This window comes from Arcicella rosea (assembly GCF_014204325.1).
Taxonomy (GTDB): domain Bacteria; phylum Bacteroidota; class Bacteroidia; order Cytophagales; family Spirosomataceae; genus Arcicella; species Arcicella rosea_A.
In genome coordinates this window covers 1-57,671 of sequence record NZ_JACHKT010000017.1, presented here as the reverse complement: position 1 = coordinate 57,671, position 57,671 = coordinate 1, and the positions used below count along the sequence as shown (strand labels likewise).

Genomic DNA, 57,671 nt, shown 5'->3' with positions numbered 1-57,671 from the left:
CAAAAATCAATTGAAGCGAGTAAGAAAATCCAACAGCTTTACGAACAACAGGCAGAAGAAAGCAAGGAAGATACCGAATTATACCTTCTTCTAGTAGCCAAGGCAAATAAGCAAAAACAACAAACAACCCTATTGGCTAACAAAGCGATTCAAGAAAATAAGACGGTCGTATATTCAGTAGGGTTTGTTTTTCTTTTAGCCTTGATTCTCTTATTTTTTGTATTCAAAATAGCGTTTGGCTGGGTCAAAAGAAGATTATGAACAAGAAAACAATCCTCCTTATTATCCTTTCAATCCTTGCAACTTTTGCAGGGTTTTTCTGGTATTTCTCTTCTTACATAAAAAAGAAAACAAGTTCTTCTTCCACTCCTCAAACAGGGAATATTGCTATTACAAACCCTGTTGTTGATGATGATGAATTTTTAAATAAAGTTAGTCAATTAGATTCTGAATTGGATTCAATAGAAGATAGATTAGAAGATTTAGAATACTTGCCAATTGTAATTAATTCTTTTACAAATAGTATAAATATTGTTGAAAAAGGCTCAATAATAAATAGTATCGTCTTTAACTATTCATTGAATAAAACGCCTTCTTCTTTAAGTATTGATAACGGTATTGGTGCTGTTACGTCAAATAGCTTTACCAAGAATGGGTTAAATATTAGTGTAAATACAATATTCACGCTTTCGGCTAGTGATGAGAAAAACACTGTTACTAAAACAAGTACAATACGTTTTGACAATAGAATGTACTATGGTTCTAGTCCGAATACATCTTTCACAAATGCTGACATACTTGCTTTGCAAAATAGTGTGTTGGTTAATTCAAAAAACAGAACAGTAACGATTAATGGTAATGGTGAATATCCAATAATTGCCTATGAAGCAAGCCTTGGAGATGCGACCTTTATCATGAACGGTTTGGTGAATAACGGCTTTGTGAAAACACAACAAAACATTACAAATGCTAGTGGATATACAGCATTATTTAATGTTTATAGAATGATAAATATTCAAAACTCTTCTAATATTCAAATTGCAATAACATAATGGAAGAAACAACAGGAACGGTGGTTTATGGCCCAGTAACAAGAGCTAATCCACAAGATAAATACGCAACTGGCTTTGCAAACTTTCAAAAAGGCGGGCATCATTCTAAACTAACAATACAAGAAAGGGATGCTATTTTTTCTGAGGTAAGAGAAGAAGGCATGACATGCTTTGTGAAAGAAGACAAAATCACTTACATCCTTGACGGTGGTTTGACGAATAATTTTTGGAGACCAGAATCTGTAAAAGCGGATTTTGAATACTTAATACCACCACAAAACGGAAACGTAATATTCTAATGAAGAAAATAGTATTAACAAAAGATATAAACATCAATAAACTGATAGAAGACCCAGGTCTATTTGGTGATGTTATTGCAATACAAGATAATATAGGCGGTCATGTAATTTCACTTAGTGAAGCCAATAAAGGGTTCATTGATTTAGACTACAGCCCGAACGGCATTACTCATTTACACTGGGTTCAAGATGATGAATGTACTTATTGGAGTTCTACAAAAATGACAACTGATAAAGTTGTAAATCCTCCATCAAAAATTAACAACTTGACTGTAGAGATTGTTGATACTATTTCAGCAAAGTTGAGATGGACAGCTCCGCAAGGATTTGGTGGAAACTCAGTAACGAAATCAGATATATATTACTTAGTTGTATCTACATCGGAATTGTCAGGTGAAGCTGAAGGAGGTAAAAAATTGATAATTTCACCTTCTAATCCTGGCAATATAGAAACTTATATTATTTCAGGTTTGGATTCTGGAAAAAGATATTATGTAGGTTTATACTCGCAAAAAACTGCATTCAATGTTACTCGATTGTCTGAGCTTAGTAATGAAGTTACATTTTTTACTACTGCTTTAGAAGGAACTCCTAATGTTCCCAAAAGGATACCTATTTTTAGTGATAAGATATATCAACCATTAACTAAAGTAGCTTTTAATAATGGTGAAATGTTAACAAATTATCCTGAATTTAAAAGATTGGCAGAAGTTCAGGATTATTTTGTAGATAATAATGGCGTAGCCGAAGGTGTACCGCCTTATACACAAGTAGCAGCTACATCAAGCTACAATACATGGGAAATTTCTTGGTTCAATGTAGGTAACTTCTCTAAGGTCTATTTTGAATTAGACGGTTTTTACACATTAGACTATGTGTACTGTCTGTTTGGAACTAATAATAGATTCAAAATTTATACAAGTGCGGATGGTATTAACTTAATTGAGGCCTTCGACAGGCAATCCAATCCAATTAATATGACTTCTGGCTGGGCAAAAATACCTATTGCTAATATAGCTAAGACTGGTGTAAAATATATTATTCTTGGAATTTCTGGCGGTTATTCATGGTATAATGGTATTATGCCTTATGGTACAAGAGAAAACAGTTCTGTAGTTGTAGGCAAAAAGTATAAAAGTTTGATTCCTAAAAAGCCTTTGTCTCAAATAATGGGTACAAACGTTTTTCCTGACGAGCAACAAATGGATTGGGTAGGGCAAGTATCTTATTTTAATAGAATTTATACTAACTCGGACTGGTTAATGAGTGGTATCTATAAAAATGCTGGAGTTGTATCTACAGACCCAGACGATATTCAAATGAACTCCGCATTATCTCATTTTGTGAATTGGGAAACACAATTTGATGAAATGAAAGCTGCTGGTTCTAAAGACTTGTGTATAACGCTTGTTGCTGATTTTGTGTATTTGCGAGAAAGTAATAACGATAATAACTTAAAACCTTTAAACAAAGGACTAAACCAGTTTAATTTAAACGTAACAACAGACCCTCATAGTTATAGCCATGCAGCAAGAATTTGGGGTGCATTAGCCTATCGATGGGGTTTTAACCCCGATTCACCAGACGTGTACAACCAGTTTGTAGAAAGCGATGGGAAAAAAGGTTTGGGATATGTAAAATTTTATGAACCGGGGAATGAAAGAGACAGGCATTGGAATGGTGCATCTGCATTTTTTAATCCAGAGGAAATGGCAGCTTACCTTTCTGCTATTTGGGATGGGCATAATGGTGCATTGGGTGTAGGTTTCGGAATAAAAGGGGCTGACCCTAATGCTGTGTTAGTTATGCCAGGTATGTTTTCTATTAACACAGATTACATACAAGTAATGAAAATGTGGTGGGATGTATATCGAGGAAAAGGAGATTACCCAATTAAGTTTCTAAACTTTCATCATTACAATGGCTACTCAGAAACGAATGACCTTCCAGAATATCCGCCACTTAGTCTTGAAGTACACGCACTAATGCCTGAGTATGGAGAATTAATTCACAAAACTCAAATAATGAACTCTTTGCGTTCACTAGAAATGCAAAATTGTCACATAGGAGTAACTGAGTTTGGATACGATGAGTCATACAAGGCTATTTTTGGGTTTGATAAAACAGAACCAAAAGATAGAGCGTTTTTTAAATTGTGTGGGCTTTTACGTTCCTACATGATATACAATAGTTTAGGGTTGGATATAGTGTGTCAGTACATTTATGGTCAAACAGGTCAAGATGGAAATGGTTTTTATTTAGAAAATTTAGGGGATCAAGAAGTACTTCAAAAAAAGTTTGGTACTTCAATGCTTACAGAAGGTATTGAATATTATAATTCTCCCAATAGAAAGCGACTTACAGCTTTTTGGTATGTTGCTGCCTTTAAAACAGAAATCGAAGGATATACTTACACTCACACAGTTATGGAAGCTGGAGTGTTGCGTATTGCTGAATTTGATATTGTAGTTGATTATTCACTAGATACTTGGATTTTTGCTTATAAAAACAATGATACTGACGATACTATTTTAGTTGCATGGAAAGCCGTTGATGACTATAGTTCATATAATCTTAAATTAAAAGTTAATAACTCAGCGACGCTAATTGAATCTATTAATTTTGAAGAACAAGAGGTAAAACAAGATGTTAATGGGACTGTACTTAATTTAATACCTGTAATAAACTCAAGTGTAAAATATATTACAACAACAATTAGTGCTTTACCAGTCATAATTAAAACCTCTCTAGTTGGAACGAAAGTATTAAAAACTCCTAAAGATTTAAAAGCTCAAATTTTAAGTCCTACAAGTATTAAAATAGCTTGGACAGATGAAAATATTGGTCAAAATAAAGCTCGTATTTATATAAGTACTGATGCTACTTCTGGATTTACAATTGTTGAAGAAGAATATAGAGATAATGCAGAAACTACTATTGTTGGATTAACTCCTAATACTCCTTATTATTTTAGAGTTCAATTTGTAGATGAAGATAAATTGTCAAATCTATCTAGTACTGTACAAGGAAGAACAGCAAGAGTTTTAGTTGAACCAACAAATCTTATTCAGTTGTCATCAACAGCTAGTAATATTCAACTAGGTTGGGATTATTCTCTTTTAGAAGAAGCAAAAGCTACTCACTTCAATATATTTAGAAGTACAGAAGTCAACGGTACTTATGCACAAATAGCACAGATACCAGTTAATTTAAGAACTTACAGAGACTTTGGTTTGGTTGCGTCTTCAAACTACTTTTACAAAATACAAGCTTACAACGATGGTTCATTTTCACCTTTTAGCTTTACAGGTGCTGGTACTACTACACAACCGTCTTACGAGCCACCGACTGTAACAGCTATAAGCACTGATGTTTTAGGCTCTACAATAGAGTTGGTGTTCAACGAAGAAATGAAGGACGAGCAAACAGCTATTAACGCCTTTTCCATTGTTGAGCAATTTGCAGGAAGAACTATTTTTCACCCTGTAATATCAATATACATATCTCCTTTAGATAAAACTAAAGTAATATTATATTTTGATGTTCAAATTTTTAAAACATCAATTATAACTGTAAGTTATTCTGCTTCACAAGGAACATTAAAATCTTTGTACAATTTTGCAGTCAATTCATTTACAAATTATGTAGTGACAAATAATGTATCGGTTCAATTAGGAGCAGTAAGAGAATATCTTGAGTTGAACAGCATACAAGTTGCTTTCAATACAATAACATCAACTACACCAAATGCCTCTGGTATAGCTAACGTTAAAATATTAGCAGGAGGAAGTTCAATTGTACAATGGAACTTTGAGGATGCAAATGGTATTATTGTTGGTTTAGATTATAGCCCTGACCCCGAAGGTTTTTCAGGCATGGACTTTTACACAAGAAAGTATGCAGGAAAGCAAGAATGGAAAGAAGGTGATACGTCTGGGTTAACTACTCAAACAATTACAAAAGGTTTAATGAGATTTCGTACAACGGGTTCAAGTATTTATTACGAACACAGTACAGACGGTGGTATTACTTGGGTTATAGTACACACAGCAAATCAGCCAAACGTAGATTTGTTTGTAAAGTTTTATTCCGACGGTACTGGACAAAAGATAATCAACTTAGTTGGCTATAATTTAGAGGGGACTTCAATTATCATTACACCTGATGCTCCTACTAACATGGTGATTGATGATGAACTCAACTTAGTTAGTTTCACCTTGAATCCAGCATACCCGATTGGAGAGCATGAATATTGTGCAAACTTTAGTTCATTCTCGCAAAACTGGTTAATTGTTCCTAGTAATCCAATTTCAATTGGAGACATTAATATTCCAAAAGGCGACTTTGCGACTAGAGTAAGAGAGGCTACAGGTAGAGCAGCGTCACCAGCATTGTTAAGTACAGTAGATATTACTGGTACAATAAATAGTTCTTCTCCAATCATGGTACAAAAAAGCAATGGAGGAACTGTATTATTTGGTTGTAATACCAGAGAGGAATTAGATGATTGGTTAGCTACAGCTAGTATTACCGAAAATCTTATGGTGCAATTCAATACTCAAACTACATATTTACTTAATAGTGAATATAATCCAGTTTACAATAATGGAACAAATTGGATTACTTTTCAAGGTGCTGCTGGTGTAAGACCTATTTTTGATGTTCAGGAGCTAGCTGGAACGGTTTGGAATGTCCGAAATTACACTATACTGAGAAATATAGAGCTTAGAAATGGGGATTTGGAATCCCCAAGTGGTACATTAATTAGAGGTGACCAACGTCATCATTGTAAGTTTTTCGACATTATTTTTGATAGAGGGTTCTGCTGTATTCGTGCTACTGACGGAGGAACAGCGGGTCAGGGTATCCATGACTTTGAAATCGACAACATCACTGTTCGCAACGTTTGGGGAGGTTCATTTCGTATCAACGGGGAACTCACAAACCCTGATTGCAACATGATTATCAGAAATATCAAGCTTGACGACACTACAGGAAATGCAGGAATTGTAGGCAAGGGGGGAGTTATTGCAAATTCTAATAATAGAAGGTACTCTCCTGCTTTGGTATTGAAGTTGACAAGTGGATATACGATTGAAAACATTTACAATGTTTCTGGAGACAAGTTGTATGATATGGGCGAGCTTGAAAATTGTTCAAATGCTTTAGTGAAAAATGTTCAAGGAACTGAAATCAAGATAACTGGCGGACAAAGTGCTTACACGCAATTTATTGAAACAGGTGTGAATATTAGACTTGAAAATTGTTATTTCCCAACAAATCCTAGCTGGATGTATGCTTTGAATGGCTTAGATATGATTCATTGCCAGTTTAAGCTTTTTATTTACGACTGCCAAAATCTAAGAAAATTCAGAGGAAACATTTTGTTGGGAGGTTTGTACGGTAGGTTGTTGACACCTGCTGACATGCCTTTACAAGAAAGCGATAATATTTTGATAGCGGACTCAATTTCAGAACGTTATGTAGAATGGACATTTCCGAGCGACCCCGATTTTGCCGTGACAGAAGCCAATAAGGCTAATTATAAGTTAACAAGAGGACAAAACACATTATTCATTCCGTACTCGCAAAGGGCTACAGTTAATCAAAATCCTGATGGTTCTTTACGTGCTAATAGTGTAGGAAATGGACTAATAACGGCTGTGTTGGATGGTGTAGATGTAGATTTTAACCGTTTGAATCGAGTTTATCCTACCGACCCAGGGCCGTTTTCAGGTTTACTTCCAGATATGAACGACCAACCAGAACCTCCAACTGTAATTGCAGATAATTTAGCTCGAACATTGGTATTTTCACATGCTTTAGGTTCGTCTCAAATTGTTTATAATACAGATGGTGGCCCATTTGTTCAGTACACTGGTGTAATTGCTATGGGGGATAATGCCAAAAGTGCATATTTCCACATGGCAAAAATCAAAGCAGCTGCTTATAGAAATGAATCCGCAGTAGTAGGTTCTCCAGCGTTTACAGATAAGCCAGTCAGCGACAATTATGAGGTTTTGCAAACTGTAGAAATCAACTTTAAGGGTGCTTATCACCCAAGTAGTAGTGATTCCAATGTTAATGAATATGCACCCGCCCCAACCAATACTATAGCGAAATCTGTTAATCTTGTTAACACTACAGGTTCAGCATCGGGTCTTACAATAAGTGCATTTGAAACTGGATTTACAGGAGCAACACCAAATGCACTTCCAGAGGGACTTTACATTAGAAGCGAAAATGCGATGAGAACAGCATTGGAGCTTAATAATGGTAACCCAATAGCGAAACTCAAAATAACAGGATTGGACGATACCAAGTTCTACCAATTCTATGTGATTTCTTGTTCTCAGTATGCTGGACATCAGACCAAATTTACGATAGGTGATGCAATCGAAATTAAGGATACAGGCTTGAGTTACCCTTATGTCGCCGATGGTGAATTGCACAGTAACCCAGCAGTTACCAAAATAAATGATAGGGTTTCTACGAGCGGAGAACTGATATTAGAAATCGAAAAAACAGGTAGTGGATGGGATGCTACAGTAATTAACTACTTAGTTATTGAAGAAACTACTGAGGCAAAGCCAGTTTAGCATTATACTATCTAATAGCGTCTAGTGTAGGCGATACCATCAAAGACCAAATTTTAAAACTTTTGAAATTTAACATCACTGGCAACAGCAATGTCAAATTTCAAAAGTTTTAAAATTAATTTTGATGAAAAATAAATTAATATCGATCCTTGTCAAAATAGTACTTCCTATTGTAGTGGTGTATTATTTAGTTCGTTATTTATTTGCGAACAAAAAAGAAGTAAGTTCTGATGGAAATGCCAATGTTGCCACAGGGAATATTAGCAAAGAAGAAGACTCTTCAAACGCAAATAACAATAAGCAAATTACATTGCCTATTCTTTTTGACGATGTAGCAACGCCATTCAAATTACCTTCGTTCAGAAATTTAGCCCGAACACTAGCACCACAAACGGGCAATTTAGACATTGCCCATTTCGGAACAGTAAATGCTCGCTATTACGAGGATGAAACTGGTTACCCAAGACCAGTATGGGGAGTATATTGGGATTTGGAACAGTATCCATTTGGTGCTAAGAAACCTTGGGAATGTGGATTTAGTGGGTCAACAAATTTAGACACTGCTAACGATGGCGTAGAATATATTAATACTCCAGAGCAAGCATTAACCTACCCAACTTTCACAAGTGCAATTCCTTTTCAGTACAGAACACATAGTCAGTATGGAGCAGGGGCAGTAGAACCTTGGTTAACAGGCTCTGACGAAGAAATGTTTGAGTTGGGTCGTGGAATAGGGCAATCAAATCAATTTGGTGGTGGTGATAACATCCTTGATTTGACAAAAAGACAAATCATTGTTGCGGATATAGAAAGTGGAGCAGAGAATGGCTCACGCAAACATAGACTTTTTTCATTCGGTGTGCTGAGTAGAACTTTTGGTTACTTCAGTAGTATGTATTCTGGCTTATTTTTAGAACTTGGTTACACTGAAGACCAAGCCACTCATCAAAAAAAATACTACAACTATCCAGATTCAAATGGGAATTATTCTGATTTAGTTAATATAAATGAAGATTGGAGACCTGAAACAACCACAACATTAGCCAGTAAGGATTTAATTGGACTTAGACTAACAGATTATAAGAGAGCCATTCCTTGCAATGAACAATCTTTTTATTTTGAAGAAGTAGCTCCGCAAGGAAGTCAATACGTACTTAACGAAGCAGGTGATTATATCCTTGTCAATAAGTTTGGCCCTAACAAAACGGTTAGACACCCAATGAGCTTATTGGTCACAGCACTTCAATGGCAATCGTACTATTGTTACTACAAACTAGGCAAACACAGAAATATGTTTATGCCAAAAATGGTTTGTGACCGTGGTAATTTGGGTAAAAATCAGTTCTCACGTAGTTCAACAGGGGCATTAATTGCTGATACCCTTGCTAGTCATACGAATCAAAACGTTGGAAGAAAATACGCATTTCAATTCATGATAGCATTATTCATGAACGACGTTGATGGCTGGATGTGGGACAGGGCAGTTGAACTTAACTTAGGAGGAATTGATACTTACGGGGGTGCAACTGCTGCGGTAGAAATGTTAGAGTCTGTTGGGGCAATTGAGCATTACAGGTCGTTAGTGCCTGAGTTTTGGTTTACTGAATACAGTCTTGACAACGGAGTAACTTGGAAAAAAAGTTATGCCATTGACTGGGATTCTAGTACTACAGATGTACTGGGTGTATTAATCAAAAAATCTGGTTCAAAAGTACTATTAACAGCGTTTAGACCAGAAGGTGTAGAGCCTCTCTCATTTATTGCCAGAACTCAAGTAGGATACAGAATGAAATATTTCTCTGTAGGCATCAACGACTGGGAATCTGTACAATATGCAGACAAAGACAAAGACCTAGATGAAATTCCAAATGCAAATAAGTCTATTTATTGCCAAATGTTTGATGTTGAATAACATGAAAAAGTATCTTTTAATTTCGATTTTATTTTTGTTCCAATTCAGTTGCGTGACTGAGAAAAAAGCTCGGTCACGTGCTATTGAATTTTATCGGGAACATCCTGCTGAGTTGGCACAAACCTGTGCGGATAAATTTCCCATTGGTACACAATACATCAAAGGGTTCACAATAGTCAAGAAAGACACTACCATTAATAGGGCTATCTTTTTGAATTGTCCTGAAACAATCAATCCTGAAACAAAGACTTCTTATGTACCTCAAGTAAAGTGTCCAGAGTTGCAGACAATTTATATTGAAACAATAAGGGTGGATACCTTTAAAAAGGACAATCCCGCTCGTGTTGAACAATATCGATTAGAAAAAGAAGATGTTGAGAAAAAGTATGCAGTTATAGAAGCTGATTTGAAGGCTACAAAGAATGAATCTCAACAGCGTTTATATCTCATCATTATTTTATCTGCCTTGGTTGGGTTGTCTATCTATTTAAGAATAAAAAAATAACATGGATTTAGTCGTAAAACGATTTTTAAAAACAAGCAAAAGTACCATTGGCAAACTCTATGTCGATGGTACTTTTGAATGTTATACCCTTGAAGATACTGACAGAAATTTAAGTAGCTTCATGAGCCTTGAGCAAATCAAGGAAATCAAAATTTATGGAAATACCGCTATTCCCAGAGGTAAATATGCGTTGGCAGTCCAGCAATCACCATCAAACGGAAAAAGGTACTTCTATCTTCAAAATGTTAAAGGCTATACCGGCGTAAGAATTGAATGGGGCAATACACAGATGGATACTTTAGGCTGTATTTTGGTTGGAACTACCTACACTACCGATAAAGTAAATAACTCTGTTGTAGCGTACAATGCCCTTGTTAAGAAAATGAATGCTACTAAAGGGCATACCATCACTATCATGGACGAGAAAAGTGTATCTAACAGCTTTTGGGTCATATTGGTAGGCATTCTACTTGTTGTCACTTATTTTTTCAGAGAAAAAGTGATTAATTTTTTTAAAAAGCTCCTTAAAAAATAGATGGATAATTACTTTAAAAAGCCAACAAAAACCGACTACATCAAAAAGCCTGTAGCAATCCATACAGAGGATACTTTTTATAATATTTGTAAAAAGTACATTCCTGCTTCATTAAAGCAAACAAAATCATTGTCCGAATATTTTAAAAATCAGAAAAACTCCTACTTAACTTCCAAGAAAATATTTGGTTTTGTAAAAACGTATATCACATATCGTATAGACCAAAAAGGCTTTGAAGAGATACGTTTTCCAAACCAACTTTGGAAAGATAAGGTAGGAGATTGTGAGGATTTTACTATTTTCTGTTCTTCTATTCTATGTAATTTACGTATCAGCCATACTATCAGAATGGCTGACTATGGAAAAGGTTGGCAGCACATCTACATTAAAGTTGGTAATACAGTGTTAGACCCTGTTCAGGATATGTTCAATTATGAAGACAAAGGGAAATATCTTGATTATGAGATTAATGCAAATGGCTTGGGGAAATTACCCGTTAGTCTTTATTCTGCTAGAGAAAAGTTTATACTTGAGCTTTGGAATGCCTTTCAAAAAGATGGTGTAGTTTATAAGAAGGATATTGAAACTAATACGATTCCAACTGATAACGTTGAAAGTCTGGTTGATTATCTGAAAGATAAACTTGGTGTAAAAGCTATTTATTTACCACAAGAAGAGAAACAGGTTACAACAGCAGGTAAGACTAATACAGTTAAGTTTACAGAAAGAATTAGGGTAGAATTACAAAATACAACCATAACATTTGACCCTGAAACAATATCTCGCTTAGTAGCTAAAATTGCTGGGAATGAAGCTTTAAAACCCTTGAAGAAGGTAAATACTCAGGCTGGTATTCATCCAGATAACACAGAGTTGATGAGTATTTTCAAGGACTTTGTGTCAAAGTATGATGGAATAAGAAGTAAAGCATTTTCGACAATAAATTTCTCTGAAAATGGTGTTGCTTCTACTAATCTCTACTCAATACTTCATCTTAAAACAGAAACGAATGTTATTGGAAATTACTACCCTTCTGGAGAAGCTTTGGAAGAAGACCTACCCTTTCCAGACTATTTTAGGATTTTAGAAAAAAATAGTGACCATTCCATCACCATAACAACTAATCTTTCAGAACTAGAGAAGTTGATTCAGACTGCCCATAAATTTTCAGATTATGGCGATAAGTCATCCAAGCCAATAATTCTAAGGTCAACGCTTAACTCATACGAATTTGAAGCTACATCAGAAAAGATAACAGAGGTCAAGGGTAAAGTAATTGTTGATGACTTTAGTGCAAGATTGATTTCAAAAACTTCATTTGATTCATTTTTTGTAATTATTGAGAGCAATATAATTGTCAAGCTATTAAGAGTACTAAATAAATTGAAGGTTAGTAACATCAAGATAAGCGTTTCAGCAAATAGAGACGAAATACGACCTATCTTAATAAAATGTGACACAAAATTTGGTGAGTTAACCTATTTACTTCAGCCATTGAGTCGAATTGATAATTCTAAAAAGTCAATTATCAAGCGTGAAAATAATTTCAGAAAAATACTAATCCCTTATCGATACGAGCTACAAGCAATATGAAAAATTGGAAAGAATATCTTTTATCCTTCAGTGATATACTATCTCGTTTTTCCACTATTCAACACGAGAACTACATTGATAGTATAACCTACAAGCTAAACACTGGGGAAAAGTTGAATAAAATTTCGCTAGAGAAAGAAGCAAAAAAGTACGGTATCACTAATGTCCGTGAAGTTAAAGAACAAACTGAATATGCTTTAGTGGGCATTTACCGTAAGATGGCCCATGATAAAACCAAAACTATTGAAGAACGTTTCTATTCAATTGTTGAATTTTACAAGCGTCAAGTTAATCTTTCTTTATGTACAAGTACTTCTGTTTTATTGCAGCAATATAGTACAGCTGCACCAATTGCCTACCTCATGGGCATTTATTGTGGAATCAATAAACCCCATAAAAGTAGTCTGTATTTTGAGCCTTCCGCCGGCAATGGATTATTAACAATAGCGGGTTATCCAGAAAACTTTGAAGTAAACGAACTTGATGATATTAGAATTGTCAATCTTCAAAGAGATAATTATATCAAAATAACAAAAAGAGACTCTTCTAATCAGGATTTTTTCAGAGACAAAATCAAAAAGTTTGATGCAGTAATAACCAATCCTCCATTTGGGGCTTTGGAGAAATATGAATATCAAGATTTTGGAGCTTATACCATTAAAGACCTCGACCATGTAATGTCAATTTTGGCATTATCAACCATGAAAGATTCTGGTAAATCTGCAATCATTATTGGTGGCCACACTAATTATGATGAAGTTGGTAGAATTCAGGCAGGTAAAAACCGTATTTTTCTTAATTACCTATATAGTCATTACAACGTTCAAGATGTCATCAATATCAATGGTGATTTATATTCAAGAATGGGAACTTCTTTCAACATCAGATTAATCCTAATTGATGGGCGAAAAAATGAAGTAAGTGGTTATGCTCCACTTCAAAACAAAATAGAATCTAATCAAATAAATACTTTTCAAGAACTCTATCAAAGAATCTTTCAATGAAAAAATCAATTTTGTTCAACGGTTTAGGAGTACCATACACTCCATTGAGTCATTCAAAATCCTTACAAGTTGACACCCCAGATTCAATGGGTGGAGAAACAACCAAAGCCTTAAAAAATCTTAAATCAACCATTGGTGACGTTGATGAGTTTTTGTGTAAAAAGTTACAGTACCCTAGCAAAAGTAGTTTATATACTGCTTTCGCTGCCGAACAAATTGATGCAATTGCATTAGCCATCTTTAATATCGAATACCGAAATCAAGGCTTGATAATCGGTGACCAAACAGGCGTAGGAAAGGGACGAGTTGCAGCGGGTTTAATTCGTTATGCCATTGCTCAAGGAATCATGCCAATTTTCATTACTGAAAAGCCAAATTTATTTTCAGACATCTATCGGGATTTAATTGACATTGGTTTAGAAGACGCCACGCAACCCTTAAAAATTAAGCAAAACGAAACCAAAAAGCTTATAAAATACAAACCCTACTCAAGGCTATCCGAAGAGGAAAAAGAAGAGTATGGAAGTGAGACCGATTATAAATTATTCCAGGAACAAAACCCTTATGAAACGATTGGTGGATATAAAGTAAACATGAACAGAGACCTTACTAAAGGCAGTCATGTAATCCCCTATATCTTAAATGCACGAGCTAGTGCTTCAGATGTAAAGGATACAGAAGGTAATATCTTGTATCAAGCAGCTGACCCTATTTTACAAAAACAGGTACTCGAAAAAATGAAACTACCTGCTGGTTATGACTTTGTCATGCTAACGTATTCACAAATACAAAATGGAAATTCGGTCGTAGCGGGAGCATTACAACTATCACCCAAAGCAACATTTCTAAAAAAACTAGCAGAGAATAATTTAGTGATTTTAGATGAATCGCATAACGCTTCAGGGGATAGTATCCGTGGGATGGCTTTGCAAATCGTTTTAAAAAATGCTTTTGTAGCTTTTTTATCAGCGACCTTTGCCAAGCGACCAGACAATATGCCGATTTACGCTTCTAAAACTGAGATTTCAGAAGCCAATTTAACCTCATCGGAGCTTTCAGAAGCAATTCTAAAAGGTGGAGTAGCCCTACAGGAAATAGTATCCTCGCAACTCGTAAGTCAAGGTCAGATGATTCGACGAGAACGAAGTTTTGAAGGCATTGAGGTCAATTACATTACTTTGGAGGAAAACGGGGGCAATGAAGTAAAAGTCAAAGATAAGTTTGAGAAAATGTATCAAGACTTTTACTGTACTGCTGAGAACTCCAAGGCAGATAAAAAGAAATCCGATGCAGTAACCGAAGTGATTCGAGCGATCATTGATTTTCAGGAAACTTATATTATGCCTGAAGTAAGAGAACTTAATATAGTAGCCTCAATAAGGCAAGCAGAAGTAGAAATTAGACGAGGAACAAAAGGAGCTGGTGTTGACAGTACGCCTTACTTTTCAAAGCTGTTTAATGTTTTCAATCAATTGCTATTTGCCATCAAAGCTGAGGCGGTAGCCGATAGAGCCATCATGAGACTAAAACAGGGAAAGAAACCCGTGATAGCATTCTCATCAACGATGGGCAGTTTTATTGAATCGATTGTCAATGAATCAGGCGGAGAGGATTTTGAGGAAAATAGTTTAATCAATGCAGACTTTACAACAGTACTCTTGAAAGGCTTAAAAGGCGTATTAAGATTTACTGTTATTCAGCCAAACGGAGAGCGTGAATATAGAATGTTTGACATTAATAAATTTTCAGAAGAAGCTATTGCGACATACAAGTTTATTGAAAACATGATTAAGACCACCTCGTCAGGTGTTGTATTATCACCAATCGATTTGGTGAAGATGCGTATTGAAAACGCAGGATACAAGGTGGCTGAGGTAACAGGAAGAAAACTAGCCGTTGAATTGGAGCAAAAGACACTCTCTAATTCAGAAGCAGCTAAATTAATGCGAACTGGAGGAGATAATTATAACAATGGGTTAACAGTCATACCTGACCTCGTTAAAAAATTTATGCCGGGCTTTCAACAAAAGATAGTTAGTAGTTCAGATGAGTTTATTGAAATTGTGAAGCATCTTGAAATGCAAATTAAATCTGTTCCCAAAATAGGTCATTATTCAGCAGCTTTTAGAAAGGCAAAAGATAAAGTAAGGTGGATAAATGCAAAAGAAGTGGTAGTGGCTCATCTACATTATTTTTATGCTGGCTCAGATTGGTACATTGCTGAATTTGATGGTAAAGATAGATTGTATGGATTTGCAGTACTCAATGGAGACTTTGAAAATGCAGAATTTGGATACGTTTCTTTAAAGGAACTTACATCAACAGTTACAAACAATCGTTATGGTGGAATTGAATTAGATTTTCATTGGACACCTCAAACTATCCGAAAAGCACTAGATGAACCAGATAGAGGATTAGGGAAACGAAAAAGCAAAAGAGGACTAGGGAAGGTTGAAGCCCCAACCTTACGTTGGGTAGGTAGAATTGTCAAGCGACCTAAAGAAAATGCGACGGATGCTTTTAGAAAATTTAACGATAATGAAGTCGACGTATTAATGATTAATCAAAGCGGTTCGACAGGTGCTTCAGCTCATGCCATACCAACCAAGAAAGTACCAGCAAGCCAAGTAAAACAACGTGTGATGATTGTATTACAGTCAGAGTTAGACATTAATACAGAGGTTCAAAAATTGGGAAGAATAAAAAGGACTGGTGAAATCTTGAAGCCTATCTATGATTATGTGACGAGTTCAATTCCAGCCGAAAAGCGATTAATGATGATGCTTCAAAAGAAGCTAAAATCACTTGATGCCAATACCGCAAGTAATCAAAGAAACTCAGAATCCATCCTAAAGTCAGCCGACTTCCTCAATAAATATGGAGATGAGGTAGTAGCACAGTATTTAGAAGAAAATAAAACGATTAACACAAGAATTGGTTCTCCATTAAATAAAATTGACACTGATAAAGCTGTACCTGAAAATGCAGCTCAGAAAGTTACTGGTAGAATTGCCTTGTTGAAATGTGCTGACCAAGATAAATTCTATAATGAAGTACTAGATTTATACAGAACAGCTATCGAAATAAAGCTTGAATCGGGAGATTATGACTTAGAAGTGCAAGTAGTCGATTTACAAGCGAATACAATTGACAAAAAAGTACTAGTTCAAGGGAAAGGAGGTAAATCACCATTCAGCACATCAACTTTTGTAGAAAGATGTGATGTACGGGAAATCAAAAAGCCTTATGCCGTAGATGAGCTTGAGAAAATAATCAAAAGAGAACTAGGTGATAATAATCCAGAAAGTTATGCAGAAACGTTAGCAGCTGTTTGCAAAACAAAACTACTTCAAATCAAAGACCAACGGGTAAAGGACATTCAGGAACAGTATAGAGAAAGAAGAGAAAGACTACCCAATAGAAAGGACATTAAAAAAATAGAAGATTCAGTGATTAAAGCTTCAGCGATTCAAGATGCTTTAAATGTACTGAATACCGAAGAGCAAAAGGATATTGATACTGAAACTAATAACATCCAAAAGCAAATCAATTACTTTACGGATAATATTTTCATGTTTTTTAAAATAGGAATGGTTATCCAACTTCCTGATATTGAATCAGCTCCATACCAAGGAAATACACTTGGTATTTTTACTGGCTTTCAAATCAACGAAAAGAAAGATAATCCGTTTACACCTGGTAACATCAAATTAAAGTTTGCGATTGCTTCAGGGAAAAGAAGTAGGACATACAATCTTTCTGGAGAAGGATTAAAATGGGTCAATGGGATAAAATCAATTTCAAGAAGTCCTTCATTCGTCAACATCAACAATTCGTTTGAAAAATGGAAAGAAGCATCCAAACAGAATTACTCGGAAAGGACTACACGCTATATTTTGACAGGGAACTTATTGCAAGCTTTTGGTAGTCCGTTGATTGCTGAGTACAAATTAAAGTTGATTGAATACACGACCATTACTGGCGAAATAAGGAAAGGTATTTTGATGCCTGAGTACTATGATGCTGGCAAAAATAGTAATGGTAGTTCAGAAAGTTCGGTAGCTATTCCAATCGGAAATTCCTTGAAGGTAATTAGAGGTGTTTACAGAAATACCATTTTAACGACCAGTATTGGCATGACCATTCAAAAGATGTCGGATTACTATTTGTTCCTTTTGCCTATCAAAAGTAAAATGAGTGAAATCTATTTAGATGCTTCGCTGAGGAATCTTGTCATAGACAAAGAATTTATCAAGCAAGGTAGTGCATTTAAGGCAAAGGTTGTTGATAGCAATCTTCCTAAATTCTTAGAAATTCTTCAAAATAATTATAGCCTATCCTTGGTAGTAACCGAGCGAAATTTAAAAATGACTGGGTATGAATTTGATGATAGCAGTTCAACCGAAAGCAACGATTCTAAAAAGCCATTGCCAAGGAAAACCTCTTTTAGAAATGAATTATTATCGTATAAATTGAAACTAAATCAACTATAAAATCATCAATTGTAATTAGCCCTTCATTTCACTTTGAAGGGCTTTTTGTTTTTTATGGGTAGTAAAGTTGAATACAGTCTAATTGAGTTCAGTCAAATAGATAATAAAATTTAGCCTATAAAAAATTCTCTAAAATTTGAAAATGGATACTTCTTTCGAGCGAAATAAAAGCCAAGATGAATGGCTAACACCACCTTATGTTATTGAAGCTTTGGGCAGTTTTGACCTGGATCCATGTAGCCCTATTAAACGACCTTGGGATACGGCTAAAAACCATTTTACGAAAAAACAAGATGGTTTGTCTCAAGTTTGGAAAGGACGAGTTTGGTGTAATCCTCCTTATGGAACAGAAACTTCAAAATGGCTAGGAAAGTGTTCCAAACATAAAAATGCCATAGCATTAACATTTGCCAGGACTGAGACAAAAATGTTTTTTGAGCAGGTATGGAGTAAAGCGGATGCGGTATTCTTTATCAAAGGAAGGCTACGTTTTTATACTTTAAAGGGAATCGAAGGCGATAGTGCTGGTTCACCATCTGTTTTAATTGCTTATGGTAAACGAAATGCAAAGATTCTTCAAAATTGCGATTTACAAGGGAAATTTATTCAATTAAAATAGCCAATAATGATTTCACAAAGTAATTACATTCAACAATCATCAAATATCCCGTTCAACGCTTTACCACCAGTTTTAAAGGATTTTGATAAGGTCTATCGTTCAAACTTCAAAGAAGCCAACGACGACCCATCCCTTACATTTGTCATTTCGCTTTACTACCAAAAGCTAAATGAGTATGTAGCTAAAACTCAGGTTCAAGCACCAAAGGCTGAAAATTCGGCAGCAAAACAGAAATACAAATACCGTCTTAGATTGCAGTTGCAAGAAGAGGCAAGAATGGCATTAAAATAAATCCCAATCAATGAAAGCAAACATAGAATTTATTAAAAAATTTGATACCACAACGTTGGCAAAACTTGATAAGGTATCTCAAGAGAATTATCAACTTCTTAAAGAAGATACTGAAAACTTTACCGACTTTTCAATTTTTGATGTTGCGCCAGATGCAGCAGCCACTTTGGAATCATGGGTTAAAACAGTAAAGGCAACAATCAAAGAGGTAGAAAAACCTGTTGCTGTTTCGCCAAAATCAAAAGCTTCAAGACCATCAGTTCAAAAAGCTCAAAAACCTGCAAAGCAAGAAACTAAATCCGATGAATCAAAACCTACAGAAGTCATCAAGACAAAAGCACCAAAGCAATCTCAATCAGAAAAGAATGAAATCTTAAAGGAGCAGCTTCGTGAAGAGAACAAAGAGCTTATTTCCAAACTAAGAATAAACTCAAAATTCAAGAATAAGCTATCAAAAGAATTGTCAAAATTCCTTCAAGTAAATCAGATGGGGTTAGGAGCTAAATCAGATGATGATGAACTTACTAAGCTAAAAGGTCAAAATAAATTCTACAAAAATCTTTTGGCAGGAGATAAAGCAGATTTTAAGGCAATTGCTAAACGTGTAGGTTATAGTTATACCATATCAAAGCCAAGAGCAAAAAAAGGTTTGTCTGGTGTTAAGAAAACAAAGTCTTTTAAAGATAAAATTGTTGATTTTTTCAGCTTCTAAAAACTATGGAAAGCATCGCTTTTGAACCTGATTTATTTAAAACCATTACTTTCTTACAAGGTAGAATTGTTTCTCAACAAGCTACCTTGTTTGAGTATTTGATGGCTGTTACACTATTGACCGAACACAAATATGTTACCTCAGAAGCTTTGTCTATAGAAGTATCCACACGAGGTGAACTTGGAGCAATAAACCACTATTTGAATATCGCAATTTTAAAAACAAAACTTAACAACAATCAGAACTAATGGGCAGCATCCTTAACATTTTCAATATCCGTGCAACTTACAATAAGTGGAAATCAAAGCAATTGGTGTATAGTGGGCCAAAATGCCAAATCGTCATTGAAAACTTAGAAATTAAAGGAATAACCTACAATCAGCAAGACCCTCCAAGTCCTGATGAAATCAAAAATATTTTGAATCGGGCTGTTCGTGAAATGACTACTCAGGTTACTGCTGAGTTTGGATTTTAAATTTATAAAATAACGTAAAAACTATTGTTGTTTAATGAAATAGCCCGTGGGAAAATCCCTCGGGCTATTTTAATTTATAGTTCTACACCTATTATTGTAAAACTAGTGAACTTTTCAGGAAACGCAAAAAAATGAGTGATTTTTTTGTGATTTTTTACTGGTTCATTGGCAAATATTTTTTCGTTTTTGATTATAAATCAGGTATTTATACGCTAAAGAATCTGATTTATTAAGAATATTTTTGTTTATTAATATGAAAATTTTCTTATGAAAGTGTCTTTATGTAAGTGACAGATTATATGTTTTCATTTGAGTAGAAAAGACATTAAAAAATTTCAAATCCCTCTTGATTCGTATTTTGTATAGTTATATGGCGGTAATATTTAAAGAAATGAGTGGTATGAAATAAAAAAACTAAATCAAATGAAAATGTTAAAACAAATTACTATTTCAATTATTGCCTTTTCCTTGGCACTTGGATTTTTTACTTGGTAGGAACAAACGAGCTCAGAAAGTAATATAAAGACCAATACTATTGGAGCAGAAGGCATTATAGTGACAATTGAAGATGTTGACTATCAAAAAATGGAATTGGACAACAGTTGGAATAATGTAACTAAAGATTTAGTCGTAGTGGAACTTGGGACATTGGTAGATTCTACCAATAAATTTCAAAAGCAATTGCCCCCAGTAATGTTTAACGAGTAGAAGGCGTTGCTTCCATTAACTAGAAGGGACTTGATATAATAAATATGGCTTATGTATTAATCATTAGAAATATTGCAATTTTCAACTTCGATTATCAGCTTACGGAGCTCTAATTCACAAACAACCCTAAACCTTTTTCGTTAGCCGTTATTTATAAGAGCGCTCCAATCTTCACAGACGCATGAAAATAGTTTAAATTTCTTAATAAGTAATATAATAAATAAACAACTCTTCATTTTATGATATATAGCTTAGACAAATCAAAAGTTATCGACATTTCAGGGCAATACAAGTACAATAAGAGTACAATCCAAAATGTAAATAGTAACCAAGAAAAAGCCAAAAGTAAAATTTCCGAATATAAACTAGGAGGAATTTTTGATGGACATAATTATGAAGATTTATTTTCATTTTCTGGTTCAATAAAAATCACGAGTTTAAATTCTCTAAACTATCCAAGTTCGGAATTTATTAAACAAAAAGTCGGTAGATATTTTCTAAAAAAATGCAAGTTTGGCGAGGAATACTATTTGAGAGGGCCTCGATATGTAATAGCCTTAGACCCACACTATTCAGTTATTCAAAAATTAGATATTCTTATTGAGGACATAAATGATTCGCTTGAATTTTTGAAAAAGTACAATGTAAATACCAACCAATTTTATAGTATTTCGGTTGTTTTGGATTATTTAAAGAACTCGTTAGTAACTCTTTTCAACTCATTAATCCACCAAGAAAAATTAGGTAATTATAATTTAAGTAACAAAAACTATCAATTAACACGTAGTAAACTACTGGAGGCATTACAACTTTCAGTATTTGCATTCTATCTTTCATTGTGCGATAAACTTAATCAAAAAATTTTAATAGAATTAGTTTCAAGCATTACCCCTAATTTATTGGAATCGGTTTCAAATAAAATAAAATCTGATTTTGAAAGTTTTGTTTTTTCTTCAAAATCTTTGACAAGACCAGAAGCAAGTCACCCATTAATATTATTTAGCTATGCTATTAATATTTGTAGTAAATATGGAAAAATTGATTTTGTTTTTGGGTTACCATCAGGTTCTACAGAAATAAGTTGTTTGATAAATCAGGTAAGCAAAAACTTCTTTAATAATCCAGAAATTAGACTACTCTTAATTCCTGTGTCAATTCATTCTATCAAGGACATTGGGGAAGTTCAGGAAAAAAGTAAACAGCATATTAACCTTAACCGTATTTTCCCGACTTTTATTTGTGCAAAATCAAAATGTATTGGACTTGTAGTAGATGATAATTCTGCATCTGGTAGGACTATCGAAAAAATGTCGACTTTAGTTAAAAATCATTTTATAGGGTTAAAAGTCATTTGCACCGTTGTAGAAGCTGATTTAAGGCGAATAGCAATGAATTTAAAATTAAACGATGAAAAAAAACCAATAAGCCACCCTTCTCTTTTTAAATATTCGACTGGCATTCTTCCAATCTCCCAAATTATTAGCCCAAAATTTGATTTAAAGGAGTTGCAAGAAAGAAGATTACTATACCAATATTATAAAAATAAAACATCTCAAACTTTAGCAGAAAAAATTGTCTTAGAAGTTATTGCGGATTCAATTGAAAATAGAATTGAAGATACTTATTTTTCCTATGATGATTCAAATTCAATAAAACTTTTTAAACACACATTCCTCTCTAATTTTTACAGTGTTGATTTTTTTTATAGAGGAAGAAAATATTCTTCTGTAGAACAAGCGTATTTGAGGTTAAAATTTAATGACAAAGTACTGAATGAATTAAGTAACTCACAAAAAGCGGACTTAAATGAAATACTTAAAATAAAAGGAATTGGAGACATAAAAAAGGATTTTGTAACCGCATTTTATGACTTTAATTTACCTGCTGGAGTGCTAAAACGGTGGTCGAATAAACTTAAAGAATGGGGTATTGGTGATATAGACTGGGATAGTAAAAGACTCTATATTATGACAGAGTTATTGATATTAAAATTCTCAAACCCGATTTTACTAGCTAAATTATTAGAAACTAAAGACAAATATTTGATAGAAGGAAATGAATGGAATGACACATTTTGGGGAGTTTGTAATAATAGAGGTAGAAATTATTTAGGTAGAATATTAATGAATATTCGAGAGCGAATTTTAAATGGTCAGTTATTAAACAACAGCTAACAAGGGTATTGTAAAAAGTTTGGATAGGGTTTGGTAGAATCATCAGCAACTAAAGCCCAATTTCAGTCCAAGCAGGACAACCAACTTTGAAAATCAAATCTTAACATCAACAGAACGCTTTTAAATCAATATCCTTACTGGTCATACGGAATACTCATGACAAACCTTCTGAGATACTTGTTCGTTACCTGTCATGCTAATGCGTCACATATCTTTGAATTGCGAGAAATGGCAAAACAATTAGAAATAGAAATAAAAAATGTAATAGATAATGCCAAAGAAGAAATTGAAAAAATGATTATAGGTTAAGTCAACCGTTTTGTTATTGAAACGACTTAGAGCTAAACTTACCAAATTATATCTCATTTTCTAAACTATTACTTCTAAAGCATTCAAGCCCTTCAATTGATGGGCTTTTCTATTTTATGGTATTTGAATCAATGCAATTACGAATACTTTTTTTATTTAAAAGTGCAATTATTTAACATTTGAACAATATTTTTATTTATATCGTTAGCTATTACAATTAAAAATGAATAATATTTGTATTCAAAATGATAAAAAGTAATGAACGATAAAGCTATTGTCCACATGGATTTGGATAGTTTTTTTGTAGGCGTTGAACAATTAAGAGATTCACAATTAGTTGGGAAACCAGTAATTATTGGTGGGCAGTCTGACCGTGGTGTTGTTTCTGCTTGTTCTTATGAGGCTCGTAAGTTTGGCGTTCGCTCTGCAATGCCGATGAAATTAGCACGCCAGCTTTGTCCAGATGCTATCGTTCTTCGTGGTGATTATGATGCTTATTCATCTTATTCAAAAATGGTGACTGACATCATTACTGAAAATGCTCCTGTTGTTGAAAAAGCCAGTATAGATGAGTTTTACTTAGATATGACTGGGATGGAGCGTTTTTTTGGTACGTGGAAATTTGCTACTGAATTACGCCAAAAAGTTATTAAAGAAACGGGACTCAGTATTTCAATGGGGCTATCAATCAACAAGACAGTATCGAAAGTAGCAACTAATGAAATAAAACCTGCTGGTCAACTATTTATAGAGACAGGTAACGAACGTAATTTTTTAGCTCCTTTAACAGTCTCAAAAATTCCTCTAATTGGCAATGTTACTTCACAAACTCTTAGAAATATGGGGGTTACTCATGTAGGAACATTGAGCCAAATGCCTCTCAAATTGCTTGAAAAAACCTTTGGCAAAATTGGTAAAACGCTTTGGGAGCGAGCCAATGGAATAGATTTTAGCCCAGTTATTCCCTTCCATGAACAAAAGGGGATGAGTAAGGAAATGACTTTTCAACAAGATACTACTGATGTTAATCTGCTGAACAATCTTTTTATTAGTATGACCGAACAGCTTTGTTATGACCTTCGCAAAAGTGGTCATTGTACAGGTTGTATTTCTGTGAAAGTTCGATACTCCAATTTTGATACACATACTAAACAACTCAATATTCCCATCACCTCTGCCGACCATGTTTTAATCAAAGCCTCACTCGACCTTTTTCAAAAACTCTACGACCGACGATTGTTAATACGCCTAATTGGAATTCGATTCACGAAACTAGTTAGGGCCTTAGAACAACTTAATTTATTTGATAATAGCACCAAAGTCGTCCCATTATATGATGCGATGGATAGAATTAGAGATAAATACGGTAGTGATGCTATTGGCAGAGCCGTGAGGATAGATAAAAAGAATAAGAGGATTTCATAATGTACTTAAATTGTCATTCATTTTTTAGTTTAAGGTATGGTACAATTTCAATCGAGTTATTGATTGAAACTGCTATTGCCTTGAATGTCAAAACGCTGGCTTTAACTGACATAAATACGACGAGTGGTGCATTTGACTTTGTGAAACTTTGCCAAAAAAATGACATAAAACCTGTTGTGGGAGTTGAATTTCGTAATGATGATGAGCTACTCTATGTTTGTATTGCTAAAAATGTAAATGGCTTTTCTGAAATAAATGCTTTTGCTTCTACTTACAAATTAACCGAAAAGCAATTCCCTAGCAAAACGCCTGAATTTGAAAATGTAATTGTAATGTATCCATTAAGTAGAAAGTCCGAAGTGAGTGCTAATAACTTGATTGGAGTAAGTATCAGTGATGTTTCGCAGCTTTGGAAGTACCAACATGATTTATCAAAATTTGTCCTTTTGCAACCAGTTACCTTTTTGAACAAACAAGGTTTTAATTGCCATCGCTTGCTCCGAGCCATTGATAAAAATTGTCTATTGAGCAAATTACAAAAGACGGCTGAGGCAAAAGAAACAGAGCTGTTTTATAGTCCTGAATTTCTAAAAAGTACTTTAAGTGACTTTCCAACCATCATTCAAAACACAAATGCTATTTTAGAGCAGTGTGATTTTGAGTTTGATTTTCATCCGATAAAAAACCGTCAGGTTTTTACAACAAGCAAAGAAGATGATTTACAACTATTAAAAAAAATAGCTTATGATGGAGTAATTTATAGATATGGGAAACATGATAAATTAGCAAGGGAGCGAGTAGAAAAAGAACTGAAAATAATAGCAGAGTTGAACTTTGGAGCTTACTTCTTAATTACTTGGGACATTATCAAGTATGCAAGAAGTAGAGGTTATTTTCATGTTGGTAGAGGCTCAGGAGCAAACTCAATAGTAGCTTATTGTATTGGAATTACCGATGTTGACCCTATAAGCCTTGATTTATATTTTGAGCGTTTTATTAATCCACATCGAACCAGTCCCCCAGATTTCGATGTAGATTTTTCATGGGATGAACGAGATGAAATCATAGATTATGTATTTAAAAGGTATGGTTCTCAATACGTTTGTCTTCTTGCTACTTATGTAACATTTCGGGAACGTTCTGCTTTTAGAGAATTAGGGAAAGTATTTGGATTACCAAAAAGTGAAATTGATGAATTAGCCAATCCACGTTCCCAAATTGATATTAGTAAATTAGGAGAATGGGGACACTTAATCGTTAAGTATGGAAAATTAATAGAGGACTTTCCAAATTATCTATCCATTCATGCAGGAGGAATACTTATTTCCGAAATCCCTCTTTCATATTATACGGCATTAAACCCTATGCCTAAAGGATTCCCTATTTGTGAGTTTGATATGTATGTAGCTGAAGACATAGGCTTTGCAAAGTTTGACGTACTGAGTCAAAGAGGTTTAGGACACATTAAAGAAGCCGTAGATATTGTTTTCAAAAACCAAAGGATTAATGTTGATATTCATGCCATTCAAGCTTTTAAAGATGACCCAAAGATAAAAGCTCAAGTAAAAGCACATGAAACGATGGGTTGTTTTTACATAGAGTCGCCAGCAATGCGTCAACTAATATGGAAGTTGCGTTGTGAAGACTATATAACATTAGTTGCTGCGAGTTCAATTATTCGACCGGGTGTCGCAAGTTCTGGAATGATGAAAGCCTATATTGAACGCCATCACGACCCATCAAAGGCATTTTATATACATCCCAAAATGAAGGATTTACTACAAGAAACTTACGGAGTAATGGTTTATCAGGAAGATGTTATCAAAGTGGCTCATCATTTTGCAGGATTGACATTAGCTGAATCGGATGTATTACGACGAGCAATGTCAGGGAAATATCGTTCAAGAGCGGAGTTCCAAAAGATAGTTGACAAATTTTTCTTGAATTGTAAAGAGTTTGGATATGATGATGTAGCAAAAGAAGTTTGGAGGCAAATTGAAAGCTTTTCGGGCTACTCATTTAGTAAAGCCCATTCAGCAAGCTATGCGGTTGAAAGTTATCAAAGTCTTTATCTTAAAACCTACTTTCCATTAGAATTTATGGTTGCGGTCATTAATAATTTTGGGGGATTTTATCGAACAGAGTTTTATATCCACGAAGCAAGACGTTGTGGAGCAATCATCGAAGCACCTGACATTAATCAAAGTAATTACCTAACACGCATTGAAGGAAATACGATTTGGTTAGGTTGGGTACATATCAAAAGCCTAGAAAAAAAAGTAATAGAATGGATTTTAAAACAACGAGAACAAAGTCTTTTTACAAGTTTCGATGATTTTTGCAGAAAAGTACCAGCAGGTTTAGAACAAATTACATTGCTGATTCGTGTAGGAAGTTTTCGTAATTTAGGCTACCAGAAGAAGGAGCTACTTTGGGAGGCTCATGCCAAACAGAATACAAAGCGAGTATTTACAATTTCTAATGACTTATTTGAATTGGAGGATGTACATTATGAATTTCCAGTACTAAAAAGTAGCAGAATAGAAGATGCTTATGATGAGTTAGAGATTTTGGGCTTTACTTTACAAAACCCTTTTTCACTACTCTATAATCCTCCAAAAGTTTTTTTTAGAGCGAGTGACCTTTCATTGTTTATAGGCAAACAAGTAGCTATTTTAGGCTACTTAGTTACCCTCAAACCTACACGAACAAAGAAAGGAGAAAGGATGTTTTTTGGTTACTTTACTGATATTTTCGGAGAGTTTTTTGATACGGTACACTTTCCAAAGTCTTGCGAGAAATTTCCCTTCAAAGGCTCAGGAATTTATCATATTAAGGGAAAGGTAATGGAGGAATTTTCTCATTGTTCTATTCAGGTTACATGGATGGAAAAATTACCAATACTTGCAGACCCACGAATGGAATAAATATTATATTTACCATTCAAAATAACAATAAGAAGATGTGTTACCATACATTACTTGAGAGCAAGAAAGAGAAGTTAGAATTAGCCTTTAAGGCTGAATTCTATGAAGGTACACAGTATGAGCCAAAAGGTGCAGTTAATGGTTTTGAACATGAAAGAGTACCAATTATTATGAATGATAATCCTGAGCAAATTGCTTTAGTTAGATGGGGATTAATTCCAACATGGGCTACAATGGAGCAAGCAAAGGAAATTCAAAATAAAACACTCAATGCAAGAGCAGAAACAATAATAGAAAAGCCAGCATTTCGTGATTCCCAAAGTAGAAGATGTCTTGTTTTAGTAGATGGATTTTATGAGTGGCAGCATCAAAACAAGAGTAAAGTGAAGCATCTAATCAAACTAAAAGAAGAAGAGAATTTTGCTTTAGGAGGAATTTGGAGTTATTGGAAAAATCCATTGAAAGCAAATAGCTATGTTCGGTCATTTGCCATATTAACCGTTGAAGCGAACCCAATGATGGCTTTGATACATAATACCAAAAAGCGAATGCCATTAATTATTGCAAAAAATGACGCAAATGAATGGCTAAATCCAGAAGCTAAAGATTTAAGTCATTTAATTAAGCCTTTTGATGAAAAGTTAATGGAGGCAAAGGTTGTATTTTAGAAAAAGGAGGTTAGACTCAAGCTAACCTCCTTTTCAATTAATTGCTATTTATCAGTTTTAATAGTATAACCCTTCCCTAAAACTGAAGTTTTGTAATTAACATAAGTAAAAAGAATCAAAGGTATAAAAAACCTTTTGGTTTCATACTTCGGTTGCAATATACCATCCACTTGGTTTTGTTTACAAGTCTGCAAATACACTCTCTCTCTTCTTGTTTCTTCTGATTTTCCACCAAATGGTATAAAAAGAAACCAAACTTTACTGTAAGTTTTGTCAGATTCTACGTTTTTACCTACAATGATGTCCTCTTTTTTGAGATTCTGGATATTGGCAGCTTGGTCGATGGTATTAACTCCCTGACCTACTCTGTTGTGATTCACTGAAGAACATGAAGTAAAAAAGTAAGTAGAAACTAATGTAATGGTAATTAATGTAGCTTTTCTCATTGTGTATTTTTTCTTTAAAATTAATATATCTATTTGAATAAAATTAAGTGAGGTTTGAAATAATTGATGAAATATTGGATGTCTTTAAGCTCTCTAGCTCCTGAGCTTCTAAAAAGGCAGTGAATTTTTTTGATTTATTAATCTCAATAACAACTCTTCTTTCATCAGCTTTACCATACCTAGCTAAATATCTTAAATTCTTAATGCCTAAAAGTACCATGACACCATCAGTACTCCAGCCTCTATCATTCAACAACCAATCGACTAAGGTTTTTCTTCCTGCTTTAACTGAGAGCTTTTCAGTTAGTTCTTCTGTAAAGTTTAGTTCTTCGGCAATCAGTTTGAGATAGCTATTCATTTTAGCATTTGATTTAATTGGTAAATTCTCCCAGCCTTCATATTTATTTAGAATTTGTTCAACTTCTTCAAAATAAGGAACCTTAGCAACAACTTTGGTTTTAATCCTACTTTTGAAAATCCACATTTTACCATCAATACCCATCTTAAAATGTTTCTTTTCAATTTCTTTATTGCGAGCAGTTTTTACAATTTCTACTAAATCAGCAAAGTGAAATCCTGTTCTACAAAATATTACAAATAAATCTGCTACTTCTTGTTTAGCTTTCGTCCTAAATTTGTGATTTTTCAATTTAAGAAATTCTTCATTATTCAAGAAAATGAAATCTTCTGGTTCAGGTTCTATAAATGTAATATCTTCAATTGGGTTGATTTGGCAGCCATCTTCATTTTTTACACCCCAATTGGCAATTTGTTTAACTACTTGGCATCTTTTGTATATAGTTGTTGGGGCAAAACTTAATTCTGAATCCATCCAATTTTTAAATTTCCTAAGCATTGCAGGTGTAAATTCTGAAACTTTTAAAGTGGTTTTTTTCTGATAAATAAAAAATTTCAAAAGGCTATCTCTTACATTTTTATATTTCCTTAATGAGCCAACACTCAATTTCCTATCTTGAGTTTCAGGATTAGAGATAGATTCGAGCCAAATATCTGCGATTTCTATAAATGATTTTTCTGGTTCTTCTTCTTTTTCAGGTTCACCAATTGCGAGAATACACCGTTTTAATTTTTTTACATCAATATTCTCTTCCTTTCTTAGTAATAAATTAAAAGCAAAATAAATGTCAGATTCAATTTTACTCAATTGTTCATTTTTGAATCGTGCTAGTGGGTCATCATTCGTGACTCGTTTTGATTTTAAATCCCAATGTTCACTGTTGATTTTGATGTTTGTCGAACCTACTTCAATCCTTTCAGCATTGTAACTGATTTTAGTGTAGATTTTTGAAAAATTGGAATCCTTGCATTTGTGACGCATAAATAGAATTTCCATACGATGTCCTAAGATTTTTTTTTGAGCATGTAGTGTTATTAATTATAGAGTTATTACTGCTCTTAATAAACCACTAGCCTACAATGTTGAAAGGTAATTAAAGTGCCACCAATAAAAATTTTACTGCCACCCAAAGTGCCACCAAAACAATTATTGTCTAATTGAGTATTTTCTTAAATTTAGAAGGGGATTACAATAATGGACTCTAAATAGTACATCAAACAAAAAATCCTACCAATTTTATTGGTAGGATTCTGTTCCTTACTAAGATTTAGGTAGGATTGTAGAGAGTGAGGGATTCGAACCCCCGGACCTGTTACAGTCAACAGTTTTCAAGACTGCCGCAATCGACCACTCTGCCAACTCTCTTCGTTTTTGATGATGCAAAATTAGTACTTTCTTTCTTTTTGTGCAACTTTTACGCAAAAAAAATATCAAAAAATATTCAATCAAATGTAACTTCTGCTGATTATTAAGGAGTTAAATGCAAAAAAAACTTGTCGCTTTTTTTTGCGTATATGTATTTATAAGGTGCTTAATGGCTTCTTAGGCTTGTTCTGACTAAATTATGCTCTCAATGAAGCCTAGAGAGTTGAAAGGAAAAATGAAAAATCTACTATTATTAAGTGTTGCTATCATCAACGTAGCTTGTAATGACTATGCAGCAGAAGAAACTGTGCATAAGTTTGAAATTATGAAAACCGAAGAAGAATGGAAAAAGCAGTTAACTTCAGAGCAATATCAAATTACTAGAAAGAAAGGGACAGAAAGAGCTTTTTCAGGAAAGTATGTTGATAATCATCAAAGAGGCGTTTATCATTGCGTTTGTTGTAACAATGAACTGTTTAGTTCAAACACAAAATTTGAATCTGGAACTGGTTGGCCATCCTTTTGGAGTCCATTGAGTGACAGTAATGTTTTAGTTACATTAGATAAAAGCGAAGGAATGACAAGAGATGAAGTATTGTGCAAAAAATGTGGAGCGCATCTTGGTCACGTTTTTGATGATGGCCCAGAACCTACTGGTAAACGCTATTGCATTAACGCTACTTCTTTAGTTTTTGTAAAGAAATAATCAAAAAAATATTATCAATTTGATTCATAAGTTAAAATATTAAAAACTGACTTATGAATCAATTTTTAATATTAAAGCTTTCAATTTTCTATCCTGTTTCACTCCTTAATCTAAAACTTTTGTCGTAAATTGTCGCCTATTTTAGTTTGATAAATAAGTACACGATGAACAAGATAAAACAACTCATTCAAAATCTTAGTGTTATTATTCAAACAGCGCTGTTGAATTCTCTGCATTTGCTTTGGCTTCTAATAGATAAATTGTTGGTGATAATATTAGGGGAAGAAAAAGTACAAATACTTTACAAACGCCTCGATAGTATAAAGGCTTATTTTTCGGATTCAAAACAAAAAATTAGCCAAAGTTTCGATAAAGAATCTGCTTATTATAAACCAGTACAAACACTTTGGAAATCATTTGCATGGACGGTCTTCGCTGGAGTTTTCTATGTTTTTTGTATTCAAACTAATTTTTTGTGGTTAACGGGCGAAATGCCTTCGGTAGGTGAGTTACAAAATCCCAAGCTTTCTCAATCATCAGAGATTTATTCAGAGGATGGCGTTTTAATGGGAAAGTTTTTTCAAGAAAATCGTACACCTATTAAAAACTATAAAGACCTTTCTCCTTTTTTAGTAAAAGCATTAGTAGCTACAGAAGATGCTCGTTTTTATCAACATTCAGGAATTGACTTTAGGGCTATTTTTGGCGTAGTAGCTGGAATTGTTACTGGAGGAAGCGAACGTGGTGGTGGAAGTACGATTACGCAACAATTAGCAAAAAACCTTTTTAAAACTCGTAAAAAAGAAGGAGTAGCCAAAAAAGGAGTTTTTGGTTATGTACCAGTTTTAGGCAAATTCGTCATTAAAACGAAAGAGTGGTTAACTGCCATCAAACTTGAAAGATATTATACCAAAGAAGAAATTATTTTATGGTACTTGAACACCGTTGATTTTGGAAGTAATTCTTATGGCATAAAAGTAGCGGCTAAAACATATTTTAATACTTCGCCTGATAGCTTAAATGTGCAAGAAGCTGCGGTATTGGTCGGAATGCAAAAAGCAACCAATACTTATAATCCGAGAAGAAATTACGATAAGTCTTTGAAAAGAAGAAATACCGTAATGTCGCAAATGGTGAAGTATGGTTATTTGACAAGAGTTCATTATGACTCTCTTTCAAAACTACCAATTAAATTAAAAGTCAATGAGGAATCCCCATACGATGGTTCAAGTAATTACTTCAAAACTGCCGTAGCCAAAGCATTGAAGGAATGGGCCGATACGAGCGATGTTGATTTGGATTTGTATAGAGACGGCCTGAAAATTATTACTACTGTCGATTCGAGAATGCAAATCTATGCAGAATCGTCTGTTCAGGAAGGAATGAGAGCTTTGCAAAAGACTTTTGATAATCATTGGTCTGGAAAAAATCCTTGGTCGGACGAAAAAGGAAATGAAATTCCTGGATTCATCGATACTGTTGCCAAAAGAACTAGCTATTATAAATCGTTGGCAGTAAAGTATAAAAACAACTCAGATTCTATTTGGCATTACATGAAAAATGTAAAACGTAAAATGTGGGTTTATTCAAGAAATGGCTCTGGAGAAGAACAAATGACGATGAGTGCCTACGATTCGATTGTTTATTACAAGCGTTTTTTACAAGCTGGAATGATAAGTATGGATCCATTCACTGGTCATATTAAGGCTTGGGTTGGTGGTTTAGATTTTCAATATTTTAAATACGACCATGTTAATCAAGGGCGTCGTCAACCTGGTTCTACTTTCAAACCATTTGTCTATACTACTGCGATTGATGGACCGAAAGATATGTCGCCGTGTACACAAATTAAAGATGAACCTTTTGAAATTGAAGTAGAAGAAAAAGGCGAGAAAAAAATCTGGAGACCACACAATGCCGACGGGCGATTTACTTATACTTCGATGTCGCTACGACGAGCAATGGCTCGTTCTATCAACTCTTGTGCAGCTTGGCTAACGAATGAAGTTGGACCCGATTCAGTGGTTTATTATGCTCATAAAATGGGTATTAAAAGTCCATTGGCGGCTGTTCCATCCATTGGTTTAGGGTCAAATGATGTTACTTTATTTGAAATGGTGGGTTCTTATGGTTGTTTCTTGAATGAAGGAATTTATACACAACCAATGTTGGTCGTTGAAATTCAAGACAGAAACGGAAATACCATTCATACTTTTGAACCAGAACGCCATCAAGCTATCAGAAAAGAATCTGCTCAGTTGATGCGATATATGCTGGAAGGTGGTTTAGAAGAACAAGGAGGTACTTCACAAAACCTTTGGTCGTTCAAGGATTTATTTGATGGGAAAGACCGCTACAAATCACGTTTTGCTGGCAAAACTGGAACTACTTCTAATCATTCGGACGGTTGGTATATGGGCTTAACCAGTAATTTGGTAACGGGTACTTGGGTAGGGGGCGACGACCGTTCTATTCACTTTAGGAGTGGTGCTTATGGCGAAGGTTCTAAAACGGCATTGCCACTCTTTGGGCGATATATGTCTAAAGTGATTAAAGACCCAAGTCTTGAAGCCTATCATCCTGTACCTTTTGAAAAACTAGATCCAAAGCGAATCACCAAGCCTTTCAATTGTACGGTGAGATTTGCGGCTGTAAATGATTCAACCAATTCGGACAGTAATTATGTTAGGTCTGATTCACTTGCACCAGTAAGGTCACCTAATGAAGCAAGACCTGATTCATCGGGTAGAGGAAATTAATTCATCGGAAAAATAGCAAGAGCATCTAAAAATATTTGGATGCTCTTTTAAATAAATTATAAAGTTATGACTAAAGAAAGCATCTCGGAATACTTCAAGGAATTGCAAAATCAGATTTGTGTAGCCTTAGAAATTGCCGATGGAAAAGCAACTTTTCATGAGGATAATTGGCAACGTGAAGGCGGTGGCGGAGGAAGAAGTAGAGTTATCCAAAACGGAAATGTTATCGAAAAAGGTGGAGTAATGTTTTCTGCTGTTTGGGGAGATTTACATGAAAAAATGTTAGCCTCAATGGGCTTGACTGAAAAGGTTGATTTTTTTGCAACAGGCGTATCTATCGTTTTGCATCCAAACAGTCCGAAAGTACCCATTATTCACATGAACGTAAGGTATTTCGAGATGTCTAACGGAACGTATTGGTTTGGTGGCGGAATAGATTTGACACCACATTATGTTGTGGATGAGGATGCCATTTGGTTCCATCAATACTTAAAAACTGTTTGTGACCAACACGATGAAAGTTATTATCCTAAATTTAAAAATTGGGCGGATGATTACTTTTTTAATACACATAGAAATGAAACTCGTGGGGTTGGAGGAATATTTTTTGATTATCAAAAGCCTAATGAATCTCGTAACAAACAAGATTTATTTGCCTTTGTAAAAGCTATTGGAGAATCTTTTGCACCGATTTACACACATTTCATGCAAAAAAATAAAGATTTACCTTTTACAGAAAATGAAAAAACATTCCAAATGTTACGTCGTGGACGTTACGTTGAATTTAATTTAGTGCATGACAGAGGTACGAAGTTTGGACTTGAAACTAATGGACGAACAGAATCAATCTTGATGTCGATGCCGCCAATGGCACAATGGGTTTATGATTATAAAACGGAAAAGGATTCGGAAGAAGAGAAAACCTTGAGTCTTTTAAAGAAGGGAATCAATTGGGTTTAGAGGCAACTCTAAACCTTTTTTATTAATCACGAATTTTTTCCTCAAGCAATTTAATCTGAATTTGTAATGATTTTATTTCAGATACTTTACTTTCAAGTAATTGTTTGAGCAATTGTAATTGAATCTCTAAACCTTCTATTTGTTGATGAAGTAATTTGTTATGAAACTCTAATTGTTTGGAAGGATTACTGAAATCGGTAGTTTTTTCGTTAGGCGTAATGATTTGAATATGTTGATTTTGTTGCAGTTCTTCTACAGAAATTAGAGCAAAATCCAATTTCTGTAAATTATCTAAATTGATTCCGAAGTAATTACAAATGGCATCACAAACATCCAAAGAAGGGAAAGTATGCCCATTTTCATAGTCAGACAAAGCACTTTTACTTACATCCAGTATTTTGCCTAATGCTTCTAATGTCAACTTATTTCTTTTTCTCAGAATTCTGAGATTGGCACTAAACTTACTTTCCATTTAATCTTTGTATTTATTATGGCAATTAAAGTATTGATAGGATGTTTGTAAAATTAATAATTTGCTTAAATGGTTTTTGTTATTTCAAAGCCAAAAGGTCTCCGCAACATCTTTCGCAGAGACCTTTTGGTTTAATTATTCAACTAAAGTACATGCTTTGGTAGAAAAATTCAATTGATAGCTCCGAAGATATTACTCAGCATCTGCTGACCATACAATTTTTTTCTTTTTACCAACCACTAAAACAATTCTAGTTGGGCTAGGTAAAAGTATTAATCTTGCACTTGCAATTGGATTTTCTTCTAACTCTACTTCAACGCCAGCGTCAGCACCAACTTCTATACCACCATCGCTAGTTTCTTTGAAAGAACGAGCTAAATATGCTGTTGGTAAAAGTACATCAGACTCTGGGCAATATTCTTTGTGAATTTCTTGAAGAATATTCTCTAAAAAGTCGCCGTATTTATCGTTAAAGTCATCTTCTAAATCGTGAAGGGCTTCTTCTACATCATCATAATCACGATGGTCGTAACCCATTTGGCTAAGAGCGATTCGTTTTTCAAACAAAGAAAGAAGTTCTTTATCAAGTTCCTGAATATTCATTGAATTAAATTTTGTAATTGATATATGGTACAAAATTGCAAAGTCCTGCGTTGAATCTCAAATTTATCGACAAAAATTTATCTTTACAAAATCCTAAATTAAGAAGCTTAATGGAGCTAAATCCCAAGCTTGTTGTGGATTATGTAAAATTTTCCCATTGCTAATTTCTAATGGAGAAGCAATATTATTATGATAAAGTTGCCCAGTTCCTAGTCCTTGAGGCAATGGATTGTTGAATTCTGCGGTAAATTGGGTGATAGCATTCAACCCAACATTCGATTCTAAGGCTGAAGTAAGCCACCAACCAATTTTTAAACGATTGGCATTTTCAATCCATTCTCTACATTGTTGGAAACCGCCAACTAAAGTAGGTTTCAAAATAATGTACTGAGGCATTATTTTTTTTAGCAATTTATATTTTTCTGTATATTCACGAACGCCAATGAGTTCTTCATCCAAAGCAATTGGGATAGGCGTAACCTTACAAAGTTCCGCCATCAAATCCTCATTTCCTTGGCGAATGGGCTGTTCAATTGAATGTAATTGATATTGAGCAAGTCGTTGAAGTTTAGGTAATACTTCATCAATCGAAAAAGCTCCGTTGGCATCTACTCTTAACGTAATTTGTTCGGGCGTGTAGCGTTTTCGGATATATTCTAATAATTCACATTCTTTATCAAAATCAATTGCCCCCACTTTTATTTTGATGGTATGATAACCCGCTTCTAATTTTTGGTCCATTTGGCGAAGCATAAAATCTTTATTTCCCATCCAAACTAAGCCATTGATGTCAATTTGGCGTTCAGCTTTGGCAAAACCATTATTGAAAACCCTTCGTTTTCCACCATTCATTAAATCAAGCATGGCGGTTTCAAAACCGAAGACGACAGATGGAAAAGATTTTTCTAATACTTGTTCAAGAATGATGTTGAGATTCCAAGGATAAACTTCTAATTCTAGGGTATTGAAGTTCTCGCAGATACCTAAAAGCTGTAATTCAAAATCTGGGCGGTCGTCGATACTGAGTCCTTTCAATGGTGCACATTCACCCAAACCGAATACCGTAGGATTGTCAGAGTCAAAAATCTTAATGAAGTAACTATCTTTGTGCGTCAACACACCCCGAGACGTTCCTGCCTCGAATTTAAAATCTAGCGTATATTTTGCAAAGACAGCTTTAAGACTCATTTTCTGGTAAGCCCAATTTTTTTAAAAGAATTTATGCAATAAAATTTGTGCCGAAATAAATAAATTTCAGCAATTATTTTATATTAATCGTCTGATTTTCTGTGTATTAATGGTTCTGGAAAGATCTTCTGTGAGACAAGTACTCCGTTAAAGTATCTTAAAAGGGAGTTGAAATTAGTAAAAAGTCAGAACTCTTTATGAATTTTGCATTGTAAAATTTTTATTTTTTATGAAAACTAAAAATTAAATAATTTTTTGAATTTGATTTTAAAGAAAAAATAAAACGATAATCCCGACAATAGCTAATATTTTGCTAACCGCTCATTTTATTCTTAATGTTAAAAATATGCGTTTTCTTCTTTTACCTTTTTCTTGGCTTTATGGTTTGGTTACCGATTTTAGAAATTACTGCTACGATAATCAGTTTTTTAGCGTGAGTACTTTTGAAAAACCAGTTATCAATATTGGTAATTTAACCGTTGGTGGAACGGGGAAAAGTCCACATGTTGAATACTTAATTCGTTTGTTCAAAAAGGATTTCAACATTTTTACGTTAAGCCGTGGTTATGGTCGAAATACAAAAGGTTTTATTCTTGCCGATGAAAAAGCTACTGCCGAAACGATAGGAGACGAACCTATGCAATTTTATAATAAGTATAAAAATGAAATAAATGTTTCGGTTGGCGAGAAAAGAGTGGAGGCTTTGAATACTATTTTTTCAATTTATCCGAAGACAGATTTAGTTATTTTAGACGATGCTTTTCAACATCGTGCTGTGAAACCATCTTTGAACATACTCTTGATGGATTTTCATCGACCAATTGACAAAGATTTCACTTTCCCTACTGGCAGACTTCGTGAAAGAAGGCATGGTGCTGAAAGAGCAGATATTTTAATCGTCAGTAAATGTCCTGATGATTTGCCAAAAACTGAACAACAAAAAATTGCGAGTAAAATTACGCCATACTTGTCAGCGGAAACGCCTATTTTTTTTACTGGAATTCGTTATGGAGTACCGCAAGCAATGGGTCAAAATACAAACAAAGATTTTGCTGAAACAGTATTGTTAGTTTCGGGCATTGCCAGACCAGCACCTTTTGAAAACTATTGTCAACAACATTTTAATGTAATACAACATTTGATTTATAAAGACCATCATCATTTTACTGATAAAGATTTTAGTTTGATTTTAGATACTTTTGATAAAATTCCTGCAATAAAAAAAAGTATTTTAATGACAGAAAAAGATATGGTGAAATTTCAGATTTTTCTGAAAAGTGAAAAATCGAAAGAAATTCCAATGTTTTACTTGCCTATAGAAGTTTACTTTTTGAATCAAAGCGGACAAGTATTTAATGAATTAGTATTGGGAAAACTATAAATCATCAAAAAGTAAAGCCTAAATTGGTAGATAAAAGACTTTTATATTTTTTTGAGTCATTACAAGCGAAATCCGCTTGACCCTCTTTCGCCTTTTTTATTTAATTTTGTATCGTGAATTTTAAAAGATATATCCTAACATTTTTTGGGCTTCTTATTTCAGAGGTCTTATTGGCTCAGTTCTCTACTTCAGGTTTTGGTACGGGAACACAGTCAACCAATAATTTTCCACAAGGAAAAACAACCGAAAAAGCAAAAAGTCCAACGGGAAGAGCAGGGGTAGATGACTCAACAAAAGTTATTTATGGCCCAACTTCTACCAAGTACTTTTTAGAAGAAGACGTTTTTAATAATCGTAAAAAACTTTATACAATTGATACAACAATTGGCGAAGGACATAATTTTAATTTTGTTCAACGTTACAGAAATATGTATCAAGATTTAGGAAATATTGGTACTGCGATTCGTCCAATTTTCTTTCAAGCTCCCGAACAAATCGGCACGATGCTTGGCTATGATGCTTATTCGTTGTATGCTTTCAAGCCCAATCAAGTACGATACTTCAATACTCGTTCGCCTTTTACTAATTTGGTTTACGTAACTGGCGGAAATACACAAGATTTATTGCAATTTGAATTCAGTCGAAATGTTGATTCTTTGTGGAATTTTAGTGTCAATTTACAAAGAATTGTGACCAACAAACAATTGGTGACGAGTTCTACTTCGACCAATAAAAATGCCTTGGGTCATTGGGATTTTATGCTTCATACCAATTACCAAACCAAAAACAGAAAGTATCAGCTTTTGGCTTATGCCAATTTATCAGACCATAATTCAAACGATGAAGGCGGTGTTTTACCACAAGGTAGAACTTATGATTTGATACTTCAACAAGGTAATAATACTGCTATTTTGAATAATGCGGCTACGAGAGATAAATTTTACAATCTCCATCTTTATCACGAATATGTTGGTTATAAAGCTTTTCAGGTGTATCAAGTACTTGATTATCAAACCAGAAAAGTGCAATTCAGAGATCCAGATTATATTGCGAATTGGACGAATGGTTTTTACCCAATCGCTTACGATACTTTAGGAAAAGGTTCTCGTTATACCACCAATGCCGCAGTAACGGGTAAAATGAAGTTAGATTCACTTTATAACGAAAGTCAGTACAGTATTTTTGAACATAAATCAGGCATCAAAGGCTTTTACAGGGGTTTTAATTATCGTTTGCATTTGCGTCAGCGTTTCTTTGGATTTACCAATCCTTTGTACAATTATAGCATTAGTAGAAACGAAAACTTCTTGGGCGTTTGGTTGAATCAATACTTCAAAGATAGTACAAGGGCTTTTGCTGAATTGGAATATTTATTAACGGGAAGTGATTTCAAATTGAATGTAGAATTTCAAGGTAAATGGTTAACTATTGGCGGAAAAGCCATGTCCACTTCGCCTACTTTGGTACAGCAAGTAACCTTTAATGATGGTTTTCGTTGGGATAAAAATACTACAGCTTTTGTAACCGACCGTGGAATAAGCAACAATATGCAAACTTATCATGCTTATGCTTCGGCAAGTCCTAAGTTTGGGAAATTGACGCTTCGACCAAGTGTAGATATTAATTTAATCAATAGTTATATTTATTATGATACGCTTTCATTCGTAAAACAGGCTACAGAAGATATTGCGATTTTTAGAGCTGGTTTAGGCTTTGAATTTCGAAAAGGTGCATTTTCTACCATTAGTCAACTGTACTTGACGACAACGACTGGCCCAGATTTAATCAGAATTCCAAAGATATTTGCTAATTCACGTTTAGCTTTCGACTTACTCTATAAGAAGAAACTCTTTATCCAAACAGGTTTGGAGCTTCATTATAAATCAAATTATTATGCCGATGCCTACATGCCAGCCATTCAGCAATTTCATTTACAAGATAAACAGATGATAAATGGCTATTTGCAAGCAGATGCTTTTGCTGATATGCGAATCAACAGAGTGCGTTTATTTTTCAAATTTGCCAACGTTGCTCAAGGAATTTTAGGAAATGGTTATTATGCTGCACCAGGGTTTCTGGGAATGGGCAGAACTTTTGGCTTTGGCTTGCAGTGGTTGCTTTTTGACTAATTAGTGAATTGTGAATGAGTGAATTAGTGATTTTAAATCAGTGAGTGAATTGTGAATTAGTGAGTTGTGTTTTTTACTCCTAAATCAATAACTATCAATTTTATAATCACTCACTCATTAAATCGCACATTGAAAAATCACTAAATCACTCATTCACAATTCACAATTTGAAAACATGACCAACGAACAAAAACAATACGCTACCAAAACGATGTTAGGGTTAAAACTCCCAACAGACCCACGATGGGTAAATATCGCTGAAAAAAATATTGAAGAAATCTTAATCGACCACGCTTATTGCGAGCAAAAAGCGGCTTCGTCTTGTATTTCATTAATCATTCAATTTCCTGAAAAAGAAAAACTCAGAGAAGTATTAATGCCTGTGGTTTCGGAAGAATGGGCTCATTTTAGAATGGTGATTAAAGAATTAGATAAACGTGGCTTGGCTTTAGGGAATCCTCGCAAAGATTTGTACGTGCATCAATTGTATGAAGGAATGAAACGTGGCGGTTCTCGTGAAGAACAATTGGGCGAAAGATTATTTATGAATGCCCTCATTGAAGCACGCAGTTGCGAACGTTTCAGGTTACTTTCTTTAGAAATTTCGGATGAAAACCTAAGAGAATTTTATCATGAATTAATGATTTCAGAAGCGGGACATTACGTTAACTTTATTGACCTTGCGAAAGAGTACTTGCCTGAAACTTACGTGAAACAACGCTGGAATGAATGGCTGGAAATGGAAGCGAATATTATGAAAAACTTGGAGTTGAGAGGAGATAGAGTGCATTGATTTTTTGGACTTTAGGATACTGGACTTTAAGACTTGAGGATTTCAAGATAAAAGATTCAAGATACAAGAAGAAAGAGATTTTGAGTTTGAAATTTTTTGGCTTTGTAACTGGAAGATTCCACGATTTAAGAAGTAAGAAAACAAAATTCAAAATCCGACATCCGAAGACCGACATCCGACATCCAAAAGCTCAAATCTCATTGCTTAAAACTAAAAGCTACTATGCAAACTTTCCTCGACCAATCTGCTGAATATATTTTTAAACAACATTCCCTCAATCAGCTTAGTCGGGTTTGTATTGTGATTCCTTCTCGACGTGGGGTTTTGTACTTCAAAGATGCTTTGGCGAAGCTTTCTGATAAACCTTTTTTAGCTCCAGACGTACTGGCAATCGATGATTTTGTGAATACCATGACTGGTGTTCGTCAAATCGACCAAGTAGCTTTGTTGTTTGAATTGTACGATGTTTTCAAGGAAATTGACCCTAACGTTGTCTTTGAAAGATTTATGACTTGGGCAAGTACTTTGCTGAACGATTTTGATAAAATCGACCAATATTTAGTAGATGCCAAAGCTTTGTTTGCCTATATGTCGGAAGCCAAAGCGATTGAACGCTGGCAAATGCAATTGGGAGAATCGCAAAGAGATAGAAACCTTAAAACCGACCGCACCGACCGTTACTTCAAACTTTTCGAGAATATTTTTACGGTTTATCAAAACCTTCGTCAGCGTTTGGCAGACAAAGGTTTGCATTACCGTGGAATGGCTTATCGAGAATTAGCTGAAAATGTCGAAAAATATATTTTAAGCAAAGAGCGTCATACAAAATATTACTTCGTGGGCTTTAATGCCTTGAGTGATGCCGAAGAAAAAATCATTCGTACTTTACTAAAAAGGAAAGATTTTGCCGAAACCCTTTGGGATTCAGACGCTTATTATCTCTATAACAAAGACCAAAAAGCAGGAAACTGGTTGCGTTATTATAAAAATGGCGATGATAAAAAAGGTATTACTCCTCTTTTTAATGAAGAGTGGAAATGGCAGTCGGATGAATTATTAAAGGGGAAAAAGAAGATTCAGATTATTGGAGTAGCCAATGCCAGTGTACAAGCGAAAGTAGCGGGACATATTTTTAAGGATTGGGAAAATACTTCAAAAATAGACGCAACAGTTCCTAAATCGCAAACGGCTATTGTTTTGGGCGATGAGAATTTATTAGTACCTGTGATGAATTCTTTAGATGAATCAGTCAAAGATTTTAACGTCACGATGGGGCTTTCGTTGCGAAATTCTATGCTTTTTACCTTGGTTGATGCTCTTTTTGAATTGCAAAAGAATTTAGTAGAATTCAAAACAGAAGACGGCGGAACGGTAAAAATTCCAAAATTCTCGCATCGCCAAATTGTAAGGGTACTGAATCATCCTTTTTTGAGGAGGTATGAGTTGATAAGGTTTAAAGCGGAACAAGAAAACCCCATCCGCAAAACCCTCCGTGAAATCACTGAAAGAAATCGTGTTTTTCTTAGTTCAAAAGAGCTTTTAGAAATTGCCGAACATGAGCCACTTTTTGAAAGTATTTTTAAACATTGGTATAATAAACCCAAAAATGCAGTCAAATGCTTTTATGAGTTAATCGACTTATTAAGAGAAGTTTATAAAGAAAATCAAGATGCTATTGAGACGGAATACCTCTATCAATTTTACTTGATTTTACAAAGAATGGAAGTGATTCTGGATGAACGTGGCGACACTGTAAGTATTCGCAGTTTCAAAACTTTCTTGTATGAATTGATTAAACAAACCAAAATTCCTTTTGAATCTGAAACGGATGAAAGTTTACAAATCATGGGAATGTTGGAAACCCGTACCCTTGATTTTGAAAAAGTAATCATTTTGTCGGTCAATGAAAAAACACTTCCGCAAGGCAAAAGACAAAATACTTTAATTCCTTTTGATGCCCTCAGCGACCCACAATTTAATTTACCTACCCACAATCACGCTGATGCCGTGATGGCTTATCACTTTTTTAGGCTCATGCAGCGAGCTAAAGAAGTGGTACTTGTGCATGTTTTGCCTTCGGATACTTATGGAGCTGGCGAGAAAAGTCGCTTTATTTTGCAGATTGAACATGAATTGTCTAAGCTAAATCCTAACCTTGACATTACTTATCCGAACGTGAAATTTATTGGTTTGGAAGAAACTGAGGATAAAGAAGAAACACCTTTGTTGATTCAAAAAACAGCCGATATTTTGGCATTTATTGAACAAGAAATTACTGAAAAAGGAATATTTCCTTCTCAGATGAATCAGTTTTTGGATTGTTCGCTCAAGTATTATTTTACACGCATTGCAGGAATCGCACAGGAAGAGGAAGTAGAAGAGAAAATCGGCGTTGACACTTTTGGTAATTGGATTCATAAAACTTTTGAAAATATCGACAAAACCTTTGTAGAAAAAGGCAGTAAAGTAGAAAAAGAAGATTTACAAACGGTACTCGAAAACATTGATACTTATCTAAAAGAAGCCTTTTTACAAACCAATCAAGGCTTGAAGGCAGACGATGGTATGAACTTTATTCTTTATCAAATTGGAGAAACGATTGTCAAGAAATTTATCAATTACCAATTGGAAAATGAGGTTTTCCCGATTGAATTATTGGATGTAGAAAAAACGCTAAAAGTAACGTTCAATGCCCAAGTAAATGATAAAGTATTGCCTGTAAAAATTGCAGGGAGAATAGACCGATTGGATAGAGTTTCGGGCAATAAAATCAGAGTAATTGATTATAAAACGGGAAAAGTGGAAGCCAAAGAACTGAGCATGAAGCCAGAAGATTTGGAAGAAAAACTTTTGGGCGATACTGATAAAGATAAATTCAGACAACTTTGGTTGTATAAATACATGGTATTGAAACAAATGCTTTCAAGCAAAGGCTTGAGTATCAGAGGAACGAAATTACCCGAAATTGATAATGAAGTAAGTGCAGGTATTTATTCATTTAGAAATATTGACGCAGGTTTATTAGAACAAAAAATTGCCTTTAATGAAGGCGAAACAGCGATGGATTTTGTAGCTGATTCCGAAAAGTACTTACAACAATTTGTCAGCGAGTTACTCAATCCTGAAACACCTTTTGAAAAAACCAAAGACCAAGACAAATGCCAATACTGTGATTATAAAAGGATTTGTGGAAGGTAGAAATGAGTGCTGAGTTTTGAATTATGAGTTGTGAATTTGAAATACTCTGCATTTTAGCCATGTAAGATTGCAGTACACAACGAGGTAGGGAAACACTACGCCAAACGAAGAAGACCAGTCAGGGAATCAATGAGTATTAAAACGATACTTCAATGATTGATTTTCATTGGCGTGAGTATTAAAACAATACTTCAATGACTGATTTTCGTTGGCGTGAGTATTAAAATAATACTTCAATGGCTGATTTTTATTGGCGTGAGTATCAAAACGTTACTTCGATGACTGATTTTCATTGGTGTGAGTATCAAAACGATGCTTCGATGACTGATTTTCGTTGGCGTGAGTATTAAAACGATACTTCAATGACTGATTTTCATTGGCGTGAGTATTAAAACGATACTTCAATGACTGATTTTCATTGGTGTGAGTCTCAAAACAATGCTGATTACTGAAAGCTTTAAATCAATGAAATTTCAACTCATGTTTTAGTCCTGAATATTTTCTTAAATCTAAAGCTAAAGCACCGATTTTTAGGGAAACTTCTGCTCGTACAGGAATTTTGTTTTCGTCGTCAGTCACCCACATTTTTACAGCCTCTTCATCAGAAAAGAAATTATTTTTAGGTAGTTGCGGCGTGATTTTGAAAGTACTTATTTTACCAAATTTGGTGTTAATTGTTTCTTTTCCACGATATTTTAAACGCATATTATACACTTCTCCTTCAAAAAAGAATGTAACTGGCACAGATTCACCGATATTCATTTTTGAAAAATCAATCGTTCTGATAAAATAATAGCCACTCACAACATCTTGAATATGCTTTGGAAGTGTGTAGCTTTTCTTTTCTTGATCATCATTCAATTCGAATAATTTTGCTGTGTTATTATTATGATTGAAAATGATTCTTTGCTCTTTTTTATAATTTCCCTCTTGTTTTTTCATGTAGAACTGTTGAGGTAAAATCTGAGAAGCGTCAATGTAGGAAGTCCAAGTATCACGCACTTTACTAATCCAATCGGTTACGCCTACCGTTCTGCCTACAATGCCAACTTTATAACAAGGATGTCCATTAGCATTTTGTAGTTTTTCATCCACATCAACTATTGCTTCAGCAGCATTAACGAAACCGTAATGTACACGATATTCGATGTGTTCGCCAGTGGTAAAACTGTTTTGTTCAACGATTCTTTCTTGAATGCTTGATTTAAAACTCATCGCTGAAACCACGAGTATTGTCAGCAAAAATATTTTTTTCATAAGAGGTTTACTGGTTATACTTTTTTTGCATGAATTTCAAAAACTGCTCGAAATTCCCTTTGAATTGTTTTTGGAAGATACTTTCGAACTCGTTTTGCTTAGAATGATAAGTTTTGAAACCTACAAAATAAGCGTTGTTGGGCAAATCCTTTCGGTTTATTTTGGTTCTGGGTAAATGTTCCAGATTTTTGTAAAGACTATCTTTACTGAGTTCAATTTCCTCAATTAACGCATACTTCAATGAATCCTTGCGTAGCTCAGGAAGTTTTTTGCCCAGAAAGCTTTTATACAAACTGTCTAATTTAAGCGTACCTCTGTTCAAATGTTTGACATATTTATCTCTAAAGATTTTACTTTCTTTAAAGCGATTCATTTGGGTGGAATTTGAGCCATACTTGTGAGCCAAGAATCTTTTCGCCCCATACTCTCCGATGAAATTTGCCAAATTCTCACTGGTCTCATGATTATTTTTTACAAAAATTGTTCCATGTGTCATTTCGTGGATAATCAGGTTAGCTAATTTCCCATCTGAGTAATACAACATGTTCGATAAAATTGGTTCTGGTAACCAGCCTAGTGTTGAATAAGCAATGCCTTCGCCCATATCAGTATCATAGCCTTTGGCTTGCCAAATTTTTTGTTCCTGATATGCTGTCGTTGAATCGAAAAAACCTTTGTAAGTAAAACTTCCAATAAAATAACTGACAAGCGGGAAGTCAAACATGACGGCTTCCATTTCATAGCGTTTTGCTACCGTCAATAAGTGTACCAATGGTTTTCCGTTTTGGTCATAAAGTGTTTGGTAAACGTCAGGATTATCCTGTAAACCCAAAGAATCAATCGCAAAGCGACGTACTTCACCGATAAACAAAATACGTTTTTTCAAAGAATCTGGGACGTTTTTGTCTTTCAAAACTTCTTGAAGCGGACGAGTATTGAAAGCCACATCCAAGCCACCTTTGGCTTGCTGATAAAGGTATTCAACCCAATATCTTTGCCAGAAAAGAAAAGAAAGTAACGCAAAGAAGAGTAACAAGCCAATTTTATATTTCAGAGGAATAGAGCGTAACATCTTTATTGGGTTTTGTATCAGAAAAACAAGAAACGCAAATTATTGAAAATATTTTAGAAACATTAAAATACTTTGCATGATTTGGGCTTTTGCCCTCCACAAAATTGATTGGCTTGTAATAAATACCTTAAAACAGCTAATCATTTTGTAACTTGCACAAAATTTCGGGAAACCAATAAAGATACAAATCAACAATGAAACAAATCATCTTCACTGAAAAAGCACCCGCAGCCATAGGCCCATATTCTCAGGCTGTACTTTCTAACGGAACTTTGTACATTTCAGGGCAAATTGCCTTTGCTTTGGCAGAATCTGGAGCAAGTATTCAGGATGAAACTCGTCAGGTAATGGAAAATTTGAAAGCGATTTTAGAAGCCGCTAACATGACTTTTGAGAACGTGGTAAAAGCGTCAATTTTTGTAAAAGACATGAATAATTTCGCAGCTATCAACGCTGTTTATGGCGAATATTTTTCAGAGAATCCTCCTGCACGTGAAACGGTAGAAGTGGCACGTTTGCCAAAAGATGTGAATGTAGAGATTTCTTGTATTGCAGTAATTTAATTTTCAAAAAATGTCAAATCAAGTAAGAGTACGTTTTGCACCAAGTCCAACCGGAGCTTTGCACATTGGCGGTGTCAGAACAGCATTATATAATTATTTATTAGCCAAAAAGTTGGGGGGTAAAATGTTACTTCGTATTGAAGATACCGACCAAACTCGTTTTGTAGAAGGTGCAGAAGATTATATCATCGAAGCCCTTTCATGGATTGGTATTACGATTGATGAAGGCGTAGGCGTTGGTGGTCCACACGCACCTTATCGCCAATCGGAACGCAAGGCGATGTATATGGATTATGCCATGCAGCTCATCAATTCTGGAAAAGCTTATTACGCATTCGATTCAAGTGAGGAATTAGATGCCATGCGTCAAGCTTTTGAAAGTCAGGGTTCAGCTTTTCAATATAATGCTGCTACTCGTGGTCGTTTGAAAAACTCTTTGACGATTTCAGAAGAAGAAACCCAAGCAAAAATTGCCGCAGGCGAACCTTTCGTGATTCGTTTGAAAGTACCAGCTAAAGAAGAAGTACGTTTCAAAGATATTATCCGTGACTGGGTTCATGTTCATTCATCAACAATGGACGATAAAGTATTGATGAAATCGGACGGAATGCCAACTTATCACTTAGCCAACGTAGTGGACGACCATTTGATGGAAATCTCACACGTAATTCGTGGAGAAGAATGGTTGCCTTCAGCACCTTTACACGTATTATTGTATCGTGCTTTCGGTTGGGAAGACACCATGCCACAGTTTGCCCATTTACCTTTGTTGTTGAAACCAGAAGGAAATGGTAAACTTTCAAAACGTGATGCTGATTCAGGCGGTTTTCCAATTTTTCCTTTAGCATGGAAAAATCCAGACGGTTCTATTGCGAAAGGTTTCAGAGAAGAAGGATATTTGAACGATGCGATGGTGAATTTCTTAGCCTTTTTAGGTTGGAATCCAGGCACAGAGCAAGAATTATTCTCAATGGACGAATTAGTAGAAGCCTTTACTTTAGAGAGAATCAACAAAGCAGGAGCGAAGTTCGATATTAATAAAGCAAAATGGTTCAATCAGCAATATTTGAAATTACGTTCTGATGAAACTTTAGCAACGACATATTTGCCTGATTTTGAATTAGATAAAGCCCTAAAAATCGTACATTTATTCAAAGAAAGAGTAACTTTCCCACAAGAAATTACGAAAGAAGCCGATGCACTTTTTGTAGCACCCACTACTTATGATGAAGCCGTTGTTACTTCAAAATGGAATGACGATGCCAAAAAAGGAATCACCGCTTTCAAAGATGCTTTGCCAACCTTAGATAATTTTGTAGCTGACGAAATCAAGCACGTTTTGAACGATGAGTTACAAAAATTAGGCATTAAAATGGGAAAAGTAATGCAAGCTTTGCGTGTAGCAACCACAGGCGTAGGAGCTGGTCCAGATTTGATGTTATCGATGGAAATTATCGGAAAAGAAGCTGTGATTACTCGTTTGGAAAAAGCTTTGGCGGTTTTGTAAGTGATGAGTTGTGAATTGTGAGTGATGAGTAATTAATATGTTGAATGTACTAATTTTGAACTTCCAAATTTTCAAATTCATAAAATGGCAAAGAAAAAAGAAACTCCTAAAAAAGAACTTCCAAAAGTTCATAATGAACTTGATGGATTCGATATTTCAATCAACTCTTTCGGAGAAATTAATAGAAGTATTGATATTGAAAAAATCAATGAGTTTTTGAATAAACACATGGACGATAAAAAGTTGAGAGGAAGAGAATAATCTTTGCTTTCAGTCAATCAAAAGATGAATATAGATCAAGAATTATTACAAAAGATTGCTCATTTGGCTCGTTTAGAAATGCCAGAATCGGCAGAAAAGGAAATGAAAGAATCGTTAGAATCTGTGTTGAATTGGATGTCGGAATTGGATGAAATTGACACTTCAAATGTGAAGCCACTTACGCACATGAGTTTAGAAATCAATGCTTTGCGTGAAGATAAAGTGATTCCAAATATTAGCCGTGAACAAGGTTTGAAAAACGCTCCAAAGCAAGATGGAGAATATTTCAGAGTTCCGAAAGTGATGGAATGACGGAGTTGTGAATTGAGAGTTGTGAGTGAGGAGTTTTAAATAAGTACTATTAAAAATTTTTAAACTCCTCAACCTATCATACAAAAGCCCAAGTGTTTAGCTTGGGCTTTTGTATGATAAGTATTTTTTCAAAAGTTTTCAGGCATCTTATTTTTGTCAATTTATTGAAAGACAAACTATTAACAGTTTTCAGATAACGGATAACTTGTACGGAAGTACTTAACCAATATAATAAAGTAAAGATTCTTTCATTTCGTTGGCAGAAACCGAAACATCATAAATACAATTCCCGATTCCTTCTAATAAAGAAAATCTAATTTCTTTGCCTTTATTCTTTTTATCTTGGGCTGTTAAAGCGATAATTTCCTCAATTTCTGTCTCTTTAATCGTCGCTTTTCCATAGACTGCAAAGATAAATTCTTCAATTCTTTCCAATGATTTTTGGTCAAGTATTCCTCTTTTGAAAGAAATATAAGCTTCACAAATCATCCCTGCTGCAATGGCTTCACCATGAAGTAAGTGTAATTTTGGTTTACCCAAATAAAACGTTTCAATCGCATGACCAATCGTATGACCAAAATTTAAAATTTTTCTTAACCCTTTTTCTGTTGGGTCGATGGCAACAACTTCTTCTTTAATAGCCACAGAATGAGCAATCAAATCTGCAAAATTTTGTTCTTCAAAATCTATTTTTCTAATCGTTTCCCATTTTGCAGCATCTCTAATTAAGCAATGCTTGATAATTTCAGCAAAACCAGAACGCAATTCATTAAAAGGCAATGTTTTCAAAAAAACAGGGTCGATAAGTACAGCATTTGGGATTTTGAAAACGCCAATATGATTTTTAAATCCGTTAAAATCAATACCCAATTTTCCGCCAACGCTGGCATCTACTTGCGAAAGTAAAGTCGTTGGAATCTGAATAAAATCAATGCCTCGCTTATAAGTGGCTGCACAAAATCCGCCCATATCGCCAATTACTCCTCCACCAATATTAATCACCAAACTGTGTCTATCTAAAGATTGGTTCGTCAAGCCCGCCCAGATTGCTTCACAAGTACTCAAATTTTTGTTAGCTTCACCCGACTTTATTTTTGTTACTTGATGTTTTGGCAACAATGGTTTTACGATTGGGTAGCAATGGCGTTGTGTTTTTTCATCGACAATGACATGAATTTTGGTGTATTGATTTTCAGCCAGAAATGCTGGGAGACTTTCAGAAATATTGGAAATAATGACAGACATTTTGAGATTGATTAACGTTTTGGACTTCCTTTTCATCCATAGCTTTGAATGGGCTACAAAATTAATCAATTATTTTCCATCCAAGCTTACCTTTTTTGCTTTATAAAATGTATTTCACCAAACCTTGGTAGGGTTTTAATAATTCATTTTCTGGCGAAAGCTCTGTGATTAAGTAATCAATTTCATTCAAAGTACATACTCTTAAACGTAAATCAGAGTTTAATTTTTCAGAAATTGTAGTGGCTACCACTTGTCTGGACGATTTAATCATCGCTTTTTTTACTTGCACTACTTCATAATCAGAATCGCTGATGCCTTCTTGGTCGAAACCATTAATTCCTAAAACACAAAAATCGGCTTTAATGTCATTGATTTTACTGACTACTTCACCACCAACACTGATTTTAGAAATATTAGAAATTTTTCCGCCTAAAAATATTACTTCAACATTTGGGTGTTCGGCTAATTCCAAAGAAATTAAAGGACTTACCGTAAAAAAAGTAACATGTAAATTATTAGGAAGCTGATTAGCAATGGCACGCATCGTAGTTCCGCCACTGGTCAGAATCGTCATGCCATCTTTAATCAGTTTAATCATTTTTGTGGCAATTACTTTTTTCTCATCATAAGCATAAGTATCCGCTTGGGTAGCCGAAACATTGTAAGATTTCGAGAGTGCACCACCATGTACTTTTACAATTTTGTTCTCCAGCGCCAATTCGTTCAAATCACGGCGAATAGTATCTTCCGAAACATTCAAAATGAGACTGAGGTCGGATGAAAGTATTTTATTATGAAGATTAATCTGATGGATAATCTCTAATTGCCTTTCTTTTTTTAGCAATATTTTATTTTCAATAACACTCATGCGTTTTTTTGCGGGTTTTTGATTGAATATTTGTGGAAATAGCAGAAATAGCTTGAAATTTTACGATAAAAATAAACATTTTTGAATAAATTCATTATTTTTGTTTAAATATGATTCTGATTTTTGCATGAATTCGCCTGTTTTTCATTTTTAAGGCTAATTAAAAGTGCAGAAAAAGGCATTTGAACTTTCACTCAACCCCCAAAAATCCAAATGAAAAAACATTTCCTATCTACTTTGCTTGGACTGTTTGTCATGTTGTTCGCTCTGAACGCTTTGGCACAATCCACTGTCGTAAAGGGTAAAGTTTTGGATGAGAGTAATGAGCCACTTATCGGTGCTTCTGTCATCTTAAAAGGTACTCAACTTGGTACAGCTACGAATGTCAATGGTGAATTTACTTTAAATGTTAATGTAAAAGCTGGCAGTTATGATTTTGAATTTCGTTCTGTAGGTTTTCGTTCAGTGATTAAAAAAGTAATGATTGGTAAAGAGAGTCCAATTGTTTTATCAGTACAATTACCAACTGATGCGCTTGGTTTAGATGAAGTAATCGTGACTGGTACTTCTGTAGCAACGAGCAAAAAACAATTAGGAAATGCAGTTACTTCATTAAAAGCATCAGATTTACAATATTCAGCAGCTACTTCAATCGACCAAGCTTTATCTGGAAAAATTGCTGGGGCACAAATTACGCAAAATTCTGGAAACCCTGCTGGTGGTATCAGTGTTCGTTTGCGTGGACCAAGTACGATTGTTGGTTCTTCAGACCCACTTTATATTGTAGATGGTGTAATTGTCAATAATGATTCTCGTGAATTATTAGACTTGGGTGGTTATGCACAAAACCGTTTGGTAGATTTAAATCCAAATGATATTGAAAGAATAGAAGTAATCAAAGGAGCAGCGGCAGCCGCTATTTATGGTTCAAGAGCAAGTAATGGTGTTGTACAGATTTTCACGAAAAAAGGGAAAGACGGAAAGGCAAGTGTTAGTTTTTCTTCTACTTTCAGAGTAAGTGAAGTACGCAAAACTTTACCTTATAATACTTACGGAAAAGCATTTGTAAATACTACTCTAACTGACAAAACACAGATGGACGTAACTCGTTACGATTTCCAAAAAGATATTTTCCGTCAGGCAGTTGGTAATGAACAATATTTATCGGTTTCGGGTGGAAATCAAAATTCGAATTATTTCTTCTCTGGCTCGATGTTTCAAAATCAAGGAATTATTAAAAGTTCAGATTTTGGTCGTTCAAACGTAAGAATGAGAATCGGACAACATTTGAATAAATGGGCAAGTATTACTGTCGGGGGAAATTATACTTACAGCAGTTCAAACGAAATTCCGAATGGTGGTATCAACGAAGCTTATGGTGCTTTAACTGGATTTATTTTCTCGAACAATTTCGTGAATCCTGCTAAAAACGAAACGACTGGTGCGTATCCTTCTACGGCTCCAACAGCAGTGCTTCGTAGGACAAACCCTTTAGAAGCAATCGACCGTTTCAAATTCAAGCAAAGTACTTCTCGTTTTACAGGCGATGTTCAATTGAATCTTACACCAATTGAAGGTTTAGGCATTGACTATACTTTTGGTTTAGATACGTACTCTCAGTTAGGAACGGCATATATTCCTCCAGTGAACACAACGCCGAGTTATGATGCTGGTTTGTCTCGTCGTGCAGATGCGAATGTTTTACAAGTAAACAACGATTTGAACATTCGTTACCAAACAAAAATTGGTGAGATGATAGAATCTACAACAGGTGTTGGAGGAACGATTCAATACGACCGTTCGCAAACTACCTCTATCAATGCACAACAATTAGGTGTTTTCGGAGAAACTGTTAATAATGGTGCTTTGATTGTATCGGGTGAAAGTCGCTCGGAAAGAGCTTTTGCAGGTATTTTTGTGCAACAAACTTTTGGAATTGCCAGTAAATTGTACTTGACGGGTGCTGGTCGTTGGGATGCTGCTTCGGTGTATGGTTTAGATAATCGTTGGCAGTTTTATCCAAAAGCAAGTGCTTCATATATTCTTTCTAATGAAGAATTCTGGAAAAATACTTTAGCGGATGTTTTGCCAAACTTTAAAGTAAGAGCCGCTTGGGGACAAGCTGGTAACTTAACAGCTATCGGTGCTTACGACCGTTTTACGAATTATTCACCAGTAACAACAGCGGGTTTGAATGGCTATTTAGCACCATTGACTTTAGGAAACTTCACTGTAAAACCTGAAAGACAAACGGAATTAGAAATCGGTACAGATTTCAGTTTATTGAAAGACCGTATCGGTGTTGAATTTACTTACTATAACAAAGAAGTAAAAGATTTGATTTTGAACCGTACATTGGCACCAACTACAGGCTACAATAACCGTTTTGTGAACATCGGAACGATGACTAACAAAGGTTTTGAAGTAATGGTTAGAGCAATTCCAGTTCAAAATAAAGATGTTAAATGGACTTCAACTATCACTTACACACAAAATAAAAATGTTATCGACGGGGTAGAGGGGAACGGAGTATTACCATTTGCTGGAGGTTTCAGTCAAGTTGCCGCAGTAAATGGTTATTCTCTTGGAGCTTTCTATTCAACATTTTTTGCTCGTAAACCTGATGGAACTTTATTATTAACACCAACGGGCTTCCCACAACGAGAAAGAGGAACTCAACTAGCAAATGGACAATACACAGTTGGTAGAGATGCAACAGGACAACCAAGCGGAGCAATTTTGAGTAAAGTAATTGGTAATCCAAACCCAACTGCTGTGTATTCATTCATCAATGAAGTAGAATACAAGAAGTTTACTTTCCGTTTACAATTAGATGCAATGCAAGGTTTTGATGTTTTCAACTTTACTCGCAGAGTTGGCGAACGTGATTTATACGGAAGTTTGGCTGGTTACGAAGCAGAATTAAAAGGAGAAGTACCAAAAGGAACAAGTGCGGCTTTGTTTAGTATTTTCGAAAATTATATCGAGAAAGGTTCTTTTGTGAAAGTGAGAGAATTATCTATTTCTTACATGGCTACTCCAAAAGCATTGGGCTTGAAAAACATTCGTATTTTATTGGCTGGACGTAATTTATGGTCGTTCGATAATTACAGTGGTTATGATCCAGAAGTAAATTCAGCTGGTCAGTCGAATGCTGTTCGTGGTTTTGACTTTGTGGAGGTGCCAATTCCACGTCAATATTCAATTGGCTTAACGGCTAATTTCTAAAAAATCCAATGATTTAAAGATGTTTAATATTTATAAATAGATTCTTCATTTTTTAATAAAGAATAGACGATGAAATTCAAGATAAAAATACTAACAACCAGCCTTTTAGTAGCCTCAAGTTTGATGCTGACTAATTGTAGCTTGGATATTAAAAATCCGAATGGGCCTACTGACGCTCAGATTTTAACCAGCCGTGATGGACTCATTACTTTAAGTGTAGGTTTACGTCAGAATTATTCAACTTTAGGAATTAGCTCCTTGATTTTAACACCAGGTACAACGACTCGTGAAATAAAAGGAATCACTACATTCACCAACATCATTGAAATAGAAGCAGGAGGAACAGCCTTGCCAACTTTCAATGGAAACGTATTAGGGATTTGGTCGAGAATGTACAGAGTAATTGGTATGGCAGACGATATTATTGCCAGTGCTCCAACTGCATTAGCAAGTGATGCTGCGATGAAAAGTGGAGTGGTTGCTCATGCTAATTTATTTAAAGCAATGGCATTAGGTGGTTTGGCTACTTCTTTTGAAAAAATGCCTTTACAAACGGATAAATTGGGGCAAGCCGTTTATTCAGACCGTACAGAAGCCTTAAAATTAGCTGTAAAATTATTAGATGAAGCCGTTGCGATGGTTTCGGCGACAGCTCCTTCAGCAGAATTCAGAACAAAAGTAACAGGTGCAGATTTCGACCTGATTAATAGTATTCAAGCTTATCGTGCAAGGTACAACATGATGCTTGGCAACTTTGATGCAGCCATTGCAGCCGCTACTGCAGTGGACTTGTCAAAGAAGTCATCATTTGTTTATTCTTCACAAAGCCAAAATCCGATTTACACAGCCACGCAAATCAGTAAAGATTATGCACCTCGTGAAAATTTTGGTTTGCCAACTACTTTGGTGGAAAGTGACGACAAGCGTTTGACATTCTATTTAAGTACACCAAATGTAGTAGTAGGAGGTGAGACCTTAAAGAAATTGGTTGGTTTCTTCGACGCTGTTGATCGTGCGATTCCTGTTTATTTGCCAGATGAAATGCGTTTAATTAGAGCAGAAGCTAATTTAAGAAAAGCTACTCCAGATATTAATGCTGCTTTAGCAGATATTAATGCCGTAAGAACACAAGCTTCAGGTGATGCTTTTGGCGTGAATGCTGGATTAGGAGCTTACTCTGGAGGTCAGACAAAAGATGCTTTACTGGTAGAAGTTTACAAACAACGCTGTGCAGAATTGTTTATGACAGGTATGCGTTTAGAAGACAGTCGCCGTTTTGGAAGACCAGCACCACCAACAAGTTTGGTAGAACGTACTCGTAATTTCTATCCTTACCCAGATCAAGAAAGGTTGACGAATCCAAATACGCCAGCCGACCCGAGTATTTAATCATCATAATCAAACTAATATATGCCAAATAATGGGGCAAGCGAAAGCTTGCCCTTTATTGTTTTTAGGGGAAAATAATAAAAAAAAGCCTCAGTTTTGCTGAGGCTTTTGGTATTAAATCACTAATATTTTTCTTAAATATGTCTTTCAGCATGATAGCTTGAACGTACCAATGCACCTGATTCTACATATTGTATGCCACGCTTCAATCCTTCTTCTTTATACATGGCAAAAGTATCAGGATGTACCCATTCTATTACTTCATGGTGCATTTTAGTGGGTTGAAGGTATTGTCCTAAAGTCAATACATCTAAGCCATTTTCAACTAAATCGTCCATTGCTTTAAATACTTCTTCTCGTGTTTCACCCAAACCTAACATAATACCTGTTTTGGTTCTTTTACCAAATTCTTTGGTACGTTTGGTTTGTTCTAGCGAACGAGCATATTTTGCTTGTGGACGCACATTTCTGTATAAACGCTCTACGGTTTCCATATTATGGGAAACTACTTCTTGTCCACCTTCAATCATTCTGTAAAGTGCATCCCAATTCCCTTTTGTATCAGGAATTAACGTTTCGATAGTTGTTGTTGGTGACGCTTCCTTTACTTGTATTACTGTTTGATACCAAACTTCTGCACCACGGTCTTTTAATTCATCACGGTTTACCGAAGTAATTACAGCATGTTTTACGCCCATTAATTTGATTGCTTCAGCTACACGGCGTGGCTCATCGACATCATATTCGTTCGGGCGTCCTGTTGCTACTGCACAAAAAGAGCAAGAACGAGTACATACATTTCCTAAAATCATAAAGGTTGCTGTACCAGCTCCCCAACATTCGCCCATGTTTGGGCAATTTCCTGATTGACAAATGGTATGTAGTTTATATTCATCTACAATATTACGTACCCTTGCATATTCTTGACCAATCGGTAATTTTACTCTTAACCAACTTGGTTTTTTAGAATGCTTTGAGGCTGTCTCTGCTTTTGGAGCTATTACTGGAAGTTCTATCATCGTCTGTCTATTCCTTGAACAATACTATTATGCTACAAAGTTAAATGCTAATAAAATAAAAACGTCAGGAAAATGAAATTGGTTTACATTTTCCTGACGCTATTTTTGAATATTCAGTTAATTCAAGAGTAATATTTAAGTCAAATATCTTTCAAACGGTTCTTTTCTAGATTTTTCAATTATTTGATAATTATTTTGGCTCAATCCTTAAATTAGGCTGATGACTTTTAATGTATATTTTTGTATTCAAAACATATAAGATATGCAAATACAACTACATAAGATTTTAGAT

44 protein-coding genes and 1 tRNA gene (1 of these 45 running past the window's edge) are annotated in these 57,671 nt (G+C 34.8%); 34 read left to right on the top strand and 11 right to left on the bottom strand.

The genetic code is table 11. From position 1 onward, the window contains the following. The 21 genes from HNP25_RS12230 to HNP25_RS12135 all read left to right on the top strand — a co-directional run. Positions 1-261, top strand: partial view of a hypothetical protein gene (locus HNP25_RS12230; RefSeq protein ID WP_184134502.1) — the 3' portion only. The gene continues 78 nt to the left of window position 1, outside the view; 261 of the gene's 339 nt are visible here — the last part of the coding sequence; its start codon lies off the left edge, out of view; it ends in the stop codon at positions 259-261. Beyond that, positions 258-1,052: a hypothetical protein gene (locus HNP25_RS12225; protein WP_184134501.1), complete on the top strand. Its 795-nt coding sequence runs from the start codon at positions 258-260 to the stop codon at positions 1,050-1,052. The genes HNP25_RS12230 and HNP25_RS12225 overlap by 4 nt, the downstream gene beginning before the upstream one ends. Then, positions 1,052-1,351 carry a hypothetical protein gene (locus HNP25_RS12220; RefSeq protein ID WP_184134499.1) on the top strand — a complete coding sequence of 100 codons (300 nt, stop codon included), beginning with the start codon at positions 1,052-1,054 and terminating at the stop codon, positions 1,349-1,351. Before HNP25_RS12225 ends, HNP25_RS12220 begins: the two co-directional genes overlap by 1 nt. Beyond that, a complete protein-coding gene (locus HNP25_RS12215) occupies positions 1,351-7,950 on the top strand; it encodes a fibronectin type III domain-containing protein (RefSeq protein ID WP_184134498.1) in 6,600 nt (2,199 codons plus the stop codon). The genes HNP25_RS12220 and HNP25_RS12215 overlap by 1 nt, the downstream gene beginning before the upstream one ends. A 124-nt stretch (positions 7,951-8,074) precedes the next feature. Next, complete coding sequence (locus tag HNP25_RS12210) at positions 8,075-9,862, top strand: hypothetical protein (protein WP_184134496.1); 1,788 nt, start codon at positions 8,075-8,077, stop codon at positions 9,860-9,862. 1 nt (position 9,863) lies between these two features. Beyond that, complete coding sequence (locus HNP25_RS12205; RefSeq protein ID WP_184134495.1) at positions 9,864-10,367, top strand: hypothetical protein; 504 nt, start codon at positions 9,864-9,866, stop codon at positions 10,365-10,367. 1 nt (position 10,368) lies between these two features. Beyond that, a complete protein-coding gene (locus HNP25_RS12200; RefSeq protein WP_184134493.1) occupies positions 10,369-10,902 on the top strand; it encodes a DUF5675 family protein in 534 nt (177 codons plus the stop codon). Continuing rightward, positions 10,903-12,495 (top strand): hypothetical protein, encoded by a 1,593-nt coding sequence (locus tag HNP25_RS12195; RefSeq protein WP_184134492.1) that lies wholly within the window; start codon positions 10,903-10,905, stop codon positions 12,493-12,495. It begins immediately after the preceding gene. A gap of 113 nt (positions 12,496-12,608) precedes the next feature. Then, positions 12,609-13,499, top strand: coding sequence for an N-6 DNA methylase (locus tag HNP25_RS12190; RefSeq protein ID WP_221432458.1), 891 nt, complete (start codon positions 12,609-12,611; stop codon positions 13,497-13,499). After that, positions 13,496-17,992, top strand: a complete 4,497-nt coding sequence (locus HNP25_RS12185; protein WP_184134488.1) for a strawberry notch-like NTP hydrolase domain-containing protein — start codon at positions 13,496-13,498, stop codon at positions 17,990-17,992. The genes HNP25_RS12190 and HNP25_RS12185 overlap by 4 nt, the downstream gene beginning before the upstream one ends. Positions 17,993-18,134: 142 nt before the next feature. Beyond that, entirely contained in the window at positions 18,135-18,611 is a 477-nt protein-coding gene (locus tag HNP25_RS12180; protein ID WP_184134486.1) for a DNA N-6-adenine-methyltransferase, read from the top strand. A 6-nt stretch (positions 18,612-18,617) separates the two neighbouring features. Next, positions 18,618-18,902, top strand: a complete 285-nt coding sequence (locus tag HNP25_RS12175; RefSeq protein WP_184134485.1) for a hypothetical protein — start codon at positions 18,618-18,620, stop codon at positions 18,900-18,902. 10 nt (positions 18,903-18,912) lie between these two features. Beyond that, positions 18,913-19,614, top strand: coding sequence for a hypothetical protein (locus HNP25_RS12170; protein WP_184134483.1), 702 nt, complete (start codon positions 18,913-18,915; stop codon positions 19,612-19,614). A gap of 5 nt (positions 19,615-19,619) precedes the next feature. Beyond that, the gene (locus HNP25_RS12165) at positions 19,620-19,862 is read left to right on the top strand and encodes a hypothetical protein (RefSeq protein WP_184134481.1); all 243 of its coding nucleotides are present in this window, start codon (positions 19,620-19,622) and stop codon (positions 19,860-19,862) included. Then, positions 19,862-20,089, top strand: a complete 228-nt coding sequence (locus HNP25_RS12160; protein WP_184134480.1) for a hypothetical protein — start codon at positions 19,862-19,864, stop codon at positions 20,087-20,089. Before HNP25_RS12165 ends, HNP25_RS12160 begins: the two co-directional genes overlap by 1 nt. 585 nt (positions 20,090-20,674) lie before the next feature. Next, positions 20,675-20,797 carry a hypothetical protein gene (locus HNP25_RS21930; RefSeq protein WP_262887507.1) on the top strand — a complete coding sequence of 41 codons (123 nt, stop codon included), beginning with the start codon at positions 20,675-20,677 and terminating at the stop codon, positions 20,795-20,797. Positions 20,798-21,036: 239 nt separating this feature from the next. Further along, on the top strand, positions 21,037-22,971 hold the full coding sequence (locus HNP25_RS12155; RefSeq protein ID WP_184134478.1) for an NADAR family protein: 1,935 nt from the start codon (positions 21,037-21,039) through the stop codon (positions 22,969-22,971). A 156-nt stretch (positions 22,972-23,127) separates the two neighbouring features. Continuing rightward, on the top strand, positions 23,128-23,280 hold the full coding sequence (locus HNP25_RS12150; protein WP_184134477.1) for a hypothetical protein: 153 nt from the start codon (positions 23,128-23,130) through the stop codon (positions 23,278-23,280). Positions 23,281-23,538: 258 nt separating this feature from the next. Further along, positions 23,539-24,705 carry a DNA polymerase IV gene (dinB, locus tag HNP25_RS12145; RefSeq protein ID WP_184134475.1) on the top strand — a complete coding sequence of 389 codons (1,167 nt, stop codon included), beginning with the start codon at positions 23,539-23,541 and terminating at the stop codon, positions 24,703-24,705. Continuing rightward, a complete protein-coding gene (locus HNP25_RS12140) occupies positions 24,705-27,632 on the top strand; it encodes a DNA polymerase III subunit alpha (RefSeq protein ID WP_184134473.1) in 2,928 nt (975 codons plus the stop codon). Before dinB ends, HNP25_RS12140 begins: the two co-directional genes overlap by 1 nt. Beyond that, positions 27,587-28,300, top strand: a complete 714-nt coding sequence (locus HNP25_RS12135) for an SOS response-associated peptidase (RefSeq protein WP_184134471.1) — start codon at positions 27,587-27,589, stop codon at positions 28,298-28,300. Before HNP25_RS12140 ends, HNP25_RS12135 begins: the two co-directional genes overlap by 46 nt. 44 nt (positions 28,301-28,344) lie before the next feature. On the opposite strand, the gene HNP25_RS12130 is transcribed toward HNP25_RS12135, so the two are convergent. From HNP25_RS12130 to HNP25_RS12120, 3 genes are all read right to left on the bottom strand, one after another. After that, complete coding sequence (locus tag HNP25_RS12130) at positions 28,345-28,746, bottom strand: hypothetical protein (protein WP_184134470.1); 402 nt, start codon at positions 28,744-28,746, stop codon at positions 28,345-28,347. 43 nt (positions 28,747-28,789) lie between these two features. After that, positions 28,790-30,100 (bottom strand): phage integrase SAM-like domain-containing protein, encoded by a 1,311-nt coding sequence (locus HNP25_RS12125; RefSeq protein WP_184134468.1) that lies wholly within the window; start codon positions 30,098-30,100, stop codon positions 28,790-28,792. Positions 30,101-30,384: 284 nt separating this feature from the next. Further along, positions 30,385-30,469 (bottom strand) — tRNA-Ser (locus HNP25_RS12120). A gap of 208 nt (positions 30,470-30,677) precedes the next feature. Here HNP25_RS12120 and msrB point away from each other — a divergent pair. From msrB to hemF, 3 genes are all read left to right on the top strand, one after another. After that, positions 30,678-31,175 carry a peptide-methionine (R)-S-oxide reductase MsrB gene (gene msrB, locus HNP25_RS12115; RefSeq protein ID WP_229202851.1) on the top strand — a complete coding sequence of 166 codons (498 nt, stop codon included), beginning with the start codon at positions 30,678-30,680 and terminating at the stop codon, positions 31,173-31,175. Between the two features lie 164 nt (positions 31,176-31,339). Then, complete coding sequence (locus HNP25_RS12110) at positions 31,340-33,934, top strand: penicillin-binding protein 1A (RefSeq protein ID WP_184134466.1); 2,595 nt, start codon at positions 31,340-31,342, stop codon at positions 33,932-33,934. A gap of 66 nt (positions 33,935-34,000) precedes the next feature. After that, positions 34,001-34,894, top strand: a complete 894-nt coding sequence (gene hemF / locus HNP25_RS12105; protein ID WP_184134465.1) for an oxygen-dependent coproporphyrinogen oxidase — start codon at positions 34,001-34,003, stop codon at positions 34,892-34,894. A gap of 22 nt (positions 34,895-34,916) precedes the next feature. Here hemF and HNP25_RS12100 read toward each other — a convergent pair whose 3' ends face one another. The 3 genes from HNP25_RS12100 to HNP25_RS12090 form a co-directional block, all read right to left on the bottom strand. Continuing rightward, positions 34,917-35,366 (bottom strand): helix-turn-helix transcriptional regulator, encoded by a 450-nt coding sequence (locus tag HNP25_RS12100; RefSeq protein ID WP_184134463.1) that lies wholly within the window; start codon positions 35,364-35,366, stop codon positions 34,917-34,919. Between the two features lie 192 nt (positions 35,367-35,558). Continuing rightward, the gene (locus HNP25_RS12095; protein ID WP_184134462.1) at positions 35,559-35,969 is read right to left on the bottom strand and encodes a hypothetical protein; all 411 of its coding nucleotides are present in this window, start codon (positions 35,967-35,969) and stop codon (positions 35,559-35,561) included. A 93-nt stretch (positions 35,970-36,062) separates the two neighbouring features. Then, positions 36,063-37,157, bottom strand: a complete 1,095-nt coding sequence (locus HNP25_RS12090) for an o-succinylbenzoate synthase (protein ID WP_184134460.1) — start codon at positions 37,155-37,157, stop codon at positions 36,063-36,065. A 346-nt stretch (positions 37,158-37,503) separates the two neighbouring features. Between HNP25_RS12090 and lpxK the strand changes: the two genes are divergently transcribed. From lpxK to HNP25_RS12070, 4 genes are all read left to right on the top strand, one after another. After that, complete coding sequence (lpxK, locus tag HNP25_RS12085) at positions 37,504-38,538, top strand: tetraacyldisaccharide 4'-kinase (protein WP_184134458.1); 1,035 nt, start codon at positions 37,504-37,506, stop codon at positions 38,536-38,538. A 113-nt stretch (positions 38,539-38,651) separates the two neighbouring features. Then, on the top strand, positions 38,652-40,667 hold the full coding sequence (locus HNP25_RS12080) for a putative porin (protein ID WP_184134456.1): 2,016 nt from the start codon (positions 38,652-38,654) through the stop codon (positions 40,665-40,667). Positions 40,668-40,842: 175 nt separating this feature from the next. Next, positions 40,843-41,460, top strand: coding sequence for a MiaE family protein (locus tag HNP25_RS12075; protein ID WP_229202850.1), 618 nt, complete (start codon positions 40,843-40,845; stop codon positions 41,458-41,460). Between the two features lie 222 nt (positions 41,461-41,682). Further along, positions 41,683-44,658 (top strand): PD-(D/E)XK nuclease family protein, encoded by a 2,976-nt coding sequence (locus HNP25_RS12070; RefSeq protein ID WP_184134455.1) that lies wholly within the window; start codon positions 41,683-41,685, stop codon positions 44,656-44,658. Between the two features lie 462 nt (positions 44,659-45,120). Here the strand turns inward: HNP25_RS12070 and HNP25_RS12065 are convergent, their stop codons facing one another. Next, positions 45,121-45,915 carry a DUF3108 domain-containing protein gene (locus HNP25_RS12065; protein ID WP_184134453.1) on the bottom strand — a complete coding sequence of 265 codons (795 nt, stop codon included), beginning with the start codon at positions 45,913-45,915 and terminating at the stop codon, positions 45,121-45,123. Positions 45,916-45,922: 7 nt separating this feature from the next. Further along, positions 45,923-46,987 (bottom strand): aminopeptidase, encoded by a 1,065-nt coding sequence (locus HNP25_RS12060; protein WP_184134451.1) that lies wholly within the window; start codon positions 46,985-46,987, stop codon positions 45,923-45,925. Positions 46,988-47,181: 194 nt separating this feature from the next. On the opposite strand from HNP25_RS12060, the gene HNP25_RS12055 reads away from it, so the two are divergent. The 4 genes from HNP25_RS12055 (at position 47,182) to gatC (ending at position 49,630) form a co-directional block, all read left to right on the top strand. After that, positions 47,182-47,550 (top strand): Rid family detoxifying hydrolase, encoded by a 369-nt coding sequence (locus HNP25_RS12055; RefSeq protein WP_184134449.1) that lies wholly within the window; start codon positions 47,182-47,184, stop codon positions 47,548-47,550. Between the two features lie 10 nt (positions 47,551-47,560). Beyond that, positions 47,561-49,057 (top strand): glutamate--tRNA ligase, encoded by a 1,497-nt coding sequence (gene gltX / locus HNP25_RS12050; RefSeq protein ID WP_184134447.1) that lies wholly within the window; start codon positions 47,561-47,563, stop codon positions 49,055-49,057. Positions 49,058-49,141: 84 nt separating this feature from the next. After that, positions 49,142-49,318, top strand: a complete 177-nt coding sequence (locus tag HNP25_RS12045; protein WP_184134445.1) for a hypothetical protein — start codon at positions 49,142-49,144, stop codon at positions 49,316-49,318. Positions 49,319-49,342: 24 nt separating this feature from the next. Next, positions 49,343-49,630 carry an Asp-tRNA(Asn)/Glu-tRNA(Gln) amidotransferase subunit GatC gene (gatC, locus tag HNP25_RS12040; RefSeq protein ID WP_184134444.1) on the top strand — a complete coding sequence of 96 codons (288 nt, stop codon included), beginning with the start codon at positions 49,343-49,345 and terminating at the stop codon, positions 49,628-49,630. Between the two features lie 219 nt (positions 49,631-49,849). Here gatC and aroB read toward each other — a convergent pair whose 3' ends face one another. Beyond that, positions 49,850-50,911 (bottom strand): 3-dehydroquinate synthase, encoded by a 1,062-nt coding sequence (gene aroB / locus HNP25_RS12035; protein ID WP_229202849.1) that lies wholly within the window; start codon positions 50,909-50,911, stop codon positions 49,850-49,852. Between the two features lie 64 nt (positions 50,912-50,975). Then, positions 50,976-51,743: a DeoR/GlpR family DNA-binding transcription regulator gene (locus tag HNP25_RS12030; RefSeq protein ID WP_229202848.1), complete on the bottom strand. Its 768-nt coding sequence runs from the start codon at positions 51,741-51,743 to the stop codon at positions 50,976-50,978. A gap of 213 nt (positions 51,744-51,956) precedes the next feature. On the opposite strand from HNP25_RS12030, the gene HNP25_RS12025 reads away from it, so the two are divergent. Both HNP25_RS12025 and HNP25_RS12020 read left to right on the top strand, forming a co-directional pair. Continuing rightward, entirely contained in the window at positions 51,957-54,971 is a 3,015-nt protein-coding gene (locus HNP25_RS12025) for a SusC/RagA family TonB-linked outer membrane protein (RefSeq protein WP_184134442.1), read from the top strand. 69 nt (positions 54,972-55,040) lie between these two features. Further along, positions 55,041-56,360 (top strand): RagB/SusD family nutrient uptake outer membrane protein, encoded by a 1,320-nt coding sequence (locus HNP25_RS12020; RefSeq protein ID WP_184134441.1) that lies wholly within the window; start codon positions 55,041-55,043, stop codon positions 56,358-56,360. A 134-nt stretch (positions 56,361-56,494) separates the two neighbouring features. Here HNP25_RS12020 and lipA read toward each other — a convergent pair whose 3' ends face one another. Then, positions 56,495-57,379, bottom strand: a complete 885-nt coding sequence (gene lipA, locus HNP25_RS12015) for a lipoyl synthase (RefSeq protein WP_184134439.1) — start codon at positions 57,377-57,379, stop codon at positions 56,495-56,497. Between the last annotated feature and the right edge of the window lie 292 nt (positions 57,380-57,671).

Bases quoted from the DNA above. Each gene is read 5' to 3' on its own strand.
- HNP25_RS12130 (WP_184134470.1), bottom strand. From the start codon at position 28,746: ATGAGAAAAGCTACATTAATTACCATTACATTAGTTTCTACTTACTTT.
- gltX (WP_184134447.1), top strand. From the start codon at position 47,561: ATGTCAAATCAAGTAAGAGTACGTTTTGCACCAAGTCCAACCGGAGCT.
- HNP25_RS12095 (WP_184134462.1), bottom strand. From the start codon at position 35,969: ATGAATATTCAGGAACTTGATAAAGAACTTCTTTCTTTGTTTGAAAAA.
- HNP25_RS12020 (WP_184134441.1), top strand. From the start codon at position 55,041: ATGAAATTCAAGATAAAAATACTAACAACCAGCCTTTTAGTAGCCTCA.
- dinB (WP_184134475.1), top strand. From the start codon at position 23,539: ATGAACGATAAAGCTATTGTCCACATGGATTTGGATAGTTTTTTTGTA.
- lipA (WP_184134439.1), bottom strand. From the start codon at position 57,379: ATGATAGAACTTCCAGTAATAGCTCCAAAAGCAGAGACAGCCTCAAAG.
- lpxK (WP_184134458.1), top strand. From the start codon at position 37,504: ATGCGTTTTCTTCTTTTACCTTTTTCTTGGCTTTATGGTTTGGTTACC.
- HNP25_RS12025 (WP_184134442.1), top strand. From the start codon at position 51,957: ATGAAAAAACATTTCCTATCTACTTTGCTTGGACTGTTTGTCATGTTG.
- HNP25_RS12090 (WP_184134460.1), bottom strand. From the start codon at position 37,157: ATGAGTCTTAAAGCTGTCTTTGCAAAATATACGCTAGATTTTAAATTC.
- HNP25_RS12055 (WP_184134449.1), top strand. From the start codon at position 47,182: ATGAAACAAATCATCTTCACTGAAAAAGCACCCGCAGCCATAGGCCCA.
- HNP25_RS12155 (WP_184134478.1), top strand. From the start codon at position 21,037: ATGATATATAGCTTAGACAAATCAAAAGTTATCGACATTTCAGGGCAA.
- HNP25_RS12170 (WP_184134483.1), top strand. From the start codon at position 18,913: ATGAAAGCAAACATAGAATTTATTAAAAAATTTGATACCACAACGTTG.
- HNP25_RS12205 (WP_184134495.1), top strand. From the start codon at position 9,864: ATGAAAAAGTATCTTTTAATTTCGATTTTATTTTTGTTCCAATTCAGT.
- HNP25_RS12160 (WP_184134480.1), top strand. From the start codon at position 19,862: ATGGGCAGCATCCTTAACATTTTCAATATCCGTGCAACTTACAATAAG.
- msrB (WP_229202851.1), top strand. From the start codon at position 30,678: ATGAAGCCTAGAGAGTTGAAAGGAAAAATGAAAAATCTACTATTATTA.
- HNP25_RS12070 (WP_184134455.1), top strand. From the start codon at position 41,683: ATGCAAACTTTCCTCGACCAATCTGCTGAATATATTTTTAAACAACAT.
- HNP25_RS12185 (WP_184134488.1), top strand. From the start codon at position 13,496: ATGAAAAAATCAATTTTGTTCAACGGTTTAGGAGTACCATACACTCCA.
- HNP25_RS12100 (WP_184134463.1), bottom strand. From the start codon at position 35,366: ATGGAAAGTAAGTTTAGTGCCAATCTCAGAATTCTGAGAAAAAGAAAT.
- HNP25_RS12180 (WP_184134486.1), top strand. From the start codon at position 18,135: ATGGATACTTCTTTCGAGCGAAATAAAAGCCAAGATGAATGGCTAACA.
- HNP25_RS12045 (WP_184134445.1), top strand. From the start codon at position 49,142: ATGGCAAAGAAAAAAGAAACTCCTAAAAAAGAACTTCCAAAAGTTCAT.
- HNP25_RS12065 (WP_184134453.1), bottom strand. From the start codon at position 45,915: ATGAAAAAAATATTTTTGCTGACAATACTCGTGGTTTCAGCGATGAGT.
- HNP25_RS21930 (WP_262887507.1), top strand. From the start codon at position 20,675: ATGGAATTGGACAACAGTTGGAATAATGTAACTAAAGATTTAGTCGTA.
- HNP25_RS12030 (WP_229202848.1), bottom strand. From the start codon at position 51,743: ATGAGTGTTATTGAAAATAAAATATTGCTAAAAAAAGAAAGGCAATTA.
- HNP25_RS12140 (WP_184134473.1), top strand. From the start codon at position 24,705: ATGTACTTAAATTGTCATTCATTTTTTAGTTTAAGGTATGGTACAATT.
- HNP25_RS12195 (WP_184134492.1), top strand. From the start codon at position 10,903: ATGGATAATTACTTTAAAAAGCCAACAAAAACCGACTACATCAAAAAG.
- HNP25_RS12220 (WP_184134499.1), top strand. From the start codon at position 1,052: ATGGAAGAAACAACAGGAACGGTGGTTTATGGCCCAGTAACAAGAGCT.
- HNP25_RS12200 (WP_184134493.1), top strand. From the start codon at position 10,369: ATGGATTTAGTCGTAAAACGATTTTTAAAAACAAGCAAAAGTACCATT.
- HNP25_RS12165 (WP_184134481.1), top strand. From the start codon at position 19,620: ATGGAAAGCATCGCTTTTGAACCTGATTTATTTAAAACCATTACTTTC.
- HNP25_RS12175 (WP_184134485.1), top strand. From the start codon at position 18,618: ATGATTTCACAAAGTAATTACATTCAACAATCATCAAATATCCCGTTC.
- HNP25_RS12210 (WP_184134496.1), top strand. From the start codon at position 8,075: ATGAAAAATAAATTAATATCGATCCTTGTCAAAATAGTACTTCCTATT.
- HNP25_RS12150 (WP_184134477.1), top strand. From the start codon at position 23,128: ATGACAAACCTTCTGAGATACTTGTTCGTTACCTGTCATGCTAATGCG.
- hemF (WP_184134465.1), top strand. From the start codon at position 34,001: ATGACTAAAGAAAGCATCTCGGAATACTTCAAGGAATTGCAAAATCAG.
- gatC (WP_184134444.1), top strand. From the start codon at position 49,343: ATGAATATAGATCAAGAATTATTACAAAAGATTGCTCATTTGGCTCGT.
- HNP25_RS12135 (WP_184134471.1), top strand. From the start codon at position 27,587: ATGGATGGAAAAATTACCAATACTTGCAGACCCACGAATGGAATAAAT.
- HNP25_RS12215 (WP_184134498.1), top strand. From the start codon at position 1,351: ATGAAGAAAATAGTATTAACAAAAGATATAAACATCAATAAACTGATA.
- HNP25_RS12110 (WP_184134466.1), top strand. From the start codon at position 31,340: ATGAACAAGATAAAACAACTCATTCAAAATCTTAGTGTTATTATTCAA.
- HNP25_RS12075 (WP_229202850.1), top strand. From the start codon at position 40,843: ATGACCAACGAACAAAAACAATACGCTACCAAAACGATGTTAGGGTTA.
- HNP25_RS12125 (WP_184134468.1), bottom strand. From the start codon at position 30,100: ATGGAAATTCTATTTATGCGTCACAAATGCAAGGATTCCAATTTTTCA.
- HNP25_RS12060 (WP_184134451.1), bottom strand. From the start codon at position 46,987: ATGTTACGCTCTATTCCTCTGAAATATAAAATTGGCTTGTTACTCTTC.
- aroB (WP_229202849.1), bottom strand. From the start codon at position 50,911: ATGAAAAGGAAGTCCAAAACGTTAATCAATCTCAAAATGTCTGTCATT.
- HNP25_RS12225 (WP_184134501.1), top strand. From the start codon at position 258: ATGAACAAGAAAACAATCCTCCTTATTATCCTTTCAATCCTTGCAACT.